The 48,800-nt window shown below is 68.6% G+C and carries 45 protein-coding genes; 27 read left to right on the top strand and 18 right to left on the bottom strand.

Going from position 1 to position 48,800, the window contains the following annotated elements; genetic code table 11:
* Positions 1–183: 183 nt before the first annotated feature.
* From VKV26_21495 to VKV26_21480, 4 genes are all read right to left on the bottom strand, one after another.
* Positions 184–777 (bottom strand): hypothetical protein, encoded by a 594-nt coding sequence (locus tag VKV26_21495; GenBank protein HLZ72489.1) that lies wholly within the window; start codon positions 775–777, stop codon positions 184–186.
* Positions 778–935: 158 nt separating this feature from the next.
* Positions 936–1,631 carry a ribulose-phosphate 3-epimerase gene (gene rpe, locus VKV26_21490; protein HLZ72488.1) on the bottom strand — a complete coding sequence of 232 codons (696 nt, stop codon included), beginning with the start codon at positions 1,629–1,631 and terminating at the stop codon, positions 936–938.
* The gene (gene argH / locus VKV26_21485) at positions 1,615–3,078 is read right to left on the bottom strand and encodes an argininosuccinate lyase (GenBank protein ID HLZ72487.1); all 1,464 of its coding nucleotides are present in this window, start codon (positions 3,076–3,078) and stop codon (positions 1,615–1,617) included. The genes rpe and argH overlap by 17 nt, the downstream gene beginning before the upstream one ends.
* 130 nt (positions 3,079–3,208) lie before the next feature.
* Positions 3,209–4,015, bottom strand: coding sequence for an HAD-IA family hydrolase (locus VKV26_21480; GenBank protein ID HLZ72486.1), 807 nt, complete (start codon positions 4,013–4,015; stop codon positions 3,209–3,211).
* A gap of 121 nt (positions 4,016–4,136) precedes the next feature.
* Here VKV26_21480 and VKV26_21475 point away from each other — a divergent pair, with 121 nt between their 5' ends.
* Positions 4,137–5,720, top strand: a complete 1,584-nt coding sequence (locus VKV26_21475) for a long-chain-fatty-acid--CoA ligase (GenBank protein HLZ72485.1) — start codon at positions 4,137–4,139, stop codon at positions 5,718–5,720.
* Between the two features lie 181 nt (positions 5,721–5,901).
* Here the strand turns inward: VKV26_21475 and VKV26_21470 are convergent, their stop codons facing one another.
* The 7 genes from VKV26_21470 to VKV26_21440 form a co-directional block, all read right to left on the bottom strand.
* A complete protein-coding gene (locus tag VKV26_21470) occupies positions 5,902–7,131 on the bottom strand; it encodes an acetylornithine transaminase (GenBank protein HLZ72484.1) in 1,230 nt (409 codons plus the stop codon).
* Between the two features lie 73 nt (positions 7,132–7,204).
* The gene (locus VKV26_21465; protein ID HLZ72483.1) at positions 7,205–10,141 is read right to left on the bottom strand and encodes a UPF0182 family protein; all 2,937 of its coding nucleotides are present in this window, start codon (positions 10,139–10,141) and stop codon (positions 7,205–7,207) included.
* Between the two features lie 34 nt (positions 10,142–10,175).
* Positions 10,176–10,946 (bottom strand): acetylglutamate kinase, encoded by a 771-nt coding sequence (argB, locus tag VKV26_21460; GenBank protein HLZ72482.1) that lies wholly within the window; start codon positions 10,944–10,946, stop codon positions 10,176–10,178.
* Between the two features lie 219 nt (positions 10,947–11,165).
* Entirely contained in the window at positions 11,166–12,401 is a 1,236-nt protein-coding gene (argJ, locus tag VKV26_21455) for a bifunctional glutamate N-acetyltransferase/amino-acid acetyltransferase ArgJ (GenBank protein ID HLZ72481.1), read from the bottom strand.
* Between the two features lie 127 nt (positions 12,402–12,528).
* On the bottom strand, positions 12,529–13,560 hold the full coding sequence (gene argC / locus VKV26_21450) for an N-acetyl-gamma-glutamyl-phosphate reductase (protein HLZ72480.1): 1,032 nt from the start codon (positions 13,558–13,560) through the stop codon (positions 12,529–12,531).
* A gap of 188 nt (positions 13,561–13,748) precedes the next feature.
* Positions 13,749–14,537: a crotonase/enoyl-CoA hydratase family protein gene (locus VKV26_21445; GenBank protein ID HLZ72479.1), complete on the bottom strand. Its 789-nt coding sequence runs from the start codon at positions 14,535–14,537 to the stop codon at positions 13,749–13,751.
* A gap of 63 nt (positions 14,538–14,600) precedes the next feature.
* Positions 14,601–15,395, bottom strand: a complete 795-nt coding sequence (locus VKV26_21440) for an enoyl-CoA hydratase/isomerase family protein (protein ID HLZ72478.1) — start codon at positions 15,393–15,395, stop codon at positions 14,601–14,603.
* 150 nt (positions 15,396–15,545) lie between these two features.
* Here VKV26_21440 and VKV26_21435 point away from each other — a divergent pair, with 150 nt between their 5' ends.
* Positions 15,546–15,902, top strand: coding sequence for a helix-turn-helix domain-containing protein (locus VKV26_21435; GenBank protein ID HLZ72477.1), 357 nt, complete (start codon positions 15,546–15,548; stop codon positions 15,900–15,902).
* A gap of 122 nt (positions 15,903–16,024) precedes the next feature.
* Here the strand turns inward: VKV26_21435 and VKV26_21430 are convergent, their stop codons facing one another.
* Both VKV26_21430 and VKV26_21425 read right to left on the bottom strand, forming a co-directional pair.
* Complete coding sequence (locus tag VKV26_21430; protein ID HLZ72476.1) at positions 16,025–16,276, bottom strand: zf-HC2 domain-containing protein; 252 nt, start codon at positions 16,274–16,276, stop codon at positions 16,025–16,027.
* Positions 16,273–16,953: a sigma-70 family RNA polymerase sigma factor gene (locus VKV26_21425; GenBank protein HLZ72475.1), complete on the bottom strand. Its 681-nt coding sequence runs from the start codon at positions 16,951–16,953 to the stop codon at positions 16,273–16,275. Before VKV26_21425 ends, VKV26_21430 begins: the two co-directional genes overlap by 4 nt.
* Before the next feature lie 192 nt (positions 16,954–17,145).
* Between VKV26_21425 and VKV26_21420 the strand changes: the two genes are divergently transcribed.
* The 5 genes from VKV26_21420 (at position 17,146) to VKV26_21400 (ending at position 22,905) form a co-directional block, all read left to right on the top strand.
* A complete protein-coding gene (locus VKV26_21420; GenBank protein HLZ72474.1) occupies positions 17,146–18,384 on the top strand; it encodes an FAD-dependent oxidoreductase in 1,239 nt (412 codons plus the stop codon).
* Between the two features lie 28 nt (positions 18,385–18,412).
* Positions 18,413–20,566 carry an amylo-alpha-1,6-glucosidase gene (locus VKV26_21415; protein ID HLZ72473.1) on the top strand — a complete coding sequence of 718 codons (2,154 nt, stop codon included), beginning with the start codon at positions 18,413–18,415 and terminating at the stop codon, positions 20,564–20,566.
* Between the two features lie 166 nt (positions 20,567–20,732).
* Complete coding sequence (locus VKV26_21410; GenBank protein HLZ72472.1) at positions 20,733–21,737, top strand: HEAT repeat domain-containing protein; 1,005 nt, start codon at positions 20,733–20,735, stop codon at positions 21,735–21,737.
* Between the two features lie 24 nt (positions 21,738–21,761).
* Positions 21,762–22,247 carry an NUDIX hydrolase gene (locus tag VKV26_21405; protein HLZ72471.1) on the top strand — a complete coding sequence of 162 codons (486 nt, stop codon included), beginning with the start codon at positions 21,762–21,764 and terminating at the stop codon, positions 22,245–22,247.
* Positions 22,248–22,335: 88 nt separating this feature from the next.
* A complete protein-coding gene (locus VKV26_21400; GenBank protein HLZ72470.1) occupies positions 22,336–22,905 on the top strand; it encodes a GNAT family N-acetyltransferase in 570 nt (189 codons plus the stop codon).
* A gap of 91 nt (positions 22,906–22,996) precedes the next feature.
* Here VKV26_21400 and VKV26_21395 read toward each other — a convergent pair whose 3' ends face one another.
* Together VKV26_21395 and VKV26_21390 are read right to left on the bottom strand one after the other, a co-directional pair.
* The gene (locus tag VKV26_21395) at positions 22,997–23,449 is read right to left on the bottom strand and encodes a MaoC/PaaZ C-terminal domain-containing protein (protein ID HLZ72469.1); all 453 of its coding nucleotides are present in this window, start codon (positions 23,447–23,449) and stop codon (positions 22,997–22,999) included.
* Positions 23,450–23,538: 89 nt separating this feature from the next.
* On the bottom strand, positions 23,539–24,024 hold the full coding sequence (locus tag VKV26_21390; GenBank protein ID HLZ72468.1) for a MaoC family dehydratase N-terminal domain-containing protein: 486 nt from the start codon (positions 24,022–24,024) through the stop codon (positions 23,539–23,541).
* A gap of 381 nt (positions 24,025–24,405) precedes the next feature.
* Here VKV26_21390 and VKV26_21385 point away from each other — a divergent pair, with 381 nt between their 5' ends.
* From VKV26_21385 to clpX, 5 genes are all read left to right on the top strand, one after another.
* Positions 24,406–25,281 (top strand): xanthine dehydrogenase family protein subunit M, encoded by an 876-nt coding sequence (locus VKV26_21385; GenBank protein ID HLZ72467.1) that lies wholly within the window; start codon positions 24,406–24,408, stop codon positions 25,279–25,281.
* 148 nt (positions 25,282–25,429) lie between these two features.
* Positions 25,430–25,915, top strand: coding sequence for a (2Fe-2S)-binding protein (locus VKV26_21380; protein HLZ72466.1), 486 nt, complete (start codon positions 25,430–25,432; stop codon positions 25,913–25,915).
* A gap of 228 nt (positions 25,916–26,143) precedes the next feature.
* Complete coding sequence (locus VKV26_21375) at positions 26,144–28,414, top strand: xanthine dehydrogenase family protein molybdopterin-binding subunit (GenBank protein HLZ72465.1); 2,271 nt, start codon at positions 26,144–26,146, stop codon at positions 28,412–28,414.
* 145 nt (positions 28,415–28,559) lie between these two features.
* Entirely contained in the window at positions 28,560–29,993 is a 1,434-nt protein-coding gene (gene tig / locus VKV26_21370) for a trigger factor (GenBank protein ID HLZ72464.1), read from the top strand.
* 248 nt (positions 29,994–30,241) lie between these two features.
* The gene (gene clpX / locus VKV26_21365; GenBank protein ID HLZ72463.1) at positions 30,242–31,540 is read left to right on the top strand and encodes an ATP-dependent Clp protease ATP-binding subunit ClpX; all 1,299 of its coding nucleotides are present in this window, start codon (positions 30,242–30,244) and stop codon (positions 31,538–31,540) included.
* Positions 31,541–31,658: 118 nt separating this feature from the next.
* On the opposite strand, the gene VKV26_21360 is transcribed toward clpX, so the two are convergent.
* Positions 31,659–32,636: a decaprenyl-phosphate phosphoribosyltransferase gene (locus tag VKV26_21360; protein HLZ72462.1), complete on the bottom strand. Its 978-nt coding sequence runs from the start codon at positions 32,634–32,636 to the stop codon at positions 31,659–31,661.
* 30 nt (positions 32,637–32,666) lie between these two features.
* Positions 32,667–33,143, bottom strand: coding sequence for a YbaK/EbsC family protein (locus VKV26_21355; GenBank protein HLZ72461.1), 477 nt, complete (start codon positions 33,141–33,143; stop codon positions 32,667–32,669).
* A 99-nt stretch (positions 33,144–33,242) separates the two neighbouring features.
* On the opposite strand from VKV26_21355, the gene VKV26_21350 reads away from it, so the two are divergent.
* From VKV26_21350 to VKV26_21280, 15 genes are all read left to right on the top strand, one after another.
* Complete coding sequence (locus VKV26_21350) at positions 33,243–33,980, top strand: TlyA family RNA methyltransferase (GenBank protein HLZ72460.1); 738 nt, start codon at positions 33,243–33,245, stop codon at positions 33,978–33,980.
* The gene (locus VKV26_21345) at positions 33,977–34,834 is read left to right on the top strand and encodes an NAD(+)/NADH kinase (GenBank protein HLZ72459.1); all 858 of its coding nucleotides are present in this window, start codon (positions 33,977–33,979) and stop codon (positions 34,832–34,834) included. Before VKV26_21350 ends, VKV26_21345 begins: the two co-directional genes overlap by 4 nt.
* Before the next feature lie 144 nt (positions 34,835–34,978).
* Positions 34,979–36,808, top strand: coding sequence for a DNA repair protein RecN (gene recN, locus VKV26_21340; GenBank protein ID HLZ72458.1), 1,830 nt, complete (start codon positions 34,979–34,981; stop codon positions 36,806–36,808).
* Positions 36,809–37,048: 240 nt separating this feature from the next.
* Positions 37,049–37,603 (top strand): N-acetyltransferase, encoded by a 555-nt coding sequence (locus tag VKV26_21335; protein HLZ72457.1) that lies wholly within the window; start codon positions 37,049–37,051, stop codon positions 37,601–37,603.
* The gene (locus VKV26_21330; protein ID HLZ72456.1) at positions 37,572–38,675 is read left to right on the top strand and encodes an NAD-dependent epimerase/dehydratase family protein; all 1,104 of its coding nucleotides are present in this window, start codon (positions 37,572–37,574) and stop codon (positions 38,673–38,675) included. Before VKV26_21335 ends, VKV26_21330 begins: the two co-directional genes overlap by 32 nt.
* Positions 38,676–38,803: 128 nt before the next feature.
* A complete protein-coding gene (locus VKV26_21325; protein ID HLZ72455.1) occupies positions 38,804–39,343 on the top strand; it encodes an NUDIX hydrolase in 540 nt (179 codons plus the stop codon).
* Between the two features lie 138 nt (positions 39,344–39,481).
* Positions 39,482–40,258, top strand: a complete 777-nt coding sequence (locus VKV26_21320) for a hypothetical protein (GenBank protein ID HLZ72454.1) — start codon at positions 39,482–39,484, stop codon at positions 40,256–40,258.
* Positions 40,258–42,063, top strand: coding sequence for a fumarate reductase/succinate dehydrogenase flavoprotein subunit (locus tag VKV26_21315; GenBank protein ID HLZ72453.1), 1,806 nt, complete (start codon positions 40,258–40,260; stop codon positions 42,061–42,063). The genes VKV26_21320 and VKV26_21315 overlap by 1 nt, the downstream gene beginning before the upstream one ends.
* Positions 42,060–42,842 carry a succinate dehydrogenase/fumarate reductase iron-sulfur subunit gene (locus VKV26_21310; protein ID HLZ72452.1) on the top strand — a complete coding sequence of 261 codons (783 nt, stop codon included), beginning with the start codon at positions 42,060–42,062 and terminating at the stop codon, positions 42,840–42,842. The genes VKV26_21315 and VKV26_21310 overlap by 4 nt, the downstream gene beginning before the upstream one ends.
* 110 nt (positions 42,843–42,952) lie before the next feature.
* Positions 42,953–43,462, top strand: coding sequence for a cupin domain-containing protein (locus tag VKV26_21305; GenBank protein ID HLZ72451.1), 510 nt, complete (start codon positions 42,953–42,955; stop codon positions 43,460–43,462).
* Positions 43,463–43,476: 14 nt separating this feature from the next.
* The gene (locus tag VKV26_21300) at positions 43,477–45,153 is read left to right on the top strand and encodes an FAD-binding protein (GenBank protein ID HLZ72450.1); all 1,677 of its coding nucleotides are present in this window, start codon (positions 43,477–43,479) and stop codon (positions 45,151–45,153) included.
* 52 nt (positions 45,154–45,205) lie between these two features.
* Complete coding sequence (locus tag VKV26_21295) at positions 45,206–45,934, top strand: succinate dehydrogenase iron-sulfur subunit (protein HLZ72449.1); 729 nt, start codon at positions 45,206–45,208, stop codon at positions 45,932–45,934.
* A 44-nt stretch (positions 45,935–45,978) separates the two neighbouring features.
* A complete protein-coding gene (gene sdhC, locus VKV26_21290; protein HLZ72448.1) occupies positions 45,979–46,374 on the top strand; it encodes a succinate dehydrogenase, cytochrome b556 subunit in 396 nt (131 codons plus the stop codon).
* Positions 46,375–46,397: 23 nt separating this feature from the next.
* Positions 46,398–46,847, top strand: a complete 450-nt coding sequence (locus tag VKV26_21285; protein ID HLZ72447.1) for a hypothetical protein — start codon at positions 46,398–46,400, stop codon at positions 46,845–46,847.
* A 157-nt stretch (positions 46,848–47,004) separates the two neighbouring features.
* A complete protein-coding gene (locus VKV26_21280; GenBank protein HLZ72446.1) occupies positions 47,005–47,880 on the top strand; it encodes a hypothetical protein in 876 nt (291 codons plus the stop codon).
* 273 nt (positions 47,881–48,153) lie between these two features.
* On the opposite strand, the gene VKV26_21275 is transcribed toward VKV26_21280, so the two are convergent.
* Entirely contained in the window at positions 48,154–48,519 is a 366-nt protein-coding gene (locus VKV26_21275) for a zinc-ribbon domain containing protein (GenBank protein ID HLZ72445.1), read from the bottom strand.
* Between the last annotated feature and the right edge of the window lie 281 nt (positions 48,520–48,800).

Raw genomic sequence — 48,800 nt, 5'->3', positions numbered from 1 at the left:
AAAAGCCGATCAGCTTGGCGGCTTGCTCAACGCCGCGAGCGGTGTCCTGCGCGCCTGAGCCTGATCCGGACCTGCACTCCCGGCTCCCGCTCGCCTGGACCACGCGGCGAGCACGGTCGATGTGCCAAAGTCCAGGGCCGGCGGGAAGCATTTCCCGCCGGCCGTGCGCTGATCCGGCTCGGACTACTGCACCTGGCTGAGCGGGCCGGCGTTGTCCGGGAAGTTCGCGGTATTGAGCACCTGGATGCCGGCGTGCTGCTCGCCGTTGAAGGGCGTGACCACGGGCTCCGTCTTGCCCGGCTCGCAGCCCAGGTTGAAGGGCACCTGCGGGTCGTTGAACCAGAGGCCGAGGTGGTACATGTGCGTCGGCGGGAAGGTGGTCGTGGGGCCGCCGGTGGAGACCGAGAAGGTTTCAATGTTGAAGCGGCCGACGACCGTCACGTGGCCCTCGCCGTGGCTGTTCGTTTCCAGGTCGGACTGGTACCAGGCGACGCCGAAGGGCTTGTTCGGCAGCTCGGTGACAAAGAAGTCGAAGTCCGTGTTGGCCGGCAGGCCGCTGACGTCGAGCCGCATGACCTCGACCACGCCCTGCGAAACGATGGTCACATGCCCCACGGCGTTGGGCAGGCAGGACGAGATGCCGGGGCTGGCGATCATGTCGAAGCGGGCGAAGGGCTGCGAGGCCGAGGCGAAGGTGCGGACACCAATCATGGCCGTTGCCCCCACGACCAGGGCCAGGGCGCCGAGACGGATGGCGGAACGAAGCGATCGCGGCATGAGCTACCTCCTGAATTCGAGCGATCCCTTGTGGACCGCTGATGCAGGAGGTACGGAAGCGCGACATACGGACGATCTTTGCAAGTGTTGGCTGCTTCACCCGATCTGCGTGAACTCGCCAACAGAGGCGTCCCGAGCGATCGGCGTCGCCGCAACGGTCACACGATGCGCTGCACGGCAGCGGCGGCCGCGTCGCGCAGACGCCTGATCGCCGCCGGAATGCCCACTGCGGCGCCGAAGACGGCGGTGCCAGCGACCAGCACGGTGGCGCCGGCGGCGACGCACGCCGCCGCCGTTTCAGTGTCAACGCCGCCGTCGACTTCGAGCTCCGCCGTGCTGCCGGCGGCGTCGAGCAGGCGCCGCGCCTCGTGCAGCTTGGGCAGCGCCAGCGCCAGGAACTTCTGGCCGCCCCAGCCGGGGTTGATGCTCATCACCAGCAGCAGGTCGAGGTCCGGCGCGATCCACTTGACAGCGTCGAGCGGCGTGGCCGGGTTGACCGCCACGCCCGCGAGCATGCCGGCATGCTTGATGTCATGCACGAGTCGGTGGAGGTGGACGGTCGCCTCGGCGTGTACCGTCAGCAGGCTCGCGCCGGCGTCGGCGAAGGCGCGGATCTGGCGCTCCGGCTCGGCGATCATCGCGTGCAGGTCGATCGGCAACGCGCTGCTGCGCTTGACCGCGGCGGCGATTAGCGGGCCGAAGGTGATGTTCGGCACGAACTGGCCGTCCATCGCGTCGACATGCACCCAGTCGGCGCCGGCCGCCTCGATCGCCTGCACCTGCTCGCCAAGGCGCGCGAAGTCCGCGGCGAGGATGGACGGGGCGATCTTGACGGCGTTAGCGTTTGCGGCCACTGCCACCCCTCCCGCCGCCCGGCGGCAGCTCGAAGGCCGAGGCGGCCTGCGCAAACAGCTCATCCAGCTCGTCCAGGTTCGGCGGGTTCAGCCACTCGCGCGCCAGCGCTATCTGATCGCGCACCTGCTGCCGCGCCGTGCCGCCGGCCGTGTTGCGGCCGTCGATCGCCGTATCGAGGTTGATCTTGAGCACCGATTGGTCAAAGAGGTCAGAGAACTGGCGGTACTCGCCCAGCGAGAGGTCGGGGAAGTCCTTGTGCTGGGCGTCGGCGTAGCGCACGAGCTGGCCGACGATCTCGTGCGCCTGGCGGAAGGGCAGCCCTTTGTGCACCAGGTAGTCGGCGATGTCCGTGGCCAGTGAGTAGCCGGCCCCGGCCGCCTCGCGCAGGCGCTGCTTGTGCCAGGTGATCGTGGGCAGCATCGCCGCGAAGATCTCGAGCGTGGGCACCAGCAGGTCCACGCTTTGCAGGAACGGGCCCTTGTCCTCCTGCAGATCGCGGTTGTAGGTCAGCGGCAGCGCCTTCATCAGGGCGAACGCCGCGACCATGTTGCCGTAGACGAGGGCCGTGCGCCCGCGCGCCAGCTCGGCGATGTCAGGGTTCTTCTTCTGCGGCATGATGCTGGAGCCGGTGGCGTAGGCATCGTCCAGAGTGATGAAGCCGAACTCGCGCGTGGACCAGAGGATGATCTCTTCGGAGAGCCGCGAGATGTGCATCATGCAGATCGCGGCGGCGGCGTGGAACTCCAGCACGAAGTCGCGGTCAGAGACGGCGTCCATGCTGTTGGGCGAGACGCGCTCGAAGCCCAGCTCGTTGGCGGTGAAGTCGCGGTCGAGCGGATAGGGCAGGCCGGCGAGGGCGCCGCTGCCCAGCGCCAGCACGTTCGCGCTCTCGCTCACGGCCCAGAAGCGCTCGGCGTCGCGCGCGAACATCTGGAAGTAGGCCAGCAGGTGATGGGCAAGCAGAACAGGCTGCGCGAGTTGCAGGTGCGTGTAGCCGGGCATCACCGTGTCGAGGTGCTGCTCCGCCAGGTTAACGGTCACTTCGGCCAGGTCGTGCAGCTTCTCGCTCACCATCTCGGCGGTGTCGCGTACGAGCATGCGAAAGTCGTTCACGACCTGGTCGTTGCGCGAGCGGGCGGTGTGCAGCCGGCCGGCGGGCGCGCCGATGCGCCGCTCCAGCTCGGCCTCGACGTTCATGTGCACGTCTTCCTGCTCTGGCCTGAGCCGGAAGGCGCCCGTCTCGGCGTCCGCGGCGATGGCCGAGAGGCCGCGCTCGATCGCGGCGGCGTCGGCCGCGGGGATGATGCGCTGCTGGCCGAGCATGGCGGCGTGGGCGCGCGAGCCTGCGATGTCGAAAGGCAGAAGCGCCGCGTCCTGCTCGATCGAGGAGGTGTACTCCTCGACCAGCGGGTCCATGCGCTTCGCGAAGCGGCCGGCGCGCAGGATGTTGCCCTCGCGCTGGGCCGCGTCCGGGGCGCCGCGGGCGTTCTGGCGCCGTGGACCTGGTTTCTTCGCCACCGTGCACCTCGAATCTGTACGAGCGGGAGTCGTTGGTTTGCGGTTTCGGACGAAGGGGCTACGCGTAGCGGTCCGGTCCGGCCTCGCGGTAGCCGAGCGCATCGGCCGTGAGCAGGCTGGCCGGGGCGCCGTGCACAAGGCGCGGCAACTCGCCAAGGTCGTCGATCTGATAGGTCGGCTCGATCGGCGGCCGCGCGCCGGCCCGGCCTCGCCGCCCGTTGCGCTTCCAGACCGCGGCCATCCCGATCATCATCGCGCCCTTCACGTCCACGCTCAACGAGTCGCCCACCATCACGGCTTCGTCAGGCGTGACGCCCAGTGCAGCGAGAGCGGCGAAGAAGATCTCCGGGTGCGGCTTCAGCCAGCCGACGTCGGCGGAGACGGTCACGGCGTCGAAGAATTCGCGCAGGTTGGCGCTGCACAGCTCGGCCTCGACGGCGGCAGCGCCGTAGGGGTGGTTGGCAACGGCGCCGAGACGAAGCCCTGCAGCGCGCGCCCAGGCCAGCGTGGCGTGCGCATCCGGAAAAACCTGGCGGCCGAGCCGATCGATCGGCACGTAGCAGGCGCGCCAGACGCCCGCCGTCTCGTCAGCGCCACGGGCAAAGCCGAAGTCGCGGATGATCGTGTCGGCGAGACCGGCGAAGTCCGGTGAAAGCAGCGAGCCGTGCGCTGCCGCCTGCTGCGCCGCCCGCGTCGTTTCCAGGAGCGCCGCGGCGAGGCGCGTGAGATCGATACCCTCGCCGCGGCCGCCGGGCACGAGGGCCAGCCGGCGAGCCGCAAGCTCGGCCTCCAGTCCGGGCCGAGGCGGCACGGGGGTCTGCCAGAGCGTGTCTCCCAGGTCGAACAGCAGCGCGCGCATCGCCATCGTGCGATCAGGATAGCGCGCTCCCGCGGCGCTCGCTTGACGCAACGGGCGCAGCGCATAGGCTGAATTCAAAGGCAGGCCCGGTCGTGGGGCCGGGCGCCGGTCAGGAGAGGATGGAACGATGGACGTGCCGCTGCTGGTTTCGGACTTCCTGCGCCGCGCGGTCGAGCTGTACGGCGACCGCGAGGGCGTCGTCTGCGGAGACGAGAGATTCAGCTACAGCCAGTTTGCCGCACGCACGAACCGCCTGGCGAACGCGCTGGCGGCGCTGAACGTGGCGAAAGGCGACCGCGTCGCCATCCTCAGCCCCAACTGCCACCGCTTCTTGGAATCGTTCTACGGCGTCAGCGCGATCGGCGCTGTGCTCGTGCCGCTGAACTACCGCCTCGTGCCCTCGGACTTCACCTACATCGTCAACCACGCGGGCGCCTCGGTCTTTCTGGTGGACGAAGAGCTGGCGCCGGTGGCGGAGGAGATCCGGCCGGCGCTGGGCACGGTGCGCGAGTACGTAATGCTCGGCGGCGCCCCGCGCGACGGCTGGCGGAGCTACGAGGCGCTGCTGGCGGAAGCGACCGACGCCGAGCCGCCCGACGCGCGCCTGCAGGAGACGGATCTCGCCACGATCAACTACACCTCCGGCACGACGGCGCGACCCAAGGGCGTGATGATGACGCATCGCAACCTCTACGCCAACGCCTGGAACTCGATCGGCCACCTGCGCGTCACGCACGATGACGTGCTGCTGCACACGCTGCCGATGTTCCACGCCAACGGCTGGGGAACGCCCTTCACGGCCACGGGCATGGGCGTGCGCCACGTCGTGCTGCGCAAAGTCGACGGCGCCGACATCTTCCGCATGGTGCAGGACGAGGGCGTGACCTGGGCCTGCATGGCGCCCGCCGTGCTCAGCACGATCCTCAACTTCCCCGACAAGGCGAGCTACGCGATCCGCACGCGGCCGCGCCTGGTCGTGGCCGGGGCGCCGCCGCCGGCCGCGTTCATCAAGCGGCTGCGCGAGGAGCTGGGCTGGGAATTCATCCAGGTCTACGGGCTCACCGAGACGGCGCCGTTCCTCACGATCTGCACGCTGCGCCCCGACATGGAGGCGCTGCCGGAAAACGAGCGCTGCCAGATCCTCGCCCGCGCCGGCGTGCCGATGATCGGCGTGCAGCTCAAGATCGCCGGCGCCGACGGCGAGGCCGTTGCGCCCGACGACGAGCAGATCGGCGAGGTGCTGGCGCGCTCGAACGTGGTGATGGCGGGCTATTGGCGCCAGCCCGGTGAAACGGACAAGGCGATCGAGAACGGCTGGTTCCACACCGGCGACCTCGCCACTGTCAACCGCCACGGCTACATCAACATCGTGGACCGCGCCAAGGATGTGATCATCTCCGGCGGCGAGAACATCTCGTCGATCGAGGTCGAGGACGTGCTCTACAAGCACCCGGCGGTGCTGGAAGCGGCGGTGATCGGCGTGCCGAGCGAGAAGTGGGGTGAGACGCCGCGTGCGCTGATCGTGCCGCGCGAGGGCATGCAGCCGGCCGAGGCCGAGATCATCGCCTTCTGCCGCGAGCACGTGGCGCACTTCAAGGCGCCGACGAGCGTGGAGCTGGTCGAGAAGCTGCCGCGCACGGCCACCGGCAAGCTGCAGAAGTACGTGCTGCGCGACAAGTATTGGGCGGGGCAGAAGAAGCGGGTGAACTGAGCCGTCGGCCCTCACCCCCGTCCCCTCTCCCAATCCTGGGAGAGGGGTGTTCCTGGGGTGCTGGAATCGGACTGCGCCGGGGTAACCGTACCGACCACGGAACGCTCCAGGCTGGATCGTCTCCTTCTCCCAGGATTGGGAGAAGGAGACAGGAGAGGTTGAGGGCCGACGGCCGGCGCTTCTATTCTGCCGCCTTCAGCGCGGCCTCGAAGCTGGCGAGGGCCTCGTCGATCTCGGCGTCAGTGACGGTCAGCGGCGGGGAGAAGCGCACAAGGTTGGCGCGCAGCATGTTGACCAACAGCCCGCGCTCCACGCACTGCTTCATGACCTGGTCGGCGATGTCCCTGCTGAACTGCACCGCGCAGAGCAGGCCCTTGCCGCGCACCTCGGCGATGCTGCCGTGGCGGTCTTCGAAGCCGTGCAGACCCCGCATCAGCCGCTCGCCCTTGCGCGCGACCTCCGCCGGCAGATCGTTCTCGATCACGAACTTCAAGACCGAGTAGCCCGTCGCCGTCGCCAGCGGGTTGCCGCCGAAGGTCGAGCCGTGGTCGCCGGGCACGAAGCAGGCGGCGACTGGCTCCTTCGCCAGGATGGCGCCGATCGGCACGCCGCCGGCCAGTCCCTTCGCCAGGGTCATGATGTCCGGCTCGGCGCCGTACTGCTGGTAGCCCCAGAGCGTGCCCGTGCGGCCCACGCCGGTCTGCACTTCGTCCAGAATGAGCAGGATGTGCTGCTCGTCGCAGAGTTGGCGTACGGCCGCGAGATAGCCGGCCGAGGGCAGGTTCACGCCGCCCTCGCCCTGGATCGGCTCCAGCAGGATTGCGCAGGTGTGTGGTGTTACGGCGGCGCGCATGGCTTCGATGTCGTTGAAAGGCACGACGACGAAGCCGCCCGGCAGCGGCGCGAACGGTTGCTTGTAGCGCTCGGTGCCGCTGGCCGTGATCGCGGCCAGGGTGCGGCCGTGAAAGCCGTTCTCGGTGCTGATGATCTCGCTGGCGCCCTGCTTGTGCATGCCGCCCCACTTGCGGGCCAGCTTGATCGCCGCCTCGTTCGCCTCGGCGCCGCTGTTGCAGAACCAGGCGCGGTCCAGCGCCGAATGCCGCACCAGCAGCTCCGCCAGCTGCACCTGCGGCTCGCTGTAGAAAACGTTGGAGATGTGGATCAGCGTATCGGCCTGCGCCTTGATCGCCTCCACCACGGTCGGATGGCGGTGGCCGAGCGAGTTGGTGGCGATGCCGGCCACGAAATCCAGGTAGCGGCGGCCCTCCACGTCGTAGACGGCGGTGCCTTCGCCGCGCATGATCGTCAGCGGCACACGCTTGGCCGCCTGGAAGAAGACCGCGGCCTCGCGCTGCTGCCAATCCGCGCTCGAGCCGGCGCCGGTTGTGCTGCTCGTCGTCGTCGACGTCATCGTTGTCGCTCCGTCTGCTGCTTGTGACGGCCAGTGTACGGGAGTCTGGCCGGGATTGCCTCGATTCGCCGCGTCAGCGAGGTGCGGGCGACGCTGTCGGCTGAGCGATGAGCTGGCCCAGCCGGTTCAGCGCCGCCTGCAGACGCGCCTCTTCCTCGCCGTAGCCGGCGAAGTCGCCGTTACGCAGGCGCTGCTGCGCCTGCGCGTTCGCGTCCGACGCCTCGCGGATCAGACCGGGGATATCGGTCGCGGTTGGGGTGACCGAGGTTGCCGGCGGCGCAGCGACGTTCGGCGGCGTGGTGCTTGCGGGCGCAGGGGAGGCGCCGGCGGCGGGTGTGGCCGTGGGCGTCGGCTGGCCGTTGCCGCCAGAGTTGTTGGTTTGCGCGGCGGCCGTGGCGGCGCTCGCGGCGAAGCTGCTGAAGCTGTAGGTCGGCGTGATCTCGCCCACCGCGGCGGCCAGCGCCTGGTTGAGCGACGGCTCCATGAAGACCTTGCCCGCCGCGTAGACGATCACGGCGACGACGGCCGGCTTCGGGTTCTGGTCGGCCTGCAGGTAGACCGGCTCGACATAAATGTACGATTGGTTGATCGGGATCATCAGCAGGTTGCCGCGCTGCACGTGCGAGCCCTGCTGGTTCAGCAGTGTTAACCGCTGCGAGATCTCCGGCTGGGCGTCGATGCTCGACTGCACCTGCACCGGCCCGGCGATCACCTGACCGGAGGGGAAGCGGAAGACCTGCAGTTGGCCGTAGTTCGGCGCATCCATCCGCGCCGCCATCAAGGCGATCGCATTCGGCTTGTTCGCCGGGGTGAAGGGACGAATCAGCACGAACTCCTGCCGCTGCTCGCCGGGCAGGCGCATGATCAGGTAGTACGGGTCGAGGTCCTTGGCCGAGCCGCCGGTGCCTTCCTGCGGCGTGGCCCACAGATCCTGCTTGCCGTAGAACACGCTCGGATCGGTCATGTGATAGGTGCGGTAGACATCGGACTGGATGCGGAAGAGGTCTTCCGGGTAGCGGATGTGGCTGCGCAGCGAGGCGGGCATCGCATCGAACGGCTTGAACAGCGTGGGATAGATCTTCTGGTAGGTTTTGGCCACCGGATCGCTCGGATCGACCAGGTAGAAGGTCACATCGCCGGTGTAGGCATCCACCACGATCTTGACGCTGTTGCGGATGTAGTTAATGCCATTCTCGTCCTCGGAATAGGGAAAGCTGTCCGAGGTCGTGAAGGCGTCCTGGATCCAGTACAGCTTGCCGTCCACGATCACAAGATACGGATCGTTGTCCAGCGTCAGGAACGGGGCGATATGTGAGATCCGGTCCTTGAGCGTGCGGCGGTAGAGCAGCCTGCTCTGCCCGGTGATCTGGCCGCTGATCAAGAGGTTCGTGTCGCCGAACTCCCAGGCGTAGACCAGCCGCCGGAAAAACGAGCCGATGCCCACGCCGCCGTTGCCGTTGTAGCGGGTCTCCTGCTGCGTGCCGGTGTTGTCCTCGAAGTCGATCTCGGCCTGCTTGGCGCCGACGATCTCGTACTCCTTGGTTTGCTGGCCGTAGTAGATGCGCGGCTGCTCGATCGCGGGCTCGCCCTGCGGAGGGATGTTTTGCAGGTTGTAGGCTGGCAGGCCGAAGACATCGACCTTGTTGACCGGGTTCATCACCGCGCCGTAGCCGTGCGTGTAGCGGGTGTGCACATTCACCCAGGTCCTGGCGCTCGGCTGCAGGCTGTCCTGCGACAGCTCGCGGGCGCCGAGCGTGACCTCGGTCATTCTGCCGTTCAGTGCGTAGCGATCCACGTCCACATCGTCGAAAACGTAGTACTGCTGGATCTCCTGCTGCTGCTTATAGGTCTGGATCTCGAAGCGCGGATCCCAGAGGCGGATATTGTCGATCGTCGCCTGGTCCTGGCTGAGCGTCTGGCGCGTGATGTCGCTGCTCGCCTGGAACGGCTGCAAATCCACCGCTTGCAGGTTGAAGGCCGTGCGCGTGCCGTCGATGTTGCGCTGGATGTACGGCTGCTCCTTGGCCAGCTCGTTCGGGTCGACGTTGAGCCGCTGCACCGCGGCCGGGTAGATGCCGAGCAGCGCGATCGCCGCCACGATCCAGGCGCCGACGCCCGCTCCGGCGACGATCAACCGCCGTCGGAAGATCGACCAAACGATGCAGGCGCCCGCAGCCACGGCGAAGACCATGAGGATGTAGTAGCCGGGAATGCGGGCGTGAATGTCGGTGTACGTCGCGCCTTCGACCACGCCGTTCTTGGTGATCGCCAGGCTGAAGATGTCGAGCCGGTAGCGCACGATGTAGACCAGCAGCAGCAGCAGGCCCAGGCAGCCAACGTGCGCCTTGATCGCCCGGCTGAGCCGCACCTCGAAGTTTTGCAGGCTGATCACGAAGGCGTAGACGCCGATCACCGCCAGCAGCGTCACGATCGTGAGGCCCAGCAGCCAGTCTAAGATCGCCCACAGGCCCGGCAGGGTGAACATGTAGAAGCCCGGGTCCATGTGGAATGCCGGGTCGCTGCCGCCGAAGCTGGCGCCGTTCACGAGCCGCAACCAGGTCTCCCACTCGCTCGAGGCGACGGAGCCGAAGACGATGGCGAGAAAGATCGAGCCGGCCACAGCGACGATCGTGACGATGCGCTTCAGCGTCGCCGGCTCGACCTCGGCGATAAAGCTCTCTTCCAGGCCGACCGGAGCCAGCCGGCGCGCCAGCCAGAGGTTGCCGGCGATGAAGCCGAGGAAGAGCAGGGCGCCCACGAAGAACAGCACCGTCTTGGTGATCAGCATCGTGTTGTAGACCGCGGCGTAGCCCAGGCTGTCGAACCAGAGGAAATCGGCATAGAGCCCTTTGAAGATCGAGGCGAGCGTGAACAGCCCGATCAGCACCGCGACCACAACCAGCCAGCGCATGGCGTGAAACGACGGCAACTGTTCGCGGCCGACCCGGAAGGGGATCGGCGGCGGTCCCAGGCCCTCGCGGTCTTCTCTCGGCGGGTCGCCGGACGCCACCCTCAGGCTCCTTCCGCTCTCTGCCGCTTCGCCGTCAGGCGAAGACAGTACCGGCGGGCGCGGCCGCCATCGCCTGTTGCAACGCGTGGGCCGCGCGTCCGTCCACGATGACCGGGCGCGAGCCGGCGGCGGCGGCGCGCAGGCAGGCGTCGATCTTCGGCAGCATACCGCCCGTCAGCACGCCCGCCGCACGCAGGCGGCCGCTCTCGGCCGCGTCCAGCCGCACGATCGGCCTGCCGTCGCCGTCGAGCACGCCGGCCACGTTGGTGAGGAAGACGAGGCGCGAGCCGGGCAGCGCCGCCGCGACCTCGCCGGCCGCCGTGTCGCCGTTCACATTCAGCAGTTGATCGCCGCCGCGTTGCACCGCGATCGGCGCGATCACGGGCAGCAGGCCGGCGTCGAGCAGCGCCGCCAGCACGGTCACGCCCACCTCGCGCACCGCGCCGACGAAGCCGAGCGCCGGGTTCTCGATCTCGCCGACGAGCACGCCGCCGTCCGGCCCGCAGAGGCCGAGCGCGCTGACGCCGAACCGGCCGAGTTGTGCGACGAGCCGCTTGTTGACCACCCCGGCCAGCACCGCGACCACGACATCGATCGCCGCCGCATCGGTGACGCGCAGACCGTCGACGAAGCGCGAGGGCACCTGGTGAATGCCCAGCCAGCGCGTGATCTCCGCGCCGCCGCCGTGCACGATCACGACGCGCGTGCCGGCGCGGTGCAGCGCCGCCGCGTCTGCCAGCGTGGTATCGCCCGAGCCGAAGGTGCTGCCGCCGATCTTGACGATGACCGTGTCCGCTGCCGACAACCCTGCCCCGCCGCCTTACAGATGGACTCAAGACCGGCGACCGCCCGCCGGTGCAGGCTTCGCTGCCGGTCCGCGACCGGTCTTGCCCCATCGCTTACGCCCGCCGCCGTCCAGCATGCGCCGATCGGCGGCGAGCGTCTATCCACTGGATGCCATACCGGCCATCGGGCGCCTTCGCGCCATCAGGCGCGGGCGTGCGGGCCGGCTCCGCATTCATGCCTATGTCGTGTATTCGGCGTTGATGCGCACGTACTCCTCGGTGAGGTCGCAGCCCCAGGCCGTGGCCGCCGCCTCGCCCACGCCGAGCTGCACGGCGATCACCACCTCCGGGCCCTTCAGTGCGTCCAGCGCGGTTTGCTCGTCAACCGCGCGCGGGGCGCCGCAGGCATAGGCTATCACGTCGCCGATCCGCACCTCGGCCCTGTCGAGGTCGATCGCGACGTAGCTGCGGCCGACCGCCATCATCACGCGCCCCCAGTTGAAGTCGTTGCCGTAGACCGCCGACTTCATCAGGGGCGAGACGGAGACGGTGCGCGCGGCGCGGCGCGCCTCTTCCACGCTCGCCGCGCCGCTGATCCGCACCTCGATCAGCTTCGAGGCGCCCTCGCCGTCCGCCGCGATCTGCCTGGCAAGGCTGCGCGAAGTCGCGAAGAGCGCCGCACGCAGCGCCTCGGCGCCGGCGCTGCCGGGCGTGAACGGCGCGCCGCCGCCCGCGCCATTGGCGAGCAGCACCACCGTGTCGCTGGTGCTGGTGTCGCCGTCCACACTCACCATGTTGAAGGTCTCGTCCACCACGGAGCGCAACAGCGGCCGGATCAGCTCCGGCGCCACCGGCACATCGCTGGTGAGGAAGCCGAACATCGTGCCCATGTCCGGGTGAATCATGCCGGAGCCCTTGGCGATGCCGCCGACGTGGTAGCGCCTGCCGCCGAAAACGAAGGCGGCCGCGGCGTGCTTCGGCCTGGTATCCGTGGTCATGATCGCGCGGGCCAGGTCCATGCCGCCGTCTGAAGCGAGGGTGATCGCGTCGATGCCGCGGGCGATGCGATCCATCGGCAACTGCCAGCCGATCACACCGGTGGAGGCGACGAGCACCTCGCTGGCGGCGATGCCGAGCTTCCCGCCCGCCTGCTCGGCCATGGCGCGCGCCGCCTGCAGTCCCTCGGCGCCGGTCGCCACGTTGGCGATGCCCGAGTTCGCCACGATCGCCCGGGCCGAGCCGTCGGCCAGATGTTCTTTGGAGACGATCACCGGCGCACCGACCACGCTGCTCTTCGTGAACATACCGGCGGCGACGCAGGGCCGCTCGGAGTAGAGCAGGCCGACGTCGTGCCGCGCGGTGTCCTGGTACTTGACGCCGGCATGGGTGGCGCCCGCCTGAAAGCCGGCCGGGGTGGTGACGCTGCCGTCGGGGATCTCCTGCACGCTCGCCGTGGTCTGCGTCGCCTGTGTCATTGGTCTAGCCTCCGAATGCCGGCGGCGCGATCGCTCCAGGGTCGCACCGTCGTCAACATAACAGCGCGGCGGCAACGGATGCTGATGCTCGTTGCCGCCGCGCTGCGCCGCTCCGCCAAACCGCCGGTCAGGGATAGAGCGCCGCGCCGTCGAGCCCCGCGCCCTGCGGCAGCCCGAGCATCAGGTTGAGGTTTTCCACCGCCTGGCCGCTCGCCCCCTTGACCAGATTGTCCAGGCAGGCGGAGACGACCAGACGGCCGGTACGGCGATCGACGGTGGGATGCACGAGGCAGAAGTTGGTGCCCGCGGTGTGCTTGGTGTGCGGCGCCGCTCCGACCACGCGGGTGAAGGGCGCGTCGTGGTAAAAGTCGCGGTAGAGCCCCAGCAGCTCGGACGCCGGGTCGGCGCCGAGCCGGTCGAGGCGCAGATCGGCGTAGCAGGTGCTCTCGATGCCGCGCACCATCGGCGAAAGATGCGGTACGAAGGTGACGCGCGGCGCCGGCGACTCCGCCAGCAGGCTCAGCTCCTGCGTGATCTCCGGCAGATGCCGGTGCCCCTTGAGGCCGTAGGCGACGACATCCTCGTCGGCCTCGGCAAAGTGGTAGCCGAGCGCCAGGCCCCGCCCGGCGCCGGAGATGCCCGACTTGCTGTCGACGATGATCCCGGGTTCGATCAGACCCGCCTGCCAGGCCGGCGCCAGCGCCAGCAGCGCCGAGGTGGGGAAGCAGCCGGGATTGGCGACGAGCCTGCTGGCCGCGATCGCCTCGCGGTGCAGCTCGGGCAGGCCGTAGACGGCGCCGTCCAGAAGCTGCGGCGCCGGGTGGTCGCCGCCGTACCAGGCGGCGTACTCGGCCGGGTTGTGCAGGCGGAAATCGGCGCTCACGTCCACGACGGGAATGCCGCGCTCGACGAACGGCGCAAGCGCGGCGGCGCTGGCCGCGTGCGGCAGGCAGCCGATCACGGCGTCGACATCGGTTTCGATCTGCTCGGTGATCGTTAGATCGTACTGGAAGAGGTGCGGGAAGACGGCGGCCAGTGGCTTACCGGCCTCGCTGCGGCCGGTGCAAGCGACCATGCGCGCCTGCGGGTGGGTGAGCAGCAGGCGTGCTGCCTCCACACCCGCATAGCCCGTGACGTTGACGACCCCGACTCGGATCACCGCCCGCCCTCGCTCGTATCCGCACTATAGACAGTCGCTGGCCCGCGGACAAGGACGCGGCGTTCGCCTGGCGCCCGGAGCAGCAATGGGGAGTGAGCCACTCGCCGATCCCTCACCGCGCTCGGGCGAAGGACCGAGCCGAGATGCTCCATACGGCACACTGTTCGTCGCGATTCGGCCGGTGGCGGCTACGCTCCGCGGAACACTGCCGGCCGCCGCTCGACGAAGGATCGAACCCCCTCTTTGGCGTCGTCTGTCTCAAGCACACTGGCCCGGATGTCGGCGATCGCCGCGCTGGCCGCCGCCTCCCCGGCCGCGATGAACGTGCGCGCCGCCCGCTTCGTGGCCTGGATGCCGAGCGGCGCGTTCGCGGCGATGATGTTTGCCAGCGCCATGGCGCGGTCGACCTGCTGGCCAACGGGGACAACTTCCTGGATCAGCCCGATGCGATGCGCCTCGGCGGCGCCGAACTCATCGCAGAGCAGTAGATGATACATGGCGTCGCCCCAGCCCGCCCGCATGAGCATGCGGAAATGGGCGCCGGCCAGCGGCGCGATGCCGCGCTTCGCCTCCATCTGGCAGAAGCGCGCATCCTCTGCCGCGACCACGATGTCGCCGGCCAGCATCAGCTCGATGCCGATCGTGAAGGTTACGCCCTGCACGGCCGTCACGATCGGCTTGCGGCAGAGCTTCGCCAGCTGGAACGGGTCGATATTCTCCGGCGGTGTTGGTCGTGTGCTCGCGCCGGGGCCGAAGAACTTCGGCATATCCAGCCCGGCGGTGAAGTGCGCGCCCTCCGCGCACAGCACGCCAACCCGGAGATCGCTGTCGCGGTCGAGCAGAGTCAGCGCCTCCGAGAGCTGCTGCATCATCTCCGGGACAAAGGCGTTGCGTTTCGCGGCGTTGTCGATGGTGATCTTCAGGATGCGCCCGACCACCTCATGGCGGACTCGCCCCTGCGACTGACCCGCTTGCAGTTCACTCACCCGCTTGGTTCCTTTTCCCACGCCGTGCCGCTGCGCCGGGGCGTTTGCCTGGCCCTATTCGCCCTTAAACACCGGTGTACGCTTCTCGGCAAACGCCCGCGGACCCTCCCTGGCGTCCTCGGTCTGGCCGATGGCCCAGCGCATGGTGCTCGCCAGGCGGAGCGCCTCGCCGAGCGGCATGTTCCCCTGCCGCCGCACGAGCTCGTGCATCGCCCGCACCGCCAGCGGGGCGTAACCGGCGATCTTCTCGGCCATGGCCCGTGCTGTCGGCAGAAGCTCATCGGGCGGCACAATCCGGCTCACCAGCCCGAAGGCGTAGGCAGTCGCGGCGGGAATGCGTTCGCCGGTGAAGAGCAGGTCATTGGCCAGCACGCGAGGGATCGAGCGCGGGAGGGTCACCGGCGCCCCCGCCAGGGGGAAGAAGCCGAGCGTGATCTCCGGCAGCCCGAACTGCGCGGCCTCACTGGCGATCAGCAGGTCGCAGGAGAGCGCGATCTCGAAGCCGCCGCCCAGGCAGTAGCCGTTGACCGCGCCGATGATCGGCTTCTTCGGTTCGAACTCGTGGAAGCCGACCGCGTCGTCCGTCCGGAACAGACCGGCTACCCCGCCCGCTGCGGCCGGCCCGCCGGCCCGGCTGCGCAGGTCTGCCCCGGCGCAGAAGGCGCGCCCATTGCCGGTGAGAATCGCCACGCGGATATCGTCGCGAGTCCGCACCTGGCGCAACGCCTCCATCAGTCCCGCGCCCAGCTCGGCGTTGATCGCGTTGAGCTGCTCGGGCCGGTTGAGCGTGATCGTCGCCACACCCGCGCTGACGTCGAACTGCACGGCCGGCGCTTCCACGGTGGTCATCGGCTACTCCTCCTGGCGCTTCCGCGACCGGCCATGGCCGGGCCACAGACTTGAGATATCGCTACTCACTCTATGATTTATTACTCACTTGATTGACGAAGATCAAGTCAGTATCAGAAAGTTAATGTAGTTCGGTTCGGGGGCGGAAGGCTGTCCGAGACACGCAGCTACGAAACCCAACAGTACTGCCCGGTCGCCCGCACGCTCGACGTTGTTGGCGACCGCTGGACCATGCTCATCCTGCGCGACCTTTCATGGGGTCGCCGGCGCTTCTCCGCCCTGCTGGTGTCGCTCGACGGCATCTCCGCGAACGTGCTCTCTGACCGACTGAAGCGTCTTGAGGCGCGCGGTATGGTCACGCGGGTGTTCTACCGCGAACACCCGCCGCGCGCCGAGTACACGCTGACGGAGAAGGGCAAGGCGTTTGTGCCCGTCCTCATCGCCATGCGTTGCTACGGCGAAGCCTGGGAGCCGGCGTCTCCGACCACTGATACGCCGACCGGATAAAGCGTCGGCGCGCGGGCGGCCCGGGAGCGAGGCGAGTCCGAGCCGCGCAGCAGGCAGGGGCCGGAGCAGCGGCGGCAGGGAGAGTCTCGCTGCGGCGAACGCCGGGGATCGAGTCCGCGTGGCTAGCGCCCGGCCTTCCAGTCGCGGAAAACGTCGAGCAGGCGATCGCGGGCGACGGGGGCGATGGTGGCTTCCGAGAGCGAGCCGAGGGTGCGGATGGTGAGGCGCATCTGCTGGAGGTAGTTGCGGCAGCCGGAGCAGTGCGGCAGGTGGGCGTCGAAGCGGGCGCGCTGGTCTGCCGGCAGCGTGCCCTCGAGGTACGCCGTGATCAGCTCGACCAGTTCCTGGCAGTTCAGTTCCGCTGGTTCGCTCACGCCGGCGCCGGCTCCATTCCCAGGTATGCGGAGAGGGCGCGGCGGACTTTGGACCGCGCCCGGTGCAGCAGCACTCTCTGATTAGACTCGGAGACGCCGAGAATGTTACAGACCTCGTCCGAGGCGAAGCCCTGCACGTCGCGCAGGGTGATCACCTCGCGCTGCGCCGGCGGCAGCGCCGCGATCGCCTGATCGATACGCGCGCGCGTCTCGCCGGCGAGAAGCTGCGCCTCCGGCGCTCCCTCCCAGCTCTCGGGCTTCGTGGCCCAATGGTGAGAACTGCTGCCGAAGTAGGCTGGATCCATCGCCACTTCCGGCGGCGCGCCTTCGGCGTCGAAGAGCGCCGAAAAGGGCACGCTGCGCCCTTCGCGCCGGCCGCGCGTGACCGCCGTATTGACGAGGATGCGGTAGATCCAGGTGCGCAGCGAGGAGCGGCCCTCGAAGCGGCCAACGCCCTTGAGGACACCGATCCATGCCTCCTGCGCCACCTCCTCGGCCACGGCGGCGCTCGGCACGTAGTTCAGCGCCAGCCGCACCATGCCGGTGTGGTAGCGGCCGATCAGCTCCTCGAACGCCGCCTCGTCGCCCGCCTGCAGGGCGGCGAGCATGCGGGCATCATCCGCGGAAACGCGCGGCTCGAGCGGGGCGCCGCCGGCAGGGCTCGACGGGGTGGTCATCGCGGCTCCTTCGGGCAGAGGGTAGCCGATGCGCAATCGACAATCGAGCGCGGCGATCATATTCGATGCGGCTGTCAGCACCCGCACGATGCCCGTGATCCGGAATGCTGTAACGTACGCTCGCCGGCGTAGACCGATCAGCAGTGCGCCGCGGCGAGGGCCGCGGCCTGACAGTGGGGAGGACTCGCTCCGATGTCGCACACACAGATCACCATGTATGGCACGCAGTGGTGCAGCGATTGCAAGCGCACGAAGCAGTTTTTCGGCGAGCAGCGGGTGCACTACGACTTCATCGACATCGACAAGGACACGGCCGGCCTGCAGGTCGTGGAGCGGGTGAACGTCGGCAAGCACATCATCCCCACGCTGATCTTCGGCGACGGCACCACGCTGGTCGAGCCGTCGAACGCCGAGCTGGCGGCCAAGCTTGGCCTGCAGACGATGGCGAAGCGCACCTTCTACGACCTGATCATCGTCGGCAGCGGGCCGGCGGGGCTGACCGCCGCGCTCTACGCCGCGCGAGAGGGAATCGACAGCCTTGTGATCGAGCGCGGCGGCGTCGGCGGCCAGGCCGGCGTCACTGAGCGACTCGACAACTTTCCCGGCTTCCCCGACGGCGTCTCCGGCAACGAATTCGCCGATCGCCTGCGCCGCCAGGCCGAGCGCTTCGGCGTCGAGATCCTCTCGGCGCAGGAGGTGATCGGTGTGGGCGCCGACGGCGACTACCGCTGGGTACGCACCGCGGACGGCGGTGAGTATCGCGCCTGGGCCGTGCTGCTGGCGCTCGGCTCGACCTACCGGCGGCTGGGTATTCCCGGCGAAGACGACTTCGTCGGCGCGGGCGTGCATTTCTGCGCCACCTGCGACGGGCCGTTCTACCGCGGCCGCGAGGTGCTCGTCGTCGGCGGCGGCAACTCGGCGGGTGAGGAGAGCCTCTTCTTGACGAAATTCGCCAGCAAAGTGACGATTGCAACGCGCGCTCCGGCGCTCACGGCCAGCCGTGTCGTCGTGGAGAAGGTCGAGGCCAACCCGCGAATCGATGTCCTGACGAGCGTGTCACCCGCGGCCTTCAGCGGCGAAGGCCATCTCGAGGCGGTGGAGCTGAAGGATGTGGACAGCGGCCAGACGCGCACGATCACGCCGGCGGGCGTGTTCGTGTTTATCGGCCTTTCGCCGAACACGGCGCTGGTGCGCGAGCTGGTGAACACCGACGAACGCGGCTTCATCGTCTCCAGTCCGACGCTGGAGACGAGTGTGCCGGGCATCTTCGTGGCGGGCGACTGCCGCGCGGGCAGCACCAAGCAGGCCGCGTCGGCGGCGGGCGAGGGCGCGGCCGTGGCCCTGGCGATACGCGCCTACGTCGAACCGCGCGCCGGCGGTATGCCGCGCGCGGGCATGGTGGAGGCGATGGCTCCGGCCGCAGCGGTGTGACGCCCGCGCGGGCGGCGGGGAGGGCGGCATGGCGGAGGCGATCGTTTCCGGCTCGGTGCAATCCACGGCGCAGAACGCCGCGCCGCCGCTCCCCGTGCAGCGCGAAGCCGGCGGGCCGCTCGTCGCGTTCGGCCGCGAGATTTGCGGTGATCTCGAAGCGGCGCTGCGCCGCGAATGGCTGGTGACGAACGGCCTCGGCGGCTATGCCTCGGGCACGCTGGCCGGTATCGCCACCCGCCGCTACCACGGATTGCTCGTGGCCGCGCTCACGCCGCCGGTGGGCCGCACGGTGCTGGTCGGCGCACTGGACGAGCAGGCGACCTACGACGGCGGCGTCTGCAAGCTCTCCGCGCACGAGTTCGCCGGCGGCACGATCGACCCGCAGGGTTTTCGGTACCTGCAATCCTTCCATCTGGAAGGCATGCTGCCGGTCTGGACCTTCGCGCTGGGCGATGCGCTGCTGGAGCGGCGCGTGTGGATGGCCCAGGGCCAGAACACGACCTACGTCTGCTACCGGCTGTTGCGCGGCACGCACTCGCTGGAGCTGCATGTCACCCCGCTTGTCACCTATCGTGACTTCCACAGCCTGACGTCGGGCCAGGGCTGGCAACCGGCGGTGCAGGCGCGGCCGCGTGGCGCCGAGATCGTGGCGTTCTCCGGCGCGCGGCCCTTCCGCCTTCTGGCCGACGGCGGCGAGTTTACGCCCAGCGGCGGCTGGTGGTGGAACTTCCATCACCGCGAGGAGACGGCCCGCGGCCTGGACGATCGCAGTGATCTGTTCGCGCCGGGCCAATTCAGCGCCACGCTCTGGCCCGGCGCCCTGTTCACCCTGGTGCTGACCACGGAGTCCAGCGCGGATTTGAACAGCGGCTATGCGCTGGCGATGGCCGAGGCGCGACAGATCGGCCTGATCCGCGACGCCGGTGCGGGCGATCCGTTCGCGCGGCAGCTTGTGCTGGCCGCGGATCAGTTCCTGGCGCGGCGCGGCGGCAGTCAAACGGCAGGCGTGGGGCATGGCGGCGACACCGCTTCTGCGTCCGGTAACGGCATGTCCGTGACCGGGGACGACGGCACGACGGCGGCCCCGGCAGGCGGGCGCACGGTGATCGCCGGCTTTCACTGGTTCAACGACTGGGGCCGCGACACCATGATCTCGCTGCCCGGCCTGGCGCTGAGCACGGGCCGCGCCGCCGAGGCGGCCGACGTGCTACGCACCTTCGCCCGCTACATTGAGAGCGGCCTCTGCCCCAACAACTTCCCAGACGATTCCGGCTTGCCGCCCAGCTACAACACCGCCGACGCCACGCTCTGGTATGTGCTGGCGGTGCGAGCCTACTGCGACGTCGCCGGCAGCGAGACGTTGATCGAGGAGCTGTTGCCGGCGCTGCACGAGATCGTCGAACGGCACCGGCGGGGCACCGGGTTCGGCATCGGTATGGACCAGCGCGACGGGTTGTTGCAGGCCGGCGCTCCGGGCCTGCAACTGACCTGGATGGACGCCAAAGTCGGCGATTGGGTGGTGACGCCGCGCGCTGGCAAGCCGGTGGAGATCAACGCGCTCTGGTACAACGTCCTGCGCATCGCCGCCGCAATCTACGCCACCCGCGACCCGCAGACCGGCAGCGAGTATGCGGCACTCGCCGATCGCGTGCGTGACTCGTTCCGCACGCGTTTCGTGCGGCCGGATAGTCGGCATCTTGCCGATGTCGTCGATGGCCCGAACGGCGATGACTTCAGCGAGCGGCCCAACCAGATCTTCGCCGTTTCACTGCCCAATCCGCTGTTGGAAGGCGCCGTGGCCGCGGGCGTGGTCGATGCCGTGGGCCGCGATCTGCTGACCAGCGGCGGCCTGCGCTCGCTGGCGCCGGCCGAACCGGCGTATCAGGGCGGCTACGGTGGCGACCAGACGCAGCGCGACGGCGCCTACCACCAGGGCACCGTCTGGGCCTGGCTGCTCGGCCCCTACGCGGAGGCGCACTATCGTGTCTACCGCGACGCGCACGCGGCATTGGCCCTGCTGCGCCCGCTGGAAGACCACCTGCGTGATGCGGGCCTCGGCACCATTTCGGAGATCTTTGACGGCGACCCGCCGCACACGCCGCGTGGCTGCATCGCGCAGGCCTGGAGCGTGGCCGAGACGCTGCGCGTCTGGCGGAAGCTGAGCGCCGCGACGAAGCGGTAACGCCTTGCGGCTACGGCGCAGGTCAAGCCAGGCGCCGCGCCGTAACGGTTTGACAGCCCCAAACCCGCGTGACAAACTTCCGTCAAGAGGCGTGGCCGTTTCCGAAGCCCGCGTACCTGTACGAGGCTCCCCTGTCTGAATCGGCCGCCCCCCAAGGGGGCCGGCGGTGGCGCAAGCCAGTGCTTTTGCCGACCTTGCCGATCTCTCGCAGCCGCTGCGTGCGGCGCGTCTGGTAGTGCTTTCGGACCTGGACCGCGGGCGCCTGGCCGAGCTTGCCCGGCTGCTGGCGCAGGTCAGCGCCGCCCGCCGGCAGGAGATCGCCCGCCGTCTGCTCGACCTCAGCGAAGACGATGCCACGCTGAACTTCGATGCCGTCTTCACGCATCTGCTCGGAGACCCGGACCCGGAGCTGCGCCGCCTGGCGCTTGACGGCCTGTGGGAGAGCGACGACCGCACGCTGCTCGACAACTTCCTGATGCTGCTCGGCGCCGACCCGGACGCGGGTGTACGCACCGCCGCGGCGGCATTGCTCGGCAACTGGGTGCTGCGTGGCGAGTTTGACGCGCTGCGCCCGCGCGACAACGAGCGCGTGCTGGACGCGCTGCGCGCCGTCGCCGGCGACACGGCGCAGCCGGCCGAGCTGCGCGGGCGCGCGGTCGAGTCGCTGGGCGCCTGCAGCCAGGGCTGGGTGCACGACCTGATCGAGCGAACCTACCGCGACCCCGCGCCGGCGTTGCAGATCGCCGCGCTGCACGCGATGGGGCGCAACGGCGACGCGGCCTGGCTGCCGGTGCTCTACCGTGAGCTGGCCAGTGACGATCCCTTGCGCCGCTTCGAGGCGGCCGAGGCGCTGGGCGAAATCGGCGAAGAAGAGTCGGCGCCTCACCTGACACCGCTGATTGACGACCCCGACCAGGAGGTCCAGGAGCAGGCGATCCGGGCGCTCGGTGAGATCGGCGGGCGCAGCGCCCTGGAGGCGCTGAACCGGCGGACGCAGGATGCCGATCGGCGGATCGCCGAGGCGGTGCAGGCGGCGATCGCCGCGGCCCGCGCCGAGGAGGGGCTGATCGGCGGCGCAGCGCAGCGCCTGCTGCGACGCGATGCCGCCGTGCAGCCGGATGAGCTGGAAGAGTGGGACGAGTCCGACGACGATGAGCCGGACGACGACTAGCGCGGCGAGCGAGGGAGTGCGGCGGTGAGGCGCACGGGGCAGCGTTTACGCATCGAGGACGCGGTTTCCTCCGGCGGCATCGTCTATCGCCGCACCGATGGCGGCTTCGAAGTGGTGCTTTGCGGCCGCACGCCGCAGGGCATCTGGGGCTTGCCGAAGGGCACGCCGCTTCCCGGCGAAACGCTGGAGCAAACGGCCCTGCGTGAGGTCCAGGAAGAGACCGGACTTGAAGTGCAGATCGATCGCAAGGTCGGCGAGATCGAGTACTGGTTCTCGCGCGTCGAACAGGGCGTGCGCTTTCATAAGCGCGTCCACCACTACCTGATGGTGCCCACGGGCGGCAACACTGCCGACCACGATCACGAATACGACGTGGTGCAGTGGTTCCCGCTGTGGGACGCCGAGCACGCGCTGACCTACGCCAACGAGGCGGAGATCCTGCGCCGGGCCGCCGCCCTGCTGCATGCCCCTGCCGAACATGTGAACGGCAACGTGAGCGAGGCCGACTGACGCGCAGCAGACCGCGCGGCTGGCACGGTGGCGCGAATCCGCGCTACGGTGGGAGCGGCAGCCAAACGGTCTGCGAAGGAGACGCCGCGTGGCGCTCGAAGTCGAAGACGTTGTCGCTCATGGCGCCCGCATTCGCCTGCGGCGCAAGCGCCACGCCGACGCCGAGGCCGACTATCGCTGGCGCCGCGATCCCGAGCTGGCGCGCTTCGATGCCGCGACGCCGCTGCGTGTCTCCTTCGCCGATTTCCTGGTGACCTACCAGGAGGACCTGCGCTACCCCAGCCCCTTCCGCCGCGTCTACGCGATTGAGACGCTCGCCGGCGAGCACATCGGCAACGTGATGTACTACAACATCGACGAGCGTCGGGGCGAAGCCGAGCTGGGCATCACGATCGGCGAGCGGCGCTACTGGAGCGCAGGCTACGGCCGCGACGCCGTGCGCACCTTCGTGCGCTACGTCTTCGAGTTCACCGCGCTGAACCGCATCTATCTGAACACGCTCGACTGGAACGTGCGCGCCCAGCACAGCTTCCGTGCCGCCGGCTTCCTGCCGATCGGTCTCAATCGCCGGGGCCTGCACACTTTCGTCTCGATGGAAATCCGCCGCGAGTGGGTCGAACGCGAGGACGCGGAGGCTGCCCAGCGCGAAGGTTCGTAAGCCTGCGGCTCGCGACACGACGCCGCAGCAAGCCAGGGGCGCGCCTCAACGGGACGCGCCCCTGGCGATCAACCGAGCGGTTCCTGCGGATTTAGCCGCGGGAGGGCAGCGACACCGTCGCCGTGCCGGGCGAGGTCTTCTGGCCGGAAGGGTTCTCCGTCCAGATATCGAGCGTAACGAGGTTTTCGCCGTTCTCCTGGCTCTTGCCGGTGATCACGCCGCGGCAGGTCATGTCCTGCGCCGGATAGTCCATGCCGCGGTAGCTCACGCCCCACTTTTTGATCTTGCCGCCGCTGGGCGCCACCCAGTCCCAGAGCAGCTGGCCGAGAAAGGCGTGCTTGAGCGCGCCGTGGACAATGATGCCGTTCAGTCCGGTGGAACGGGCGAAGTCCTGATCGTAGTGGATCTGGTAGAAGTCGCCGGAGCCCGCCGCCCAGTGCACGAGTTGCTGCGTGGAGGGATTCTTGACGAGCTTCGGGATCTCGTCGCCGACCTTGACGTCTTCGAAATAGACCTTGGTGCCGCTTGCTGCCGCCGTCGTCATTGTGCGCTGTCCTCTCGCTGCGGTTTCACTCCACATCCGGCCGCGGTGCCGGATGCGGCATGACCAAATACCCGCCAGGGAGACCGAGCCTAGTACTGGATGCCGGTGCCGCGGACCTTCGCCACGACCTGGCCGAGCTGGTTCTTGTACGTCGTCTCGGTCGTGGTGATCAACATCGTGCCGATGCCGCCCTCGCGCTGCTGGATGTCGGCGATGTGCGAGCTGACCGTGAGCGTGTCGCCGGCGCAGACATCGCCCAGGTACTCGATCTCCGTGCCGCCGTTCAGCCGGCGCTTGAGCCCGGTGCTGAACTCGCGCATGCCGCCGCGGCGGCCGCCGAAGGTGGGATCGGAATACCTGGGGTTGAAGATGGGCGTGCCGAGATAGTGCGGCGGGGCGAGCAGACCGCGGTAGCCGCGCCGCTTCGCCTCGTCTTCGTCGTAGAAGACCTGGTCGGTGTGGCCGACGGCGCGGGCGAACATGCGCACGCCCGTCTTGTCGACTTCGTTGGTCGTGGGCTCCGACTCCTTGCCGATAGCGGCCTTCATCTCCTCGGTGATGAGGTTCTCGGCCACGACTGCCTCCTCGTGCTGTTGCTGGTCGTTGCTTCGGGATACGGGCCGCGCCGGGCGATCCCGTTCCGGCAGGGTTCACACTACGCGCCGCAGGGTGGCTTGTCAAAGTCAAGCCGCCACGCGACGGTGCCGCGCCGCCGCTATGGCGAAGCGATGCCCGCGTGCGGTACGCTGCGCGCTGGACACACGGTAGTGGTCGCTCGTTATGCTGGGTTCAGCATAACGGCCCTGCCGCGGCCGGAGCGGTCGCCCGCGCAAGCGTATGCAGCCGGCGCGGTCTGTTCTTGTCTTCGGAATGGCGCCGGCGTGCCGGTGAGACGAGCGCGGGTCGCAGGATCCGAGCGCCATCGCGCGGAGCGCGAGATCAGTAAGGAGAGGTTCGTGCAGGCGATCGAGTACCAGGCGCCGCAAACGGTGCGCGAAGCGGTGGGGCTGCTGCAGGGCGCGGGAGAGAACGCGCGCGTGCTGGCCGGCGGCACCGACGTCATTGTGCAGGTGCGCGAGGGCCGGCGGCCCAACGTCTCGCTCCTCGTGGACGTCAAGAAGATCCCGGAGCTCACCAGCATCACCTTCGACCAGCAACGTGGCCTGCGTATCGGTGCGGCGACACCGTGCTACCGCATCTACGAAAACGAGATGGTGACGCGGCTCTACCCGGCGCTGATCGATTCGGCTTCGCTGATCGGCGGCACCGCCATCCAGGGCCGCGCCAGCCTGGGCGGCAACCTCTGCAACGCCTCGCCCGCCGCCGATACGATACCGACGCTGATCGTGCTGTCAGGCGTGGCGGAGATCGCCGGGCCGGAGGGCACGCGCGAGCTGCCCGTAGAGCAGTTCTGCATCGCGCCGGGCCGCACGGCCTTGCAACCGGGCGAGATGCTCGTGGGCCTGCGCTTCCCGACGCCGCAGCCGCGCTCTGGGGCGCGCTTCCTGCGCTTTATTCCGCGCAACGAGATGGACATCGCCGTGGTGAACGCGGCGGCCGCGGTGCAGCTCGATGAGTCGCGCAACCGCATCGCCTCGGCGCGGATCGCGATCGGCGCGGTGGCGCCCACGCCGCTCTACCTTGAGGCGGCGGGCGCGGCGCTGGCCGGGCAGGAGGCGAACGAGGCGTCATACCAGCGCGCGGCGGAGGTGGCGATCACTGCCGCCCGGCCGATCGACGACATGCGCGGCAACATCGGCCAGCGCAAGCACCTGGTCGGCGTGATGGTGCGCCGCGCCCTCGCCGGCGCCGTCGAACGCGCCAGGGCGTAGGGCGAGAGGCGTAGGGGCGCACAGGGCATGCCCTGTGCGCCCGCAGGCGCAACCCACAGCGCACCGCTCACCCGCTGCAAGCTGGAACGCTCACGACAAGATCGCCCCTTCTCCCAATCTTGGGAGAAGGGGAAGGGGGAAGAGGGCCATGCCTGGACGATTGCACATCGAATCGACGATCAACGGGGAAGCGGTGGACTTCCTTTGCGAGGCGCGGCAGAGCCTGCTGGAAGTGCTGCGCGACGAGCTCGGGCTGACGGGCGCCAAAGAGGGCTGCAACAACGGCAACTGCGGCGCCTGCTGCGTGATCATGGACGGCCGCGTCGTCAACTCCTGCTGCGTGCTCGGCGCCGAGGCGCAGGGCGCCGAGATCATGACGATCGAAGGCGTCGCCACTCCGGCCGGGCTGCACCCGTTGCAGCAGGCGTTTCTTGAAGAAGCCGCCTTGCAGTGCGGCGTCTGCACACCGGGCTTCATCGTCGCGGCGAAGGCGCTGCTGGAGAAGAACCCGCATCCCGACGAGCACCAGATCCGTTACTGGCTCGCCGGCAACCTTTGCCGCTGCACGGGCTACGACAAGATCATCCGCGCCGTGCAGAAGGCAGCCGACATGCAAGGCGCTGTGCGGGTGTAGCGGCGTTCGGCCCTCATCCCCTTCCCTTCCCCAGGATTGGGGGAAGGGCGAACCGGGGGTGCCAAATCGATGCGGCGCCGGCTTTACCGTAGGCCGATCGGAACGCTCAGTGCACGATCGTCTCCTTCTCCCATCGGGCGACGCATGGGAGAAGGAGACAGGAGAGGATGAGGGCCGACGGCCGTCTACAATAGCAGCGGGGCCCAAACAACGGGCAGGAGTGAAGCGATGGTCATCGCGGACAAAGAGACGAAGTACAAAGTCATCGGCACGCGGCCGATCCGCCACGACGGCGTGGATAAAGTCACCGGTCGGGCGCAGTACGGCGCGGACATCACCCTGCCCGGCACGCTGCACGCCAAAGTGCTGCGCAGCCCTTACGCCCACGCCCGCATCGTCTCGATCGACACGCGCGAGGCGGAGGCGTTGCCGGGTGTGCGCGCCGTGGTCACGGCCAAAGACCTGCCGCAGGCCGAGGACAAGACGCAGGATCTTGGCGAGGGCGCGGTCAATCTGCGCGAGCTGAGCAACAACGTGCTGGCGGACGGGAAAGTCCTCTACCGCGGCCACGCCGTGGCGGCGGTGGCGGCAACCAACGCGCACATCGCGGAAGAAGCGGTGGGCCTGATCCGGGTCGAGTACGAGCCGCTGCCGCCGGTGGTGGAGGTGCGCGACGCGATGCGGGAGGACGCGCCGCTGCTGCACGAGAACCAGAAGACCAAGTCGATGGCCGGCGTCTCCGACAAGGCCAGCAACGTGGCGCAGCACCTGCACTTCCAGAAGGGCGATATCGAGCAGGGCTTCGCCGAGGCCGACGTGACGGTCGAACGCGAGTTCACGACGAAGATGGTGCACCAGGGCTACATTGAGCCGCACGCCAGCTCGGCACACTGGAACCAGGACGGCCGTCTCACGGTGTACACCTGCACGCAGGGCGCCTTCCCCGTGCGGGCGCAGCTCTCCGAGCTGCTGCGCATGCCCGTCTCGCGCATCAAGGTCGTGCCCACGGAGATCGGCGGCGGCTTCGGCGGCAAGATTCCGATCTACCTGGAGCCGCTGGCGGCGTTGCTTTCCAAGAAGAGCGGAAAACCCGTCAAGCTCACGATGAGCCGCACCGATGTGTTCGAAGGCACCGGTCCGACCTCTGGCTCGTACATGAAGGTCAAGGTCGGGGCGAAGAAGGACGGGACCGTCACCGCGGTGCAGGCGATGCTGGCCTACGAAGCGGGCGCCTATAAGGGCTCGCCGGTGGGCGCCGGCTGCATGACGATGCTGGCGCCGTACGAGGTGGCAAACGCCACGATTGACGGCTATGACGTGGTGGTGAACAAGCCGAAGGTCTCGGCCTACCGTGCGCCGGGCGCCCCGAACGCCGCCTTCGCCATCGAGCAGGTGATGGACGAGGTCGCCGAGAAGCTCGGCATCGACCCGCTGCGCTTCCGCCTGCAGAACGGCTCGAAAGAGGGCACGGTGCAGGCGAACGGCGCCAGGTTCCCGCGCATCGGCAACATCGAGTGCGTGCAGGCGGCGCTCGCCTCGACCCACTACAACACGCCGCTCGAGGGGCCGAACCGCGGCCGCGGCGTTTCCTCGGGGTTCTGGTTCAACGTCGGTCTCAAGTCGTCGGTTTCGGCCAGCGTCAACCCGGATGGCACGGTGAGCCTCACCGAAGGGTCGACGGACATCGGCGGCACGCGAGCGTCGATCGCCATGCAGCTCGCGGAGACGCTGGGCATCGCCGCCGAGGATGTGAAGCCGCAGGTGGTCGATACTGACTCCGTCGGCTACAACGACGTGACCGGCGGCAGCCGCACGACCTTCGCCAGCGGATACGCGGCCTACGAGGCGGGTCAGGACATCATCCGCCAGCTCAAAGAGCGCGCGGCCAAGATCTGGGAGGTCGAGCCGGATACCGTCTCCTTCGAGGACGGCGCCTTCAAGACCTCGGCGGACGCCGAGAAGACGCTGAGCTTCAAGCAGATCGCCGGGCAGATCATGCGCACGGGCGCGCCGGTGGTCGGCCGCGCCACGGTGGCGCCGGGCGGTGTCGGCGGCGCCTTCAGCACGCAGATCGCAGACGTGGAAGTGGACCCGGAGACGGGCAAGGTCACGGTGCTGCGCTACACCGTGGTGCAGGATGCGGGCACAGCCGTGCACCCGAGCTATGTCGAAGGGCAGATGCAGGGCGCGGTGGCGCAGGGCGTGGGCTGGGCGCTGAACGAGGAGTACTTCTACGACGAGTCGGGCCGCATGGCCAACGCCAGCTACCTGGACTACCGCATGCCGACGGCGCTTGACCTGCCGATGATCGACGCAATCATCGTGGAGGTGCCCAACCCCGGCCACCCGTACGGCGTGCGCGGCGTGGGAGAGGTGCCGATCGTGCCGCCGCTGGCCGCCGTGGCGAACGCCGTCTACCGCGCCACCGGCCACCGCTTCACCGACCTGCCCATGTCGCCGGGCCGCATCCTGGAGGAGACGGTCGGCCTGCCTCAGTAGAGGGCGTGGGGCGTAGGTCGAAGGGCGTGGGGAATGAGAGGGACGGCCGAAACATCTCGGCCGTCCCTGTTGCTGCCGGTCGTGCGTGGCTTTGGGAGAGGCTGAGACTGCATGCTATACTGAGGCGCCGGAGGACTGCCGCCCCTTGAAGATCACCGCTGAACGCCAGCCCGAAAGCCAGATCCTGCTCGAGATCGAGGTCGAGCCTGAGCGCGTCGAGCAGTCGATGGACCAGGCCTTCCGCCGCATGTCGGGCCGCTACCGCATCCCGGGTTTTCGTCCGGGCAAAGCGCCCCGTGTGATGTTCGAGCGCTACGTCGGCCGCGACACGCTGCTGCGCGAGGCGCTCGAAAAGCTTGTGCCCCAGGTCTACGAAGAGGCGATCAAAGAGGAGTCGCTGGACCCGATCGACCAGCCCTCGTTTGAAATTCCCACCTTCGAGCCGCTGCTGATCAAGGCCACGGTGCCGCTGAAGCCCACCGTGGACCTGGGCGACTACCGCGCCCTGCGCCTGCCGCGTCCGGAAGCGACCGTGCCGCCCGAACAGCTCGAGGAGACGATGCTGAACCTGCGGCGGCAGTATGCCTCGCTTACACCGGTTGAACGTCCGGCGCAGGCCGGCGATGTCGTGCGCGCCGATCTCAAGGCCGAGGTCGAGGGGCGCGAGCTGATCTCCGAAGAGGACAGCGACCTGCGTCTCAGCGAGCAGGGGATGCAAGGGCTGCCCGGGCTGATGGAGCAGCTGATCGGCGTCGAAAAGGGCAAGGAGTACACCTTCGAGGTTGCCGTGCCCGCGGAGTTCGACGAGGCCAGCCTCGCCGGCAAGCAGGCGACGTACCACGTCGTGGTCAAAGAAGTCAAAGAGGAGAAGCTGCCGGAGGCGGACGATACCTTTGCCAGCGAAGTCGGCGAAGGCTTCCCGTCGTACGCGGCCCTGCGCGAGCGCTTCGCCGGCGACCTGCAGAAGCGGGCCGAGGAACAGGCCGAGCGCGACTACGACCAGAAGATCGTCGAGACGTTGATCGAGCAGGCGCAGATCGATTTCCCGCCCGTGCTGGTCGACCGCGAGATCGACCACATTCTCAGCGAGCAGACCGGGGGCGGCACGCGCGCCAGCATCGAAGCCGCGCTGCGCAAAGGCGGCGGCGGCTCGGCCGATGCGCTGGTCGAGCAGGTGCGGCCGCTGGCGCTGGAGCGCGTCAAGCGCTCGCTGGTGCTGACCGAGGTAGCTGAGAAAGAGGGCCTCGCCGTCGCCGATGCCGAGGTGGACGCGGAGCTGAACCGCATCGCCGGCGACAGGCCGCAGGCGGCGCAGATGCGCACGATCTTCGATAACCCCAGCGGCCGCGAGCTGCTGAGCCGCACGGCGCTGACGAAGAAGGTCTACCAGCGGCTGCGCGACATCACCGATGGCAAGGAGCTGCCGCCGCTGCCCGAGCCGAAGGCCGCGGAGGCCACGGACGAGGCGGCGCCGGCAGCGGCCGTCGAGGCCGAAACCGACCCGGCGCAGGAGGCCGCGAGGGCCGAGCAGAGCAGCGCCGCGCCGGCCGCCGAGGCGCCGGCGCACGAGGCGGAATAGTCAAAGGCCCACCGGGGTAGCGCGAGCGCCTCCGGCGGATTTATGTTGGGCATCAGTTCCCGCGCTGCCCGCGGCGCGGTTACCCGGCCGTCAGGGGTTCACCGATCGGGGCGTTCATCCGAGACTGACATAAGAGAAAGATCCAGCAACCGCCGGCGGCAACCGAGTTCGCGTCGACCGGCGGTTCACGCACGGAGTCGGTGAGCAGGCGGTGGCACCGCCGATCTCGCTCGCACAGGAGACCAGGTATGGCCGGTAACCGCACGCCCAGGGTTCAATACCACTGTTCGTTCTGTGGCAAGAACCAGGACCAGGTGCAGCGGCTGATCGCGGGTCCGGGCGCGGTGTACATCTGCAACGAGTGCGTTGAGCTTTGCCGCGAGATCATCCAGGAAGAGGCGAGCGGCCCGTCCAAGCCGAAGACCAGCGGCCAGCGCATTCCCCCGCCGAAGAACCTCTACGACCAGCTCAGCGACTACGTCGTCGGCCAGGAGCAGGCGAAGAAGGTGCTCTCGGTCGCCGTCTACAACCACTACAAGCGCATCAATGCGCCGGCCTCGGCCGATGTCGAACTGGAGAAGAGCAACATCCTGCTCGTCGGGCCGACCGGCTCCGGCAAGACGCTGCTCGCCCGCACGCTCGCCAAGATCCTCGACGTACCCTTCAGCATCGCCGACGCCACCGCGCTCACCGAGGCGGGCTACGTCGGCGAAGACGTCGAGAACATCCTGCTGCACCTGATCCAGGCGGCCGATTTCGACATTCCCAAGGCGGAACGCGGCATCGTCTACATCGACGAGATCGACAAGATCGCCCGCAAGAGCGACAACCCCTCGATCACGCGCGACGTTTCCGGCGAGGGCGTGCAGCAGGCCCTGCTGAAGATCATCGAAGGCTCGGTCGCCAGCGTGCCACCGCAGGGCGGGCGCAAGCACCCGCACCAGGACTTCATCCAGATCAACACCACCAACATCCTCTTCATCTGCGGCGGCGCCTTCGAAGGCCTGGACAAGGTCATCGACCGCCGTCTCGGCCTCGACAAGCGCTCGCTCGGCTTCCTCGCCGGCAACCGGCCGGTGTACGCCTCGCCGCAGAAGGAGACGGACGCGCTGCTGAAGCAGGCGACGCACGACGACCTGCTGCAGTACGGCCTGATCCCGGAGTTCGTCGGTCGCCTGCCGATGGTGGTCGCGCTCGAATCGCTCGACCGAGACTCGATGGTGCGCATCCTCACCGAGCCGAAGAACGCGCTGATCAAGCAGTTCCAGCGCTTCTTCGCCATGGACGGCGTTGAGCTGGTGATTACGCCGGAGGCGATGAGCGCCTGCGCCGACGAGGCCATTCGCCATCGCACCGGCGCCCGCGGCCTGCGCACCGTGCTCGAAGACACGCTGCTGGAGACGATGTACGAGGTGCCCTCGCGCTCCGATGTGAAGAAGTGCGTGATCAACGCCGACACGATCATCAAGCGCCAGCGGCCGCTGCTGCTGAACCGTGCTGGCCAGGCGATCGACTTCGAAGAGCAGCAGCGCGGGGAGACGGCGTAGCACTCGGCCCTCACCCCTGGCCCCTCTCCCAAGCCTGGGCGAGGGGAACGGCGTTCCGGAGTTGCGGGGCAGAAGGCGGGCACCTATTGGCAGCCCGCGGAACCGGGTGGTTCTCTGGCTACCGATAGATCGCCAGCACGGCGGCGGCGGTGATCAGCCAAAGGGCGACACAGGCGAGCAGCGGCAGATCGCGTACGAGCAGGTCCTCGGGGCTGCCGCCCTCGTCGCGGCGGTAGACGAGGAACAGGTAGCGGAAGATGCCGTAGAGCACGAACGGCACCGTCACCATCATCGCGTGGTTCGTCGGCAGGTTCTCGGCCGTGAAGGTGTAAAGGCTGTAGGCGATCACCGTGGCCGCGGCGACCGTGCTCGACATTTGGTCCAGTAACGGCACGGAATAGGCAGCCAGCGCCGGCCGGTGATGAACCGCCTCGGCGTCGAGCAAGAGCAGCTCGTGGCGGCGCTTGTTCACGGCCAGCAGCAGGGCGCCGAGCACGGTGCAGAGGTAGAGCCAGGGCGAGACCGGCACGGCGATGGCGAAGGCGCCGCCCATCGCCCGCAGAGCGAAGCCGGAGGCGATCGCCAGCACGTCGAGGATCACGGCCTGTTTCAACACGAACGTGTAGGCCAGCACCAGCAGGCCGTAGCCGGTGATCGTCGCCTCGAAGCGCCAGCCGAGCGGCACGCCGGCGAGCAGCCCCGCGGCGTAGCCCGCGAGCGCGGCGTACACGGCTGGCCTCGCCGCCAGGGCGCCGGAGGCGATCGGGCGGAGCCGCTTGCGCGGGTGCAGCCGGTCGGCCTCGATATCGCGCAGGTCGTTGACCAGGTAGCCGGCCGCGGAGACGGCGCAGAACGCTGTGAAGGCGAGCAGCGAGCGCCCCAGCAGCGGCAGCCAGGTGTCGGGATAGAGCGGGCGCCAGGCCAGGCGCACCGTAAAGACCAGCGGCGCGAAGACGACGCCGTTCTTGACAAACTGCTTCGGCCGCAACGCCAGCAGCAGCGCGGCGATCGTCTGCAGCCGCGACGCGGCCGCGGCAGCGGGGGCGCACGGCACGGCCGGCCGCTTGCCTTCGGCTTCTGAGAGGGAGCTGGTCAACGAGCCTCCGCGGGCCGCGGGCTGCCCCGATTAGCCCGTGAACTCCACGACCCGGCCTCCCGTCAACTCTACCAGCAGATCCCGCCCAATGCGGAAGACGGTGTTCGCTGTGCCGGCCGCGGCGAAGAGCTCGCCGTAGCGAGCGAACGAGGCGTCGATCACCGTCTCGATGCGCACTGGATGGCCGAGAGGGGGCACACCGCCGATCGGGTAGCCGGTCGTCTCGATGACCTCCTCCGGCTTCGCCAGTCGCAGGCGCTTGCGCGGCACGCCCAGCAAGATGGCCAGTAGCGGCACATCCGCCTTGCGGTCGCCGGCCACCAGGGCCAGCACGGGCCGCTCACCGGCGATGAAGAGCAGGCTCTTGACGATCTGCCCCAGCTCGCAGCCCGCCGCCGCCGCCGCGCCCTCGGCCGTTGCCGTCGAACCGGCGTGGATCTCGACGTGCAGGCCGGGGTGCAGCGCCGAAATCGCCGCCTGCACGCGCGCGGCGGGGTCGTCGGCCATCGCCTCGGCCTCCTCCCTGCGATGGTAGGGATGCGGGCGAAGTGGGGCAACGCGCCCGGGCGTTGAACCGCCGTCAGCAGGTCGTTACCGTGAGACGGGATGGCGAAGCAGCGGCTCGATCTGGCGCTCGTCACGCGTGGACTCGCCGCCTCGCGCGAGCAGGCGCGTGCCGCCGTCGAGGCCGGGCAGGTGCTGGTGGAGGGCCGGCCGGCGATCAAGCCGGCGATGCTGGTGCCTGCCGCGGCCGATCTGGCGGTGATCGCGCCTCCGCGCTACGTCAGCCGCGGCGGCGAGAAGCTTGAGCACGCGCTGCGGCGGTTCGGCATAAACGTCTCCGGCCTCCGGACCGCGGATGTGGGCGCCTCGACCGGCGGCTTCACCGATTGCCTGTTGCAACACGGCGCCGCGCGCGTCTACGCAATCGATGTGGGCTACGGCCAGCTCGACTACCGCCTGCGCACCGATCCGCGCGTGGTGGTGATGGAGCGGGTGAACGCGCGCCATCTCGACGCGTTGCCGGAGCTGGTTGATCTCGCCGTGGCGGACGTCTCTTTCATCTCGCTGACCAAGGTGCTGCCGGCCGTCGTCGCGTCGCTCAAACCGCGGGCGGAGCTGGTGGCGCTGCTGAAGCCGCAGTTCGAGGCGCGGCGTGGCGAGGTCGGTCGCGGCGGCATCGTGCGGGACCCGCTGCTGCACGCGGCGGTGATCGGGCGCTTCGTCCACTGGCTTACGGCTCAGGGCTACCGTATTCTTGGACTTGCGCTCTCTCCCATCCGCGGCGCCTCCGGCAATCGGGAGTTTCTGATGCATCTGCAACGACCGGACGCGGCCGCGTGAGATACCAGAAGGCAGGCATCCTCTACCACCCGCACGAGGCGGCCGCGTTCACGCTGGCACAGGATCTGGCAAAGACGGTGCTGCATCGCCTCTCGCCCTGGCTCGCGCCCACCGGCGACGCGGCGCAAGTCGCGGCGCACCTGGATGGAACCGATCTGGCCGTGTGCGTCGGCGGCGACGGCACCGTGCTCTGGGCGGCCCGCACCGTGGCGCCGCAGGGCGCGCATATCGTCAGCGTGAATATGGGCCGCCTGGGTTTTCTCAGCGAGCTGGCGCCGGAAAGCGCCGCCGAGCAACTCAGCGCCATCCTCGACGGCGCCGGCATGCTGGACGAGCGCTCGTTGGTCGAATGCGTCCTCGCCGGAGAGGACGGGCGTGAGCGGGTTAGCGCGCTGGCCCTCAACGACGTCGTCGTCTACCGCGCGGCGCCCGGCAGGCCGATGGACTTCTCGGTCGCGATCGACGGCGTGCACCTGGCCCGGCTGCGCGCGGACGCCCTGATCGTCTGCACGGCCACAGGCAGCACCGCGTATAACCTCTCGGCGGGCGGGCCGGTGCTGATGCCGCAGTCTCGCGACCTGGTGCTCACCGCGGTAGCGCCGCATCTTTCGCGCATGCGCCCGTTCGTGTTGCCGGGCGACGCGTCGATCGCGATCAGGGTTGAAGACCAGAGCCAGGGCGTGGTCACGGCCGACGGCGAAGCGCTGCGCACGCTCGACGCGGGCTGCGCGGTCGTCTGCCGCCGCTCGGCGCACACGGCCGCATTTATTCGCATGGGGCCGCCCAGCGAGTTCTTCGCCCGCCTGGCCGACCATCTCAACCTCTCGACACAGGGCCGCGAGTCGGGCCGGTGAACCGCATGGCCGCGTTCCGCCGTGCCGGCGACGAACGGCGGCAGCTTCAGGCCGTAAGATAGAAGCTGGCGCGGCGCCGGCTGCCGTTCCCTGCCGCGCCGGCGAAGGCTGTACCACCGGTCGTGGTCGCCGCGGAGCGCGGGTGTGCTGCTCGAACTCGACATCAGGGATTTCGCCATCGCCGAGCACGTGCGGCTGCCGCTTGGCCCCGGCCTCACCGTGATCACGGGCGAGACCGGCGCCGGCAAGAGCATCCTGATCGACGCGCTGCACCTGCTGCTCGGCGCCCGGGCGGACGCGGGCACCGTCCGTGCCGGCGCGGCCGCCGCGCACGTCGAGGGCGTGTTCACGCTGGACGACGATGCGCTCGGCGAAGGCCTGCGCGAGCAGCTCGACGAGGCAGGAGTCGCCGCGGAGGACGAGACGCTGATCGTGAGCCGCGACGTTTCGCTGGACGGCCGGGCGCGTTCGGCCGCACGCGTGAACGGCCGCGCCGTGGTGCAGACTCTGCTCGCCTCGCTGGGCACGCGCCTGGTCGACATTCACGGCCAGTCCGATCACGTCAGCCTGCTGCAGCCGGCTACGCATATCGAGCTGCTGGACCGTTTCGGCGGCGCGGGCGAGGCGCGCCGCGCCTTCGCCGAGCCGGCTGCGCGCCTGCGCGGCGTGCGAGCCGAGATCGACCGGCTGGTTTCGGACGAGCGCGAACGGGTGCGCCGCCAGGAGCGGCTGCGCTTCGAGGCGGAAGAGATCGAAGCCGCCGAGCTGCGCCCCGACGAAGAAGATGAGGTACGGGCCGAGCGCCAGTTGCTCGCCAACGCCGAGCAACTGGCGGAGCTGGCCGACGCCGCGCACGCCGCGCTGGCCGGGGGCGGCCGCGGCGCGGCGGCGATCGACAGCCTGGGTCGTACGGCGGATCTGCTCGGCCAGCTCGCGGCGCTGGACGAGCGCATGAGCGACGACGCGGTGACCGCATCGGGATTGCAGGAGCAGGCGAGCGATCTCGCGCGTAAGCTGCGCGCCTACCGTGACGCCGTCGAGTTCAATCCTGCGCGCCTGGCCGCGGTGGAGGAGCGGCTGACGCTGCTCAACACGCTGAAGCGCAAGTACGGCGCCACGATCGCCGCCGTGATCGCCTACGGCGAGGAGGCGTCGCGCGAACTGGCCGAGCTAGCGGGCAGCGAGGAGCGCGTGGCGGCGCTGCGGGCGGAAGAGCGAACCCTGCAGGCTGCGCTCGGCGAGCGGGCCACGGAGCTGAGCGCCCGGCGCGAGCAGGCGGCACGGCGGCTCGTGCAGGCCGTGGAGCACGAGCTGGCCGACCTGCGCCTGGCTGAAGCCCGCTTCGCCGTGCAATTCACCAGGCGAGCCTCGGCGGATGGGCTGGCCTGTGCGCTGCCGCTCGCAGCCGTGATCGAGCACGGTTCGGTCGAGGCGGCGCCACCCGCGGACGCGCCGCTCGCCTTCGACCAGAGCGGCGTCGATCGCGTCGAGTTTCTGGTCTCGCTGAATCCAGGCGAGCCGCTGCGGCCGCTGGCGCGCGTGGCCAGCGGCGGCGAAACCTCGCGGCTGATGCTGGCGCTGAAGAGCGTGCTGGGCGAGGCGGACGCGGTGCCCACGCTCGTGTTTGATGAGATCGAAGCCGGGCTCGGTGGGCGCTCTGCCGGTGTGGTGGCGCAGAAACTCGCGGCGCTGGCCCAACGCCACCAGGTGATCTGCATCTCGCACCTGCCGCAGATTGCGGCGGTTGCCGGCACGCATCTCGTCGCCGTCAAAGAAGTGCGCGGCGGACGCACGCGCGCCTCGCTGACCGCGGTGAGCGGCGAGGCGCGTATACATGAGCTGGCGGCGATGCTTGGCGGCGCAACACCGGCTAATCTCGCCAGCGCGCGCGAGCTGCTTGGCATAACTGGAGAAAATCGCGCTCGCAACCCCTCACCTGCGGCATCCACCGAAGGGAGTAGACTGTTCAGCTGAGACGATATTGCGATATACTCCCTCTGCCGACCATTTCGGCACCGCGGAAGGAGGGGGCCGACCCATGCAGCGAGATGCCGTGACCTGTCCGTCCTGTTCGACGCAGGTGTCGCTCGCGCCGATCCACGCGAGCAACGATGGCGAGTCCCGCATCTCGACGGGAACGGTGCTGAAGAAGTGCCCGACCTGCCGCAAGTGGGCCTGGATGAATCCGGTAGCGCAGGGAGCGACATAAGGGCGATGCCTGACGAGCAGGCCGGCGCAATCACGATTTCGACCAACGGCACGGCGCCGCCGCACGCCCCGGTCGTGACGATCGAGAAAGCGTGCGCCGCCGATGCCGAGGCGATCCATGCCCTCGTCACCCACTTCGCCGACCGCGACGAGATGCTCCACCGGCCGCTGAACGAGGTCTACGAGAACCTGCGCGATTTCTACGTGGCGCGCGTGGACGGCGAGTTCGCCGGCTGCGTGGCGCTGCATCTCTGGTGGGCAGACCTGGCCGAGATCAAGTCGCTCGCCGTGCGCGAGGATCGCCAGCTCAAGGGCATCGGCTACCGGCTCGTCTCCGCCTGCCTGGAAGAGGCGCGACGCCTGGGCCTGGCGAAGGTCTTCGCCCTGACCTACAAGCCCGGCTTCTTCGAGAAGCTTAACTTCTCCGTGGCCGACGTGATGGAGTTTCCACGCAAGGTCTGGAACGAGTGCTACCGCTGCCCCAAGTTCGCCAACTGCAACGAGATCGCCGTCGGCATCGATCTGAGCGTTGCGCCGGCAACGCAAGCCCTCGCCCCCTAACGTCATGCGCGTGCTCGTCACCGGCGCCACCGGCTTCGTCGGCAGCCACGTCGCTGAGCGGCTGCTGGCCGAGGGTCATGCCGTCCGTGCCCTCGTGCGCCCGCGCAGCGACGTGGCCTTCCTCCGCGCGTTGGCGGTCGAGCTTGCGCCAGGCGACGTGACGGCGCCGGAGACGCTGGCCGTGGCGGCCGCGGGTTGCGAGGGCATCGTGCACGCGGCGGCGATTGTCGGTGGCTGGGGCCGACCGGAGGCGTACTTCCGCGTCGGCGTGCTGGGCACGCGCAATCTGCTGAATGCGGCGCGGGCCGCCGGCGTGCGGCGCTTCGTCCACCTCAGCTCGATCGCGGTCTACGGCGACGATCTCGACGGCCGCCTCTTGCGCGAAACCGATCCCTACGGCTACCGCCCCGCGCCCTGGAACCACTACGTGCGCGAAAAGGTGCAGTCGGAGCAACTCGTCTTCTCCTACCAGACGCGCGGCTGGCTCGAAGCCGTCGCCGTGCGCCCATCCGTGATCTGGGGCGCCCGCGACCGCACGGCGTTTCCCGCCGCCGTCGCGCTGGTACGCAGACCCTTCGCCGCGCTGATCGGCAACGGCCGCAACCGAATCCCCTGCGCCGGTGTGCGTGACGTGGCGGACGTGGCCGCGCTGGCGCTGACGCTGCCGCAGGCAGCTGGCCGCGCCTACAACGTTTCCAGCGCCCAACAGATTACCCAGCGCCAGCTCTACCGCCTAATCGCCGGCACACTCGGCCGGCGAGCCCCGCGCCTCTCGGTTCCGTTGCGCGTGGCATACGCCCTGGGTGCGGTGTGCGAGGGCGCGTACCGCCTGGGGCGCCGCGACGGCCCGCCGCCCGTCACGCGCTTCAACGTCGAACTGATCGCCGCCGACCTGCGCGTTGATTGCAGCGCTGCACACGACGAGCTCGGCTGGCGCGAGCAGCACCCGGTGCCGCAGGCGATCGCGGAGGGCGCAGCGTGGTTCAATGCGCGGCAAATGCGTGTTGCCGACTCCCCCACCGCTGGACAGGTCGACGATAACCAGGCGCGGCGGGCCACCACGGCACGGTAGCTCATACCGTTGAGCTTGTTCCGGACCGCACGGCTGCCAGACGCCGCGTCGCGGCCGCGCCGGCCGGGCCGGCTGATTGCTCCTACCTCGCGCCTTGCGTAGCGTGAGGCCGGGGAGGGCCGCGCCGCATGGCCGAGCAGACGCTGCACAGCGAGCGCATTTACGACGGAAAGGTTGTGAAGCTGCGCGTCGATCGCGTGCGCATGGATGGTGGGCGCGAGGTGCAGCGTGAAGTCGTCGAGCACGCGGGCGCCGTCGCAATCGTGCCGATCGACGCCGACGGCCGCGTGCTGCTGGTGCGTCAGTATCGCACGCCCGCCGGCCGGGCGTTGCTGGAGGCGCCCGCGGGCGGTCTCGACGCTGACGAGCAGCCGGAGGCCGCGGCGCAGCGTGAGCTGCAGGAGGAAACCGGATATCGTGCGGCGACCATTCGCCGCCTGGCCGGCTTCTACACGGCCCCGGGCTACTCCACCGAGTTCATCCACGTCTATCTGGCCGAAGGGCTGAGCGAAAGCAAGCTCGCCGCCGACGACGACGAGCAGATCGAGGTCGAGCGCCACACCCTGGCCGAGGCGCTGGCAATGATCGCCGACGGCCGCATCTGCGACGCCAAGTCGATCATCGGCCTGCTGGCTTTTGCGCGATTGCGTCCGTCCGCGTCCGCATAACGGCCGGGGGCTTGCCGCGGAACGCCGCGCCGCCCGAGGGGTTTTCCGGTTGAGCCAGGAACCACCGCGCAGTACGATCGGTCCCGGCGAGCGCGGGGCACCGCCCGCGCTCACCGCCGATGCTGAGGAGGGCTGCCGATGGCAACGGAAGCGGCGGGGGTGAGACAAGGGCGCTCCGGTCCCCGCACCGAGCGGCGCGACCTGTGGTGGGTCTTGCCCCTGACCGTCGTCGTCGTCTTCACCGCGTTCATCGTCTACACCACCTGGGCGGCGCTGCAGGATGCGAACTACTACCGCAATCCCTACCTGTCGCCGTACTACTCGCCCTGCCTGGCCACGCACTGCGTGCACAAGACCATCGGGATCATAGGCTCCTGGTGGGCGTTGTCGCCGGCGATCCTGATCCTCGCCTTTCCCGGCGGCCTGCGCCTCACCTGCTACTACTACCGCAAGTCGTACTATCGCTCTTTCTGGCTGGCGCCGCCGGCCTGCGCCGTGATGGACGCGCGGAAGGGGTATACGGGCGAGACTCGCTTTCCACTGGTGTGGCAGGCCATTCATCGCTGGTTCTTCTGGGCTTCCCTGGTCGTGATCGCCTTCCTGTGGTGGGATGTGATCGAGGCGTTTCAGTTCCACGACGGCTTCGGCATCGGCCTGGGCACGGTGATCATGCTCGTCAACGTGATCCTGCTCTCGCTGTACAGCCTCTCCTGCCACTCGTGCCGCTATCTCGTGGGCGGCTACCTGGATCGCTTCTTCAAGGCGCCCGTCCGCTATCAGCTGTGGCGCGCCTCGAGCCGGATTAACGCCCGCCACGCCGCCTTTGCCTGGGTCAGTCTGTTCAGCGTCGCGCTGACCGATCTCTATATCAGACTCGTCGCCTCGGGCACGATCCACGACGTGAGGTTCTTCTGATGGCTGCCGCGGACCAGTTCGAGACGCACGAGTATGACGTGATCGTGATCGGCGCCGGCGGCGCCGGCTTGCGGGCGGCGATCGAGGCGTCCGCCCAGGGCGCGCGCACGGCGCTGATCTGCAAGTCCCTGCTCGGCAAGGCGCACACGGTCATGGCCGAGGGCGGGATCGCCGCGGCGATGGGCAACGTCTGGCCCGAGGACAACTGGAAGGTCCACTGGCGCGACACGATGCGCGGCGGCAAGCTGTTGAACAACTGGCGCATGGCGCAGATCCACGCGCAGGAGGCGCCCGATCGCGTGCTGGAGCTGGAGGAGTGGGGGGCGCTGTTCGACCGCACCAAGGACGGCCTCATCCTCCAGCGCGACTTCGGCGGGCACCGCTACGCGCGCCTGGCGCACGTCGGCGACCGCACCGGCCTCGAAATGATCCGCACCCTGCAGCAACACGCCGTGCACAAGGGCCTCGACGTCTTCATGGAATGCACGATGCAGCGGCTGTTGAAGGACGGTGACCGCATCAGCGGCGCCTTCGGCTACTGGCGTGAAAGCGGACGCTTCGTGCTGTTCAAGTCGAAGGCGGTTGTGCTGGCGACGGGCGGCATCGGCAAGGCGTGGCGCATCACCTCCAATTCGTGGGAATACACCGGCGACGGCACGGCAATGGCGCTGGACGCCGGCGCCGACCTGATCGATATGGAGATGGTGCAGTTCCACCCGACGGGGATGGTCTGGCCGCCGAGCGTGCGCGGCATCCTCGTCACCGAAGGCGTGCGCGGCGACGGCGGCACCCTCAAGAACTCCGAGGGTGTCCGCTTCATGTTCAACTACATCACCCCCTACTTCGCCGCCGAGACGGCCGACAACGAGCGCGAGGCCGACGCCTGGTACGCGGACAAGCGGAACAACCGCCGCACGCCCGACCTGCTGCCCCGCGACGAGGTGGCGCGCGCGATTAACGCCGAAATCAAGGCAGGCCGGGGCAGCCCGCACGGCGGCGTGTACCTTGACATCGCTTCGCGCCGCGACCCCGATTACATCCGCAAGCGCCTGCCGTCCATGTACCACCAGTTCAGGGAGCTGGCCGGCGTCGACATTACCAAAGAGCCGATGGAGATCGGCCCGACCTGCCACTACGTGATGGGCGGCGTGCGTGTGGATGCGGACACGACCGCCTCGACGGTGCCGGGACTGTTCGCCGCCGGCGAGGTTGCGGGCGGCATGCACGGCGCCAACCGTCTGGGCGGCAACTCGCTCTCCGATCTGCTGGTGTTCGGGCGCCGCGCAGGGCTGTACGCGGCCGAGTACGCGAACGCCCTCGCCGCCGCACCCGTGGTGAACGATGACGATGTGGCGGCCGCCGCCAAGGAGATGCTGTCGCCGTTCGAACGCTCCGGCGGCGAGAACCCGTACGCGATTCACGGCGATCTGCAGGACTGTATGCAGGCGCTGGTGTGTCTGATCCGCGTCGAGCCGGAGATGCGGGAGGCGCTGGGGAAGATCGCGGCGTTGAACGAGCGGCTGCAGCACGTCACCGTCGAGGGGAACCGGCAGTACAACCCCGGCTGGCACCTGGCGATGGACCTGCATTCCATGCTCACCGTGGCCGAGGCAGTGACGCGCTCGGCGATCGAGCGCAAGGAGAGCCGCGGCGGGCACACGCGCGACGACTTCCCCGATCCCGACCCGAAGTTCGGCGCCGTGAACGTGGTGACGCGCAAGCGGCAGGAAGCGCTGACCATCTGCCAGGAGCCCCTGCCCGCCATTCCCGACGATCTCAAGCCCATCCTGGAGGAGAAGCAATGACGGCCGGCGCCGAGTTTACGATGCGGGTCTGGCGCGGTGACGCGGCCGGCGGCGCCTTCCAGGATTTCCGCATGGCCGTGGGCGAGGGCATGGTCGTGCTCGACGTGATCCATCGCATCCAGGCGGAGCAGGCGCACGACCTCGCCGTGCGCTGGAACTGCAAGGCCGGCAAATGCGGCTCGTGCAGCGCCGAGGTCAACGGCAAGCCGCGGCTGATGTGCATGACGCGCATGGACATCTTCGAGCCGGGCGAAACGATCACGATTGCGCCGATCAAGACCTTCCCGCCGATCAAGGACCTGGTGACGGACGTCTCCTTCAACTACGAGAAGGCGAAAGCGGTGCCGGCGTTCAAGCCGAAGGCCAAGGAGCCGGACGGCACGCGGCGGATGTACCAGGAGGAAGTGGACCGGGTCCAGGAGTTCCACAAGTGCATCGAGTGTTTCCTGTGCCAGAACGTGTGCCACGTGATTCGCGATCATCCGGAGAACAAACCGAACTTTGCGGGGCCGCGCCTGTTCGTGCGCTATGCGGCGCTGGAGATGCACCCGCTCGATACCAATGACCGGCTGGCGCTGCTGAAGCAGAAGGCCGGGCTGGGCTACTGCAATATCACCAAGTGCTGCACCGAGGTATGTCCGGAGGGCATTCATATTACCGATAATGCGATCATCCCCCTGAAGGAGCGGGTGGTGACCGAGTTCAACGATCCGGTGGTGTGGCTGCTGCGCACGGTCACCGGGCACCGACGCAGGGGCGGTGCGGACTCGGGAGGTTAAGCCCGCCGAGCGCCGTGGCGCACGCTCTGCGTGCGCGAGCTGCGAAGCAACCACCGGCTTCGTACTGGAGTTCGGTTCAGCATCCCGCCGCGGAAAGGCAGTGGAACGGCATGGCGGAGCGATCCTGCCGTGTATTCGGCCCCGGCGAGGGGCAGCGCTATGAGGCCCGCGGCAGCGTCATGCACTTCAAGGCCGGGTCGCTGAGCACCGGCGGCCGTTTCTCGCTGATGGAGCGCACGCTTCCCCCTGGAGGGCGCATGCCGCCGCCCCACGTCCACGTGGATTGTGACGAGGCCTATTACGTCCTGGACGGTCGGGTGACGTTCATCCTGGAAGGCGTGGAACGGACCGAGGGTGCGGAGACGTTCGTGCTCGTGCCCGGCGACGCGGCGCATACGTTCGGCAATCGCTCGGCCGCGGCGGCGCGGCTGCTCGTGCTGCACTCGCCGCCGCTGGATGGCTACTTCGCCGCGCTCGACGCGCTCTGGCGCAGTCCGCGGGCGCCGTCGGTCGAAGACGAGCGCGCCCTGATGAGTCGCTTCGGAATGCGGCCCGCGAAGGCGACCCCGCGTTCACTTCGGCCCCGGAGACGTACGGCGCGGCCACGGACGCCTGCATGAGCGGAGGGTTAAGGGTGTTGCAGCACGACATCCTCGTGATCGGCGCCGGCCTCGCCGGCATGCGTGCCGCGGTGCGGGCGGCCGAGATCCCAAAGATCAACGTCGCCGTGCTCAGCAAGGTCCACCCGCTGCGCAGCCACTCCGGCGCGGCCGAGGGCGGGATCAACGCGGCGCTCACGCCGGAGGACAGGTGGGAGGACCACGCCTTCGACACGGTCAAGGGCAGCGACTACATCGGGGACCAGGATGCGATCGAGTTCATGTGCGAAGAGGCGCCGGCGGAGGTCTACTGGCTGGAGCATGCCGGCACCCTGTTCAACCGTGACAAGGCGGGCGATCTCGATATCCGCGCCTTCGGCGGAGCCGTCCGCCCACGCACGGCCTTCGTGCACGACATCACCGGTCACGCGCTGCTGAACACGCTCTACGAGCAACTCACCGCCCGCGGCATCAGCGTGTACGAGGAGTGGTTCGTCACGCGGCTGATCGTGGAGGACGGCGTCTGCAAGGGCGTCGTCGCCTGGGACGTGATCAACGGCGGCCTGAACGTGATCCAGGCGAAGACCGTAATCATGGCGACGGGCGGCAACGGCCGCATCTACCACGGCCGCACGACCAACGCCTGGAGCTGCACCGGCGACGGCATGTCCCTGGCCTATCAGGCCGGCGCGCCGCTGGGCGATATGGAGTTCGTGCAGTTCCACCCGACCACGCTGAAGTCCAACGGTGTGCTGCTGACCGAGGCGAACCGCGGCGAGGGCGGCTACCTGCGCAACGCACTGGGCGAGCGTTTCATGGCCAACTACGCGCCGGAAAAGATGGAGCTTGGCCCGCATGACCTTGTCTCCCGCGCCGAGACGATCGAGGTGCTGGAAGGGCGAGGCATCGATGGTTGCGTGCTGCTCGATATTACGCACCTCGGCGAAGCGAAGATCATGCATAAGCTGCCGAGCACGCGCGAGCTGTGCGAGGCGTTTCTCGGCATCGATCCGGTGCACGAGCCGGTGCCGGTGCGGCCCGGCCAGCACTACACCATGGGCGGCATCCGCACCAACCGCTACGCCGAAACGGAGATCCACGGCCTCTATGCCGCGGGCGAGTGCGCCTGTGTCTCCGTGCACGGCGCCAACCGGCTCGGCGCGAACTCGCTGCTCGACACGCTGATCTTTGGCCGCGTCGCCGCCGAGCGCGCCGCCGAGTATGCGCGGTCGACCGCCTATCAGACATTCTCCGACTCCTGGTTGACGAGCGAAGAGGAGCGGATCAAGGGCTACGTCGGTCGCACGGGCGGCCAGAAGCTCGCGACGATTCGCAACGAGCAGGGCATCGCCATGGCGGAGGGTATGGGCGTCTTCCGCACGCCGGAACGCATGCAGCGGGCGCTGGAGAAGATCAAGGAGCTGCAGGAGCGCGTGCAGCAGGCGCCGATCGACGACAAGGGCGCCATCTTTAACACCGATCTGCTGGGCGCAGTTGAGCTCGAAAACATGCTGGAGCAGGCCGAGATCATCTGCCTGGGCGCGATCGCGCGCAAGGAGAGCCGCGGGGCCCATTCACGCCTCGACTTCGACAAGCGGGACGACGAAAACTGGATGAAGCACACGCTCGCCTACCTGGGCGAGGGCGGCCCGCGCCTGGCGTACGGCCCGGTGACCGTGACACACTACCAGCCGGAAGAGCGCAAATACTAACCTGCGGCGCGGAGCCTGCCGGCCCACGGCCGGCGCAACGGAGAGTTCGACCATGGCGCAGGTCCAGGTGAAGGTGCTGCGCTACGATCCGCAGCGGGATGCAGAGCCCCACCATCAGGATTTCACCGTCGAATATGTGACGGCGACGACGATCCTCGATACACTCGTGGCGATCAAGGAGTTTCAGGACGGCTCGCTGACCTTCCGTCGTTCCTGCCGGCAGGGCATCTGCGGCTCCTGCCCGATGCGCGTCAATGACCGCGAGCGGCTGACCTGCATGACGCGCGTGGCCGAGGTGATCGGCGACAACGGTGGCGAGTTGCGCATCGAGCCGCTGGCGAATCTGCCCGTGCTCAAAGACCTGGCCGTCGATCTGAAGCCCTTCTTCGACAAGTACCGGGCAATTTCGCCCCACATCATCCACGCCGCAACGCGCGAGCTGCCGGAAAAAGAGTTCCGGATGAGCGACGAGCGCACGACGCACCTGCAGCAGTTCGGCGCCTGCATCCAGTGCGGCGCCTGCTACTCTTCCTGTCCAATCGTGGCCACCGATGACGACTATCTCGGCCCGGCCGCGCTGGCGAAGGCATACCGTTTCGCCAACGATCCGCGCGACGACGGCCGCACGGAGCGGTTGAACCTCGTCGGCGACGAGGCCGGCATCTGGCGCTGCCACACCATCTTTAACTGCACCGAGGTTTGCCCGAAGGGCGTGGAGCCGACCTACGCTATCCAGCAGCTCAAGCGCATGAATGTGCGCAAGCGGCTGGGGTTCGGCTAAGCGCGGACCCTCCCGCGCGCAACTCTGACTCCGGAGCGCAACGCATGGCCAGCATCGCCCGCCGTCGTCCGCCGAGTGTGCCGGGAACCCACTTCCGGCCTGGCGCCATCGAGACCGGCACCGTAGCCTTCATCTTTCACCGTATCACCGGCGTTTTCCTCACGATCTACCTGATGACGCACCTCGTGGTGATCGGCCAATCGGTGCGATCGAAAGAGGCGTTCAATGCGGCGCTGCACTTCGTGGGTCAGCCCGTGTTCGTCTTCCTCGACGCCGGCCTGGCGGGCATCGTGACCTATCACGCGCTGAACGGCCTGCGCATCGTCGGCTTCGATCTGGGCTGGGGCATACGCCGGCAGAAGCTGCTCTTCTGGATCGCCGTCGTCCTTGCCGTCGCGGTGTTCCTGGCCTCGCTGATCGCGGCGCACGAGCTGCTGTAGAACACGCGTGGAGGCGACCGGTTATGGCCGTCGTGATTCGGCGCGAGGGCGCGGGGCCACTCTCTCTCCGGGGGAGGCGCTCGTCGCGATCGTTTTGGCCGTGGTTTCTGCAGCGCGTCACGGGCGTGGTGCTGGTGGTGCTGATGTTCGTGCACATCGCCGTGAACCACTTCGGCAACCTGAGCAAGGATCTGACGAAGGGCGGGCCGCGGGGGGGCGATCTCATCCGCTTCCAGGACGTGGCCTACCGCCTGGACCACGTGGCGATCACCTGGCTGTGGTGGATCGTCGACGTCTCGCTGCTCGCCTTTGTGCTCTTTCACGGCTTCAACGGCATCCGCAACATCGCCATCGATATGGGCATTACCGGCCGAGCCGAGCGCGTGGTCACCGGCTTCCTGACGCTCGTTGGCCTCGTCGGCCTCGTCTTCGGCGTCATGGCGCTGCTCGCCTTCCGCAAGTATGCTCCGTAGGCTGCACGGGGTCGGCCCATCCGTCCGCACGGAAGGCGGCGCGGTCCGACCTTCGTCATCGAGCCAGCGGACGACGGGTGAGCGCAGCCTCGCGGCTTGACAAGCCGTGCAACGCTGGTACATCGTGTATCGGGCTTCGTGTTGCGGAATCGCGGCATTGCGATCGATCCGCGATTTCTTGCATACGCTGCGCAGCGGTCATGCCCCGCCGGGCACGAGCCGATGCGCTGAGCGACGGAGAAGGCGCATTATGCGGAGTTGGATTCGGGTGTACGGTGTCTCTGGCTTCACGCTGGCCGCGCTGCTGCTGCTCGACGGACTGATCAGCGGCGCCGCAGTGCAGGCAGCTCCGCCGGCGCACTGCCCCGGTGCCGGCGTTCCCGCCAGCGGCGCGGTCGTCCGCGGCGGCCTGATCGTGGACGGCGTCTGCCAGCTCAGCCAGGCGACCATCGACGGCGGCGTGACCATCACCACCAACGGGCATCTCATCTTGCTCGGTTCCACAGTAAATGGAGGGGTGACCGTCAACGCCGGCGGGGAGTTCGACAGCGGTACGACGAATGGCTTCGATTTCGCGGCTCCCTCAACGATTCATGGTTCGGTGGTCGATCAGCACGGCGTCGACCTCGACATACATGGCGGCACGGTCGACGGAGGAGTCACGCTGAACGGCGCGGGTGCATTCGACCACCCAACGATTTGCGGCGCGACGGTTCACGGTGATGTCACCGTCGAGAACATGGGCGGCTCGTTGGGCGCCGTGGTTGGCGATGTCGAAAACGATGCCGCGGTGGGCGTCTGCCACGCCAACCAGATCGACGGCACGGTGCGCGTTCTCAACAGCCCGAACCTTCGCATCGAGGTGGAAGCCAACCGTATCCGTGGGGCCGTGCTGATCGACAACAGCACTCCCTCGCTGAGCGGCAACACCATTACCGGCAGCGTGTCGTGCACCGGCGGAGCACAGCTCCACGTCTGGGATGCCGACGACACGAATCAGAACAGCGTGACCGGGGCGAACACCTGCCTGTAGGCAACGTTCTGCCGGGCTGCTCCGTCAGCCCATGCATGGCCTTGGCCGAGGAGACGATCGCACGCCCGTCGTCCGGGCCATCTAGGTCGTGGGCCTCGTCGCCGACATCATGGCGCTCGCCGCCTGCCGCACGCGCGCCATAGGCGGCAGGACACACCGGGAGAGCCGTCCGCTCGGGCCTTCCCTGGCGGACCGGTTCCAGCGGGAAAAGCAACGGCCGGCGCGATGCGCCGGCCGTTGCTTGCTATTCAGTTGGGGGACGATGCGCCCTGATTACCAGCGCGAGCCGCGGTCGCTGTAGCCGCCGCTGCGCCGGCCGCCGCTCGACGAGCCGGACTGGCTGCGGAAGCAGTCAGAGCAGTACACCGGCTTGTCGCCGCGCGGCTGGAACGGCACCTTCGCCTCCTTGCCGCAGCTGGAGCAGGTGGCCGAGAACATTTCGCGCTGGCCGCCGTAACCGCCGCTGCCGCTGCCGCCGCCGTAGCCGTCGCGCTCGCTGCGTCGCCGCGCGCGGCAGTCCGGACACCGGCCGGGCTCATTGGTGAAGCCCTTCTCCGCGTGGAACTCTTGTTCCCCAACGGTGAAGGTAAATGCTGCGCCGCAGTCGCGGCAGGTGAGGGTTTTGTCAACGAAATTCATCCGATGACCTCCACATTGTTCTGGCAAGCTTCGGTCATCGAGCACGGAACGGGGAAGTACCCAGCACCGAGGGTCGCTGAAGAAGAATTGCTAAACCAATACTAGCACATCCACTGCGATTGTGCGCCGTCGCCAGCAAATTGGGTGTGCCCAGAAGTTGTGGAAGCACGGTGCAGGGATGAGACGGAGGCGAGGCGTGGCGATGCAGTAGGGTAACGAGGAAAACAGAGCGACCGACCGTAGTGAGGACGGTCGGTCGCGCAGGAAGGGGCCGATGACTT

The organism is Dehalococcoidia bacterium (assembly GCA_035310145.1).
GTDB lineage: Bacteria > Chloroflexota > Dehalococcoidia > CAUJGQ01 > CAUJGQ01 > CALFMN01.
The sequence above is the reverse complement of the archived record's forward strand: the minus strand, read 5'-3'. Positions and strand labels throughout refer to the sequence as shown.

What these genes read in the sequence shown, in the direction of transcription:
- VKV26_21495 (HLZ72489.1), bottom strand. Translation starts at nt 777, where the DNA reads ATGCCGCGATCGCTTCGTTCCGCCATCCGTCTCGGCGCCCTGGCCCTG.
- VKV26_21480 (HLZ72486.1), bottom strand. Translation starts at nt 4,015, where the DNA reads ATGGCGATGCGCGCGCTGCTGTTCGACCTGGGAGACACGCTCTGGCAG.
- VKV26_21475 (HLZ72485.1), top strand. Translation starts at nt 4,137, where the DNA reads ATGGACGTGCCGCTGCTGGTTTCGGACTTCCTGCGCCGCGCGGTCGAG.
- VKV26_21470 (HLZ72484.1), bottom strand. Translation starts at nt 7,131, where the DNA reads ATGACGTCGACGACGACGAGCAGCACAACCGGCGCCGGCTCGAGCGCG.
- argJ (HLZ72481.1), bottom strand. Translation starts at nt 12,401, where the DNA reads ATGACACAGGCGACGCAGACCACGGCGAGCGTGCAGGAGATCCCCGAC.
- VKV26_21440 (HLZ72478.1), bottom strand. Translation starts at nt 15,395, where the DNA reads ATGACCACCGTGGAAGCGCCGGCCGTGCAGTTCGACGTCAGCGCGGGT.
- VKV26_21425 (HLZ72475.1), bottom strand. Translation starts at nt 16,953, where the DNA reads ATGACCACCCCGTCGAGCCCTGCCGGCGGCGCCCCGCTCGAGCCGCGC.
- VKV26_21420 (HLZ72474.1), top strand. Translation starts at nt 17,146, where the DNA reads ATGTCGCACACACAGATCACCATGTATGGCACGCAGTGGTGCAGCGAT.
- VKV26_21415 (HLZ72473.1), top strand. Translation starts at nt 18,413, where the DNA reads ATGGCGGAGGCGATCGTTTCCGGCTCGGTGCAATCCACGGCGCAGAAC.
- VKV26_21395 (HLZ72469.1), bottom strand. Translation starts at nt 23,449, where the DNA reads ATGACGACGGCGGCAGCAAGCGGCACCAAGGTCTATTTCGAAGACGTC.
- VKV26_21380 (HLZ72466.1), top strand. Translation starts at nt 25,430, where the DNA reads ATGCCTGGACGATTGCACATCGAATCGACGATCAACGGGGAAGCGGTG.
- VKV26_21375 (HLZ72465.1), top strand. Translation starts at nt 26,144, where the DNA reads ATGGTCATCGCGGACAAAGAGACGAAGTACAAAGTCATCGGCACGCGG.
- clpX (HLZ72463.1), top strand. Translation starts at nt 30,242, where the DNA reads ATGGCCGGTAACCGCACGCCCAGGGTTCAATACCACTGTTCGTTCTGT.
- VKV26_21355 (HLZ72461.1), bottom strand. Translation starts at nt 33,143, where the DNA reads ATGGCCGACGACCCCGCCGCGCGCGTGCAGGCGGCGATTTCGGCGCTG.
- VKV26_21350 (HLZ72460.1), top strand. Translation starts at nt 33,243, where the DNA reads ATGGCGAAGCAGCGGCTCGATCTGGCGCTCGTCACGCGTGGACTCGCC.
- VKV26_21335 (HLZ72457.1), top strand. Translation starts at nt 37,049, where the DNA reads ATGCCTGACGAGCAGGCCGGCGCAATCACGATTTCGACCAACGGCACG.
- VKV26_21325 (HLZ72455.1), top strand. Translation starts at nt 38,804, where the DNA reads ATGGCCGAGCAGACGCTGCACAGCGAGCGCATTTACGACGGAAAGGTT.
- VKV26_21320 (HLZ72454.1), top strand. Translation starts at nt 39,482, where the DNA reads ATGGCAACGGAAGCGGCGGGGGTGAGACAAGGGCGCTCCGGTCCCCGC.
- VKV26_21315 (HLZ72453.1), top strand. Translation starts at nt 40,258, where the DNA reads ATGGCTGCCGCGGACCAGTTCGAGACGCACGAGTATGACGTGATCGTG.
- VKV26_21310 (HLZ72452.1), top strand. Translation starts at nt 42,060, where the DNA reads ATGACGGCCGGCGCCGAGTTTACGATGCGGGTCTGGCGCGGTGACGCG.
- VKV26_21305 (HLZ72451.1), top strand. Translation starts at nt 42,953, where the DNA reads ATGGCGGAGCGATCCTGCCGTGTATTCGGCCCCGGCGAGGGGCAGCGC.
- VKV26_21295 (HLZ72449.1), top strand. Translation starts at nt 45,206, where the DNA reads ATGGCGCAGGTCCAGGTGAAGGTGCTGCGCTACGATCCGCAGCGGGAT.
- sdhC (HLZ72448.1), top strand. Translation starts at nt 45,979, where the DNA reads ATGGCCAGCATCGCCCGCCGTCGTCCGCCGAGTGTGCCGGGAACCCAC.
- VKV26_21285 (HLZ72447.1), top strand. Translation starts at nt 46,398, where the DNA reads ATGGCCGTCGTGATTCGGCGCGAGGGCGCGGGGCCACTCTCTCTCCGG.
- VKV26_21275 (HLZ72445.1), bottom strand. Translation starts at nt 48,519, where the DNA reads ATGAATTTCGTTGACAAAACCCTCACCTGCCGCGACTGCGGCGCAGCA.